Here is a 52,567-nt window from a genome sequence, read left to right on the forward strand (position 1 = left end):
GCGCCGAAACCATTGCCTTCGACGATTATGTGACCGGTAACGGCGAAACCGGTGCTAAAGAAGCCGGAAAAATGCGTCTCGAAGGCAAGGACTACGTCGTCCAGGACGGCGACGTCATGCACTTCCGTTTCGCCAACTAGGACGAACAAACATGTCCAACGAACTGCCCGACCGCCTTTGCAACGATCCCGCCAGTCCGTTCTTCAACGAAGAGCTTCTAAAGCGTGACATCGGCATCCGCTTCAACGGCACCGACAAAACCAACGTTGAAGAATATTGCATCAGCGAAGGCTGGATCCGCGTCGCGGCAGGGAACGCGCGCGACCGCAAAGGCCGCCCGATGACGCTGAAGCTCAAAGGCAAGGTCGAGCCGTATTTCCGCACGGCGTAATGATGACGCCAATGCGGCGCGATCAGCTTCCGCGCCGCTTTCTCGTCGCTGCAGCTTTCCGCGCTGACGCACTGCGCGCCGCCGCCGGTCGCGACGCCGACGCCTTGCCGCCGATCTTTCCACTGCGCTTCGACGCGACGTGCGTGTCTTTCTTCCCGCGACCGGAGCCGCTCTTGTTTCCGCCGCCGCTCTCTTTGTTGACGGTCGCCCACGCGCGCCGCTCGGCTTCCGACTTGCCGACGCCGCGTTTCTCGTAGCCTTCCTCGATGTGTTCGGCCTTGCGTTTCTGTTTGGTCGTATAGCTCGATTTATCGCCTCTCGGCATGACGGCTCCTCCTCGATACATTGAGTGCCGTTCGAGCAACGCGCTGGCACTCGGGAAGTTGCGTCCTACCAGCAGCAAACCGCCGAACAAAAAGGCCCCGCACGAGCAGGGCCTTTTCATTAATCGTCGAAACGAACCGCGCGGTCACTCGGCAGCTTCTGCGCCTTGCGGCATCTTCCGCTGCTGCGCCGTCTCGGAAGCTTTCTGTCGTGTCATGTGATCGAGCGCCGCGCGCACCCCGGCTTCATAATCAGGATGCACCTTCTTGAAGTGGGCGAGCTGCCGCTCCGCGATGAAATCGGGAATGCCCCACATCGCTTCAGCGACGTTCGAGAACAGCCGCGCTTTCTGCTCTTTGTTGAAGAGATTGAACAGCGCCGTCACCTGTCTGTAATCGTCGTTGCCATCGCGATGATTGAAGCGATCGGCATCGCCCGAAATCTTGAGCGGCGGCTCGGCGACGGACTTGTCCTGCTCGGCGCCATGAAACGAGTTCGGCTCGTAATAGGCGTCCACGTTCCCCGTCTCCGGTGCGAAGAACCGCATCGGGCCGTCCTTGTGATAGTTATGAACGGGGCAGCGCGCGGCGTTCACGGGCAGATGCTCGTAGTGCGTGCCGAGGCGATAGCGATGCGCATCCGCATACGAGAAGATGCGCGCCTGCAGCATCTTGTCGGGCGAAAAGCCAATGCCGGGCACGATGTTCGACGGCGAGAATGCCGCTTGCTCGATCTCGGAGAAATAGTTCTCAGGATTGCGGTTGAGCTCGAATACGCCGATGTCGATCGGCGGATAGTCCGCATGCGGCCAAACCTTCGTCAGGTCGAACGGATTATACCAATGCTTGTCTGCATCGGCTTCCGGCATCACCTGAACCTGCATCTTCCACTTCGGGAACTCACCGCGCTCGATCGCCGTGAACAGATCTTCCTGCGTCGATTCACGCGTCCGGCCGACGATCTCGCTCGCTTCGCCGTTCGTCCAGTGCTTATGGCCTTGCAGCGTCTTGAAGTGGAATTTCACCCAGAAACGCTCGTTGTTAGCGTTGATGAATGAATACGTGTGCGAACCGTAGCCGTTCATGTTGCGAACGCCGACCGGCAGACCGCGATCCGACATCAGGATCGTCACTTGGTGCAGGCTCTCCGGCGACAGCGACCAGAAATCCCACATCGCCGTCGGCGAGCGCATGTTGGTTTTCGGATGCCGCTTCTGCGTGTGAATGAAATCGGGAAACTTCATCGGATCGCGGACGAAAAACACCGGCGTGTTGTTGCCGACGAGATCCCAGTTGCCTTCACTGGTATAGAATTTGAGTGCAAAGCCGCGAACATCGCGCTCGGCATCCGCCGCGCCAAGCTCGCCTGCAACGGTGGAGAAGCGCGCGATCATGTCGGTCTTCGCGCCCGGCTGCAGCGCCTTCGCCTTCGTGTACTTCGAAATGTCGCCCGTAATCGTCAGCGTTCCGTAAGCGCCCCAGCCTTTGGCGTGAACTGTGCGCTCAGGAATGCGCTCGCGGTTCTGATGCGCGAGCTTCTCGATGAGCTGGTAGTCCTGCATCAACAGCGGCCCGCGCGGTCCCGCCGAGAGAGAATTCTGGTTATCGGGAACGGGGGCGCCCGCGGTCGTGGTGAGCTTCGTGGTATCGGTCATTGTGATCGTCCTTCCTGGAGGAAACCAAAGAGACCTAAGATCAGAAAAACTTAATCCACCAATCGAATCTTCAGGAAAAGCTTATAAGGCAATCTTATCGCGTAAGAACTTCTATAGGAGCGATTGGTCCTTCCTATCGGCGTTTCTGGTTTAGCTCCGCATTCCTGCCATAGGTTTTAAAGCGCTCGGCAATTTCGAGCATTTCAGCATCATCGAGCAGATGTACGTCATTGAGTACGAGTACTTTGTAATACTGCTCGGCCAGAACTTCCACCTCTCGAGCCATCTCAAGTGCGTGCGCGAGCGAAGCTCCGCAAGCAATCTGGCCGTGATTGGCCATTAAACATGCGTCGCGCTCTCGAAGCCCCGTAGCGACGTGCCGAGCAAGTTCATCCGTTCCGAACGTGGCGTAAGGTACGCAAGGGATGTCCTTCCCGCCCGCAACGGCCACCATGTAATGAAAGGCCGGAATAGCCTTATGCGCACACGCAAGCACCGTCGCATGCAACGAGTGTGTGTGAACGAGCGCATTCCGATCTGGGCGCGCGTGATACGCAGCAAGGTGAAATTGCCACTCGCTCGACGGCTTCAGTTGGCCATCTGGAACGCTGCCGTCTGCGGCGACGAATACGATGTTGTCAGGCTCGGTATCTTCATACCGCTTGCCCGTCGGCGTGATCAGCATGCCGCCGCCGAACCGGCACGAGACATTACCGGAACGCCCTGGCGAAAGTCCCGAACGGCTCATCTCCAGAGCCGTCGCGATGACCTCTTTGCGCAACGATTTTTCGCTTGGCTGCTTCATGAGATCACGCTGCTGCGCTGGTCTTTTCAGGATAGAGCGACAGCAGCCCTTCTCGCGACGCCGCACAAATGCCCCGCTCCGTGATGAAGCCCGTCACGAGCCTCGCAGGTGTCACATCAAAGGCCGGATTACGGGCATGCGTCCCCTCTGCCGTAATCAGAACCGACCCGAGCTCGCCATTGGGCAGCTTGCCCTGAACATACAGAACTTCGTCTTCGCTGCGTTCCTCGATGGGAATGTCGCTGCCTTTTTCGGTGCGCCAGTCGATCGTCGAAAACGGTAGCGCCACATAGAACGGAACCCGCGTATCGTGCGCCGCGAGCGCCTTCAGATACGTGCCGATCTTGTTCGCAACGTCGCCGTTCGCCGTCACCCGGTCCGTGCCGACGATGACGAGATCGACGTCGCCAGCCTGCATGAAATGCCCACCAGCGTTGTCGGCGATGAGGCTGTGCGGAACGCCGTGCTGTAAAAGCTCGAACGCCGTCAGCGCCGCGCCCTGGTTGCGCGGCCGCGTCTCGTCCACCCAGACATGCACCGGAATGCCCGCATCGTGCGCCTGATAGATGGGCGACGTCGCCGTCCCCCAATCGACGCACGCGAGCCAGCCCGCATTGCAATGTGTCAGCACGTTGACAGGACCACCGCCCTTGCGGATCGCGATCTCCTTAATCAACTTGAGGCCGTTGACGCCGATGTTCCGGCACGTCTCGACATCGTCCTCCGCCAGTTCTGCCGCGCGCGCATAGGCGGCGACCGTGCGAATGCTCGGCGCCAGCGGCACCAGTGTTGTGCGCAGGTCTTCCAGCGCCCAGCGTAGATTGACCGCCGTCGGCCGCTGCGCGCCGAGGAACGCAACCGCATTGTCTAGGCTCGCATCCGATGCATCGACACGCATAGCCAGCGCCACGCCGTAAGCCGCCGTGACGCCGATCAGCGGCGCGCCGCGAACCTGCATCGTTTTAATAGCGCGCGCCGCATCCTCCACGGTCTTGAGCACCGGCCGCACGATCTTATGCGGCAGAAGCGTCTGATCGATAATACCGATGGACCAACCGTCCGGTTCGAGCCAGATCGTGCGCGAGGGCACACCGTCAAGCTTCATGATGAGCCTCCGCGATTGACTTAGTGAAATTAACGATCTCGGCCGCCGCCTCGGCGGAACGCGTTTGCAATAGCATATGGGCGCCGGGAATGACGACCATGCGTGCGCGCCCGCGTTCGCAAACCGCACGCTGAATGGGCGACTTGCGGACGAGCCAATCGCCGCGCCCATGCAGCACCAGGATCGGACAGACGAGCTGGTCGAAATCCCGCCGCACGTCTACCTCCGCGATGGCCTTGAGCCGCGATGCGCGTACCGAGCGCGATAACGTCGCGACAATTCCTTCGACTTTTTTGACAAGTTCGGGATCGCCGAAAGGTCCCATCAGGACAGCATCGCGAAGACGCGGCGGCGTCGTTCTGGGATCGACGAGCGCCGCGCGACGAATGAAGCAACCGGGCCACGGGTTCTTCACGAACGTTGCCGCCAGCACGACGCCCTGCACCTGCCGCCCGAGTTGCGTAGCGACACGAACGGCAACCGGCCCCGAAAACGACTCTCCCAGAAGAAATACCGGTCTTTTGCCGATCACGTTGCGCACGATTTCCGCGTAGCCCGCGTACCCGAGCGACGGATCCTGCGGATAGCGTACGATTGTAACGGTGAGATCGGGAGCAAGCCGCGCTGCCAAACGGTCGAACAGATCGCCTGTCCCGTCGAGACCGGGCAACAGGACAATCTCGATCGGACCGTTCGCCATGCTCACATGTGACCCGGACCGGGCAACGGAATGTGCAGCGAAGCATCGAGCCCACAAGCGGCGCACGTCAGCGCATACCATTCCGAATAGGGCCGCACCGACCTGTCGATTATTTGCACCCCCGGCGTTTGGCAGACCGGGCAAGTGTGAACCGTCCAAGGATCGGCCCGCCAAGCGGCAATCCGCTCAAACGCATCTGACAGATGTTCGCTTGGAAGGTCCACGTTTGCTCCCTAGTGGCCTTCGAACGCGACAAGCGCGTGACTGGTGATGCCCAGATCATCGAGCCGCTTCATGCCGCCAAGGTCCGGCAGATCGACGATGAAGGTTGCACCAACCACCTTGCCGCCGGAACGCTGGACGAGCTTGACCGCCGCTTCCGCCGTGCCGCCCGTCGCGATCAGGTCGTCGACGATCAGCACGCGCGATCCGCTCGCGAAAGCGTCCTCATGAATTTCGATGACGTCCACGCCGTATTCAAGCGTGTACTCCTGCCCGATCGTCTTCCAAGGCAGCTTGCCTTTTTTCCGGATCGGAATGAAGCCACATTCGAGGCGGTCGGCAATCGCGCCACCCAGAATGAACCCGCGCGCCTCGATGCCGGCAACCGCGTCGATTTTCTTGTCCTCGAATGGCTTCGCCATGCCTTTGATCGCTTTTTTAAGCCCTTTCGGGTCGGAAAGAAGCGTCGTGATATCCCGAAACATGATCCCGGGCTTTGGATAGTCAGGGATCGTACGAATAAGCTCTTCGAGGGCGTCCAGGTTCTTCACAGTGCTCCACTCCGGTCAAATTGACGGCGCAAAATAGCAATATCGCTGGGTTCTAGGTAGATTTTGAGCAACGCTGTCGTGCTGAAACATTCGGCACTGGCGGCAGCCCTGCTTGAGGGAAGAGTAATGGCATCTCCAGGCACCTCCGCAATCGCAGGACCCGACTTCGACCCGCTTCTCGACGATACGGAAGACTTGCCGCGCACGCTGAGACGCGAAAAGGAAGCCCGCGCCCGGGAAGCACGCGAACGTGCAGCGCAGGAACGCGCGGCCGCGCCGTCGCTCTCGATGGGCCCAGACGATCGTTCACGGCCGCAGCCGCAGATCTACGCAGCATCCGATTTCAACCCCAATGCCGCTGCGGCGACCGCAACGCTCGCGCCGGTGTCGGTCCGTAAAATCGACGTGCCCTTCGTCGAGCTGATGCTGTTCTTTCTGAAAGCCGTCATCGCCAGCATCCCCGCGCTCATCCTGCTCGGCACCGTACTATGGACGCTCGGCACCCTACTCGAAATGATCTTCCCCTGGCTCATCAAGATGAAGATCCTGATCAGCTTCCCGAACTAACGCACGCCTCTCCGGGCCACCCTCGGGACAGTCCCGAGGATGACAATCAGGAGCTATCCCAACACCCGCCCCGCAACGGCATCGAGCTTCTTCAACAGCTCAGGATCGCGCGCTTCCGGGGGCGTGATCAGCGCAACTTCGAGTGCCCTGTCCGAGCCGATCGGACACGCCGGATGCTCGCGCGGAAAATCCCGCGCGAGATGCGCGACGAGCCGCTGCGCCTTTTCTGTATTCGCGTGCATGACAGCAATGATCGACGCGACATCGACGTCTTCATGATCGTCGTGCCAGCAATCGTAATCCGTCACCATCGCGACGCTCGCGTAGCAAATCTCCGCTTCGCGCGCGAGCTTGGCTTCCGGCATGTTCGTCATGCCGATGACATCGCAATCCCAAGACCGGTAAAGGTTGCTTTCTGCGCGCGTGGAAAATTGCGGTCCTTCCATCGCGAGGTAGGTGCCGCCCTTGTGCACCTCGATCTTCTCGGCCTTCGCCGACTTTTCGAGCGCCTTCGTTAGCAGCGGACTGATCGGATCGCCCATCGCAACATGCGCAACGCAACCGTTGCCGAAGAACGACTTCTCGCGCGCGAACGTCCGGTCGATGAACTGATCGGGAAGCACGAAATCGCCCGGCTTGTATTTCTTCTTCAATGATCCGCACGCGGAAACCGAAATGAGATCGGTCACGCCGGCACGCTTTAACGCATCGATGTTCGCACGGTAATTGATGCCCGTCGGCGACAGCTTATGCCCGCGCCCGTGCCGCGGCAGAAAGCGGATCGGCAATCCGTCGATATCGGCAAACAGAATTTCGTCCGAAGGCGCGCCCCACGGGCTCTCGATCACCTTCCATTCCGGATTGGCAAGGCCCGGCAGCTGATAGAACCCACTGCCCCCAACGATGCCCAGAACCGATGCCGTCATCACCCACCTTTTCCATTTCAATGTACCCGCCGATACAAAAGAAAAAAGGCTACGCAAGCGCAGCCTTCCAGTTTGCAAATCGTCACAAGCGCTCAGGGTCAGTGCTTAATGCTGGCCCAGATCCGCCTCTTGCCCAGGTAGAGCAAGCCAGTGGTGACGATAAGATACAAAATGACCTGCCATCCGATCTGCTTGCGCGTATCGAGCGTGGGGTCGGCGGCCCATGACAGAAATGCGACAACGTCTTTCGCGTAGTTATCGACGGTGTCAGGTGTGCCGTCCTGGTAACTGACGAGACCGTCGGAAAGCGGCGGCGGCATGCTGATTTGATGACCGGGGAAAATCTTGTTGTAGAATTTTCCGTCCGTCAGTTTGAAGTCTGCCGGCGGATCGGAATAACCGTGCATCAGCGCATAGATGTAGTCTGCGCCGCCTTCCTGATAGGCCTTGGCAATATCGCCAAGCATCAGGAATGGATGGATCCACCAGCTCGGATTGCGCTCAACGCCGCGTGCCCGAGCGATAAGCGATAGATCAGGCGGCAACGCGCCGTTTTGCGCCGCCCGCGCTTCCTGATCATTATGATACGGCCCACGGATTGGATCAGACAGCAGCGCCGGACGCTCGAACATTTTGCCTTCGTCGTTGGGACCGTCCGTGATCTGGTTCGGCCACGTCTTCGCCAGCTCCTTCACGGCTGCTTCCGGAAATTCCGGTCCGCCCGGCTGCACGAGATTGCGGAACGACAGATACTTAAGGCCGTGACAGTTCGAACAAACGTCCTTGTAGACCTGGAAGCCGCGCTGCAATTGCGCCTTATCGAATTGCCCGGTGAAGCCCGAGAACGACCACGTCTGCCGATGGATCTCCGGATGTCCCGCTTCCTCCGCAGAGGCGCTCGTAACCGCGAGCACGAACGAAAACGCGAAGATAAATGAAAGTGAGATGCGCTGTTTCATCTGTCGCTCCTCACCGCGTCTCAGGTGCGGCAGCGGCACCCGACGGCAGCCCAGCGCCGCCCTTGCCGAGCACCGATTCCGTGATCGAGCGCGGCAGCCTTCGCGGCGTCTCGATAAGGCCGACGATCGGCATCGCAACGAGGAAGAACAAGAAATAGCAGACAGTGAAGATCTGTGCGGCGACCACATACACGCCTTCCGCCGGTTTCGACCCAAGATAGCCAAGAGCCACGCACGTGAAGACGAAGAACCAGAAGAACCACTTGAAGATCGGCCGGTATTTATTCGACCGGATACGCGATGTATCGAGCCACGGCGCGAACGCGATGATGATCACGGCAGAGAACATCGCTACGACGCCGCAAAGCTTTGCATACTGCCCGAGCGGAATGCCGAGGAACGAGCTCGTGAAGGCGCGCAGGATTGCGTAAAACGGCAGGAAATACCATTCCGGCACGATATGCGGCGGCGTCACCAGCGGGTTCGCTTCGATGTAATTGTCGGCGTGTCCCAGATAGTCCGGCACGAAAAACACGAACCACGCGTAAAGCAGCAGGAACGCGAAAATCCCGACCGCATCCTTCGACGTTGCATAAGGGTGCATCGGCACGCAGTCTGTCGGCTCCTTGAGATCAAGGCCCGTCGGATTGTTCTGCCCGACGACGTGCAACGCCCAGATGTGCAGCCCGACGACGCCCGCCAGCACGAATGGCAACAGGTAGTGCAGCGAGAAGAAACGATTGAGCGTCACGCCCGAGACTGCATAGCCGCCCCACAGCCATTCGACCACCGCCGTCCCGAGCCCATTGACGATCGTATCGAGCGCAGAAAAGAGGTTGGTGATGACCGTCACGCCCCAGAAGCTCATCTGCCCCCACGGCAGCGTGTAGCCCATGAACGCCGTCGCCATCATCAGCAGCATGATCAACACGCCAAGGATCCACAGCACTTCGCGCGGCGCCTTATACGAGCCGTAATAGAAGCCCCGGAAGATATGGATGTAGACGGCGAAAAAGAACATCGATGCGCCGACAGCATGGAAATTACGCAGCATCCAGCCATAGTTCACGTCGCGCCGGATCTGCTCAATGGAGTTGAATGCACCTGTCGCGCTCGGCTGATAGTGCATCGCCAGCACGACCCCCGTCGCGATCTGCCCAAAGAGAATTAGCGTCAGGATACCGCCGAAGGTCCACAGGTAATTGAGGTTCCGCGGCGTCGGATAGTCGATAAAGCTGTTGTTCACGAAGCGGCCGATCGGTAGGCGCTCGTCGAGCCACTTGCCCCACCGCGTTTCGGCCACGTAATTCGAGGTTCGGGCTCCCATATGCTCTCTCCCCCCTAACCGATTTTGATTTTTGTTGCGGTCGTGAACGCATAGGGCGGCACTTCCATATTGCGCGGTGCCGGTCCCTTACGAATGCGTCCGGAGGTATCGTATTGCGAGCCGTGGCATGGGCAGAACCATCCACCGAACTCCCCACGCTCGTCGCCCAGGGCTTGGCCCTTCGGAATGCAGCCCAGATGCGTGCAAATGCCGATGATGATGATCCAGTTCTCGTGCCCGGCCTTGGTGCGGTTGGCATCGGTTGCAGGATCGTCTGTCGGCAGATCCTCGTTCCGCGCCAGCGGATCGGGCAGATCCTTCACAGGCACCGCCAGCGCCGATTCGATCTCCGCCTTCGTCCGATTGCGGATGAAGATCGGCTTGCCGCGCCACATCGCAGTGATCGCCTGCCCTTCTTTCACCGGAGCAAGATCGACCTCTACCGACGACAGCGCCATCGTGCTGGCGTCGGGGTTCATCTGCTGAATGAAAGGCCAAAGAAGCGACGCGGCGCCGACAGCAGCGAACGCGTTTCCAGCAACCACCAGGAAATCCCGGCGGTGCGGCTCCAAGGCATCTGTGCTCAACGCACGCCTCCCGCATTGGGGAACCAGAGCCAGAGGCTTAACCGGTTGCACAGGACAGTGCCCGCCACCGATTGCCTATTTTTTGGTCTCTAGTTCGTTCATTTCTTCCCTAGTTGGATGTTTTGACAGCGTTTGATGCCGCTATCAATCGGAAAGCGCGACAAAAAGTGAGGGGCAATTTGGCGCACATGTCGCAGTAGACAGGAATCTCTGAGATCCCTCAGACACCCCGGATGCGCCTCGCCCTCTATCAACCCGATATTGCTCAGAACACCGGAACGATCCTTCGCCTCGGAGCCTGCTTTGGCGTGCCCGTCGACGTCATCGGCCCGACCGGCTTCGACATGAGCGATCGCTCCTTGAAACGCGCCGCGCTCGATTACTTGCCTTTCGTCGATCTCACACGGCACGTGAGCTTCGACGTCTTCATGGCCACACGACGCGCTTCCGCCGAACCGCCAGGACGTCTCGTCCTTCTCACAACGAAGGCGACATCGACGCATTGCGACTTCACTTTCGCGCCGAACGATACGCTGCTGCTTGGCCGCGAAAGCGCCGGCGTTCCCGATGCCGTCCACGACCAAGCCGATGCACGCATCACCATACCGATGCGACCCGGTCTCAGATCGTTGAACGTTGCCGTTGCCGCTGCCATCGTGCTCGGCGAAGCGCTGCGGCAGACGCACGGCTTTCCCGCCGCCTGACGCTTCCCGCCCTGTCGCACGCGTGACACGCGAATGCTGCAAATCTGTCGGATCGCACCGACACGTCGCAGAATCGCATGCCGATCGACTTCATTCTGATCATTGCCGGCGTCGCCTCGGCGCTTCTGTTGATTGCAGGAATGCTGGCCGGCGGGATCAACGCCGCTTGGCGGATTTGGCCCGCGCCCCCGGTCGGGTCAGCAAAAAGCTTTGCCTTCTGGACGCTTTTTCGGACGTTAAACGTCTCGGTCCTGATCCTCGCGGCTGAGCGTTTCCTGACAACGCTGTCCGGACCGTTAGCGCCGTTCCGCATCGCGCTCGCTGCCGTCGCGTTCATTGCGGGCGTCGCTTATATTTATACGCTGTGGTCGCTCGGCCGAAAGGCAACCTACTGTCAGGCGAGCGGCCTTGAGACGACCGGCGTCTATCGCTGGACCCGCAATCCGCAATACGCGACGGCCATTCTCGCTTTCACGGCACTCGGATTAGCGGCTTGGTCATGGGACGCCACGCTTCTCGCCGCAGCACTCGTCATCGTTTACGCCATGATGGCGCGAACGGAAGAGCCGTGGCTCGAAGCCCGCTACGGCCGCCCCTATCTCGACTACAAGAAAGACGTGCCGCGCTTCTTCAATATCCGCCACGCAGCGAGCGAGCTTCAGGCCTTTTTGGCGCACAAAGTTCCCGCTCTCGCCAGCAGCCAACGTAGCAAGCGTTAGCGGCGGAATTACTCCGCCGCCTCGCGTGCGAGGAAGCCGCCGGACTGGCGCAGCCACAGCTGGGCATAAAGACCGCCGCGCTTCAGAAGATCCGCATGCGAACCTTCTTCGACAATCCGGCCGTCTTCCATCACGACCAGCCGGTCCATCGCCGCAATGGTCGAAAGCCGGTGTGCGATCGCAATCACGGTTTTGCCGTCCATCAGCTTCTCGAAGCTCGACTGGATCGCAGACTCGACCTCTGAATCAAGCGCACTCGTCGCCTCGTCGAGCACCAGGATCGGCGCGTTCTTCAGCAGTACGCGCGCAATCGCGATACGCTGCCGCTGACCGCCCGAAAGCTTCACGCCGCGCTCGCCGACATGCGCGTCGTAACCCTTGCGGCCCTTGAGGTCTTCGAGATCCATGATGAAATCGTGCGCCTCGGCCTGCTTTGCCGCGGCGATCACGTCCTCGTCCGTGGCATCGAGTCGGCCATAGAGGATGTTGTCGCGCACCGACCGGTGCAACAGCGACGTGTCTTGCGTCACCATCCCGATTTCCGCGCGCAGGCTGTCCTGCGTGACGCGCGAGATGTCCTGCCCATCGATCAGAATACGGCCGCCTTCGAGGTCATAGAACCGCAGCAGCAGATTGACGAGCGTCGACTTGCCAGCGCCGGAGCGCCCGACCAGACCAACCTTCTCGCCCGGCCGTACCTTTAGCGAAAGATCCTCGATCACGCGCGGCGGCGCATCTTCTGCAGACGCACGTCCCGCTCCGTAGTGGAAATGAATGTGATCGAAGCGGATTTCTCCGCGCGGCACTACGACCGGCTTCGCATCCGGCGCATCGACGAGCAGGTTTGGCCGCGAGATCGTCTCCATGCCTTCATGCACGACGCCGATGTTCTCGAACACGTCCGCAATCGTCCACATCACCCAGCCCGACATCGTCACGATACGAATGACGAGGCCGCCGACGACCGCAATGTCGCCGACTGAGACGTGATGCAGCGTCCACAGCCAGATCGCCGTTCCCGTCGTCGCAACGAGCAGCAGGCCGTTGAGCGAATAGAGCGTGATTTCCATGCCGGTGATGAGACGCAAAGACGCCTGCCACTTCGTCATCTGCTCGGTCAGCGCCTCGCGCGCATAGATATCCTCGCGCTCGGCATGTGCGAAGAGCTTCACGGTCATGATGTTCGTATAGCTGTCGACAATGCGGCCGACGAGCATCGAACGAGCTTCCGATGCTTCCGTCGAGCGCGCCTTGATGCGCGGCACAAAATAGCGCAACGCCACGACGTAAGCGACGAGCCAAGCGATCAGCGGAATGGTCAGCCGCCAATCGGACGCCGCAAACAGCAGCGCCGAACCGATGAACTGCACGCTCGCATACCACAGTGCGTCGATCAGCTGGACGACGCTTTCACGCAGCGATGTGCCCGTCTGCATGATCTTGTTGGCGACGCGGCCCGCGAAATCGTTCTGGAAGAAACCGAGGCTCTGCCGCAGCACATAGCGATGCGTCTGCCACCGAATGCGCGTCGTGCAGCCCGCAGAGAGCATCTGGTTTTTGATGAAGTCGTGCGCCGTCGAGATGACCGGCCGCAGCACCAGCGCCACGAACGCCATGCCCGCCAGCATCCACCCGTAGGTGGAAACGAACGTCGCCGGATCGCCATGCGTCCGCATTTTGTCGACGATCGCACCGATAAAGCCCATCAACGCCACTTCGATGGTCGAGCCCAGGCAGCCAGCGATCAGCAGCAGCACGAAAAACGGCCAAAGAGGCTTGATAAAAAACCAGTAGAAAGCCCACAGTGTATCGGGCGGGCGCACGATCGCGCGCTCGTCGAACGGCTTGATGCGGGTCTCACCCCAGCTCATAAGTCGGCGCAACATGATCTATCGCAATGACGAAAGCGGCGCCTGCTCGCAAAGTCGGGCTAGATCCGACTGGCGACGGCGACCGGATGTTGATCGTTGATATCGGTTGGAGCTAAGGGTCTTTTCAGTCAAAAACAAGACATAGCTCAGATAAATCCATGAACGCCCCTGAAATGCCACTAGAGCAGAAAAAAGCCACCGCGCGTGCGTGGTTTGAAAAACTGCGTGACGACATCTGCACAGCGTTCGAGAAGCTGGAAACAAGCCTTCCCGAACACGCTCCACACGGAAAAGACGCGCCGGGCACCTTCGTCCGCACGCCCTGGAATCGCGCCAAAGCCGGTGAACCTGATGCCGGCGGCGGCGTGATGAGCCTCATGCATGGCCGCGTTTTCGAGAAAGTCGGCGTGCACACATCCACGGTTTACGGCGAATTTGCCCCGGAGTTCCGCAAACAAATTCCCGGCGCCGAAGAAAACCCTGAGTTCTGGGCGTCGGGCATTTCGCTCATCGGCCACCCAATCAACCCCAACGTGCCTGCGGTTCATATGAACACGCGCATGATCGTGACGAACAAGTGGTGGTTCGGCGGCGGTGCCGACCTGACGCCGGTGCTCGACAAGCGCCGCACGCAGTCGGATGCCGATACGCTCGCTTTTCATGCCGCCATGTACGGCGCCTGCGCCAATCACCCGATCGTCGATTACACCAAGCTCAAAAACTGGTGCGATGAGTACTTTTTCCTGCCGCACCGGAATGAACCGCGCGGCGTCGGCGGTATTTTCTACGATTATCTGACGCCATCGGACGCCGAAGGCGGATGGGATGCAGCTTTTGCGTTCACGCAGGATGTCGGCCGCGCATTCCACAGCGTCTACCCGATGCTGGTGCGTGGCAATTACACAATGCCGTACTCGGACGCGCAGCGCGAAGAGCAATTGATCCGCCGTGGCCGCTACGTCGAATACAATCTGCTCTACGACCGCGGCACGACGTTCGGTCTGAAAACCGGCGGCAACACCGAGTCGATCCTGTCTTCGATGCCGCCCGTGGTGAAGTGGCCCTGATTTACAAACATGACGTCATCCTCGGGCTTGGGCCCGAGGATGACAGATTCCGTTTATTGTGGCCGTTTCGCCATTCCTGAACACGTCCGTCGCCGCGTTTCCTGCCGCGATGGGTTTACCCTTCCGCACGCGTCCGTATAACCTCCGAGCGATCTAACCCTCGGGCCTTATGCGCGCCGAGAGCAAAGCGGGGCGAATGCCTCGTCTCGGCAGTGGAGGCCTTCGGGAGCACGGCAGGATGAAACGGCTCGTCTGCGCGCTCGACGGCACCTGGAACGATGATGACGACGCGTCACCGCTGACGAACGTCGCCAAGCTCAGCCGCGCGGTCCTTTACGAAGACAATCGAGGCGTCCGCCAACTCGTCCGCTATGTCGTTGGAATTGCCTCGTCGCAAGATCACGGCTTGGCCTTTCTCAAGGGCGCGCTCGGCTTTGAGATCGGCGACCGCATCAAGGCGGCCTATCAGTTTCTCTGCAACGCCTACGAGCCGGGCGATGAGATCTATCTCTTCGGATTTTCACGCGGCGCTTACGAAGCCCGCAGCCTCGCGAGTTTCATCACGCTGTTCGGCCTCGCGGAGAAGGGCAGCAATTTTTTAATCGACGACGCTTGGCGCATATATCGCCAGCCCGAGCGCAAACGTAACTTCGACGCCGTCGCCGAGATCGGCGCTGCCTGTCATTACCCGGTTCGCATTCGCTGTCTCGGCCTCTGGGACACCGTCGGCAATGTCGGCAATCCGTATCGATCTTGGGGCTGGCTGAGCCGCAAATTCGATTATCACGACATGCGCCTGCACGACACCATCGACGTCACGCTGCATGCGCTGTCGATCGACGAAGCGCGAAGTCCATTCCGCCCGACGCTCCTGACCTATCCCGAAGATGGCCGGTTGCCATCGCGCCAGCACGTCGAGCAGATGTGGTTCGCTGGTACGCACGCCGACGTCGGAGGTGGTTGGCCGGAAACTGCTCTCTCGGACATCGCACTGCTCTGGATGGCCGAACGCATTCAGGCCAAGACGAGCCTCGCCATCGACATCGATAAGCTGCGCCGAGACAGCAAACCTGATCACCTTGGCTTGCAGCATGCGTCCGCAACCGGCTGGCCATACGCCTTCAGCCGATTGATGCCCGCAAACCGTGCGATCCAGCAGAGTCTCGAAGATCAGCCATTAACCAGCAAACGGCGCACCGGCAAAATCGGACGCGACCTGATTTCGCTCAACGAAAAAATCCACGAGAGCGTGCTTTTGCGTCTCGGACGAACCGTGAAAGAAGCCTGCAACGGCACCGTCCGGGATATCACTTATGAACCGGCCGCCCTTGCACAGCGAGCCGCTACCGGGCCTGATGAATCTGGTGTCGAAACAATCCCCGGCGCAGCAAGCGACAGGGCCGCGTGACGGCCGGCAGGAAGCCAAAACAAGAACATTGGCTCTTCCACCACCTGGGGCGGTCGAAAGCCGCAGTTGTCCGCCAGATAGATCGTGCCACATGTTCACCAGTTCAGTTCTATCGAACTATAGACACCATCTCGACTGTTCCTCGCCGGCAAACTTCGGGACTTCCCATGACAACTCTGTTCGATCCGCTCAAAGCAGGCGCATTCTCGCTGAAGAATCGCGTCGTCCTCGCTCCGCTCACGCGCTGCCGCGCCAGCGCTGGCCGTGTGCCAAATGATATGATGCGTGAATATTACGTCCAGCGCGCCTCGGCAGGCTTGATGCTAACCGAAGCCACCTCCGTGACCCCGATGGGCGTCGGCTATCCCGACACGCCCGGCATCTGGTCGGAAGAGCAGGTCGCGGGCTGGAAGAAAATCACCGATGCGGTTCACGCAGCCGGCGGAACCATCCTGCTGCAACTCTGGCACGTTGGACGCATCTCCGATCCGATCTACCTCGACGGAAAGCTCCCCGTTGCACCCAGCGCCATCGCACCGAAAGGTCACGTCAGCCTCGTGCGCCCCAAAAAGGAATTCGTCACCCCGCGTGCTCTGGAACTGAACGAAATTCCAAGTGTCGTCGCCGAATACCGTCGCGGTGCCGAAAACGCCAAACGCGCAGGCTTCGATGGCGTCGAGGTTCACGGTGCCAACGGCTATCTGCTCGATCAGTTCCTGCAGGACAGCACCAACAAGCGCACCGATCAATATGGCGGACCGATCGAAAATCGTGCCCGCCTCATGCTCGAAGTGGTCGACGCATGCATTGAAGTCTGGGGCGCGGATCGCGTCGGCCTGCACTTGGCGCCGCGCTGCGATTCCCACGACATGGGTGACAGCAATCCGCTCGAAACGTTTGGCTACGTCGCAACGGAAGTCGGCAAACGCAAGATCGCCTTCATCTGCACGCGTGAATACCAGGGGCCAGACTCGATTAGCCCCGAATTGAAGAAGCGTTTCGGCGGCGTCTTCATTGGCAATGAGAAATTCACCAAGGAGACGGCGCAGGCTGCCATCGAAGCCGGAACGGTCGACGCCGTCGCCTTTGGCAAAACATTCATTGCCAATCCCGACCTGCCGCTGCGCTTCAAGCTCGATGCGCCGTTGAATCCGCCTGATCCGGACTCGTTCTATGGCGGTACGGAAAAGGGTTACACCGACTATCCCGCACTTGAATCGCAAAACGCGTAACGGCACTTGTGCGTGACGAACGGCGAGGCCGTGCGCTCAGCGCTCGGCCTCCCGCCGCGCCTCGACTGCGTCGAAGGCGTTCGCGAATTCCAATGAACCGGGTGTCGTCAGCGCGTGCGTCATACGCCGGTCGAGTTCAGCCTGAAGCTGCGAGCCGGTCAAACCCTTCACCATCTTGTTCACGTAATAAGCCCGCCGTGAAAAAAAATTCGACGTGGGCGCGCGTGATCCCGCTCCGTCCATCATTTCGAGCCCCGTGACAGGCCCCGCGAGATTCATCAACTCGAGCTCCGCGCCTGACAGCGAACGCCGTCCATTCTTGGCGGCCAAATCCTGCAGCGTCTTGAGCTTCATCGCCTGCAGCATCGGTCCAATGTCACCGTCGATATTCAGAGTGTGAATACCCATGCCGGCCTGCGTCTTGGCATAGGCCTGCTGCACATGCCATTCGAACGGCTGATGCTTAACGTTCGCGTACATCTTCTTCAGCACAACCAGCTTGTGCCGCAGCAGCGCTTTTCGAGCCGGCGAATTGCGCGGATCATGATATCTCGCCGTCAGCAGCCGAATGAATGTCGGCCCGCTGCGCGCCAGCTCGTTGATCGAATTGGCATCGAGAAGCTGGCCATAGCCGATGGCGCTGGAAATGGCACGGCCTGTCTTCTTGATCGGATGAATTCCGGCCTGCGTATCGTAGGTGCCGACGCCACCGGTTTCGAGCGCGTAGACACGCACCACCTGCTCCTTCGACAGACCGAGGGCCGCAGCCTCAGACGCATAGCGCAGCTTGAACTCTTTTTCCGTCACGCGTTCCGGGACGAAGTTGTAGACGCGCCTCGCGGCCGCAAGGTAGTCGGGAATGGTTGCCAGTTCCCGGCTTGACGACGGGTTGGCCTCCCGCTGCGCATCAAGGAAGCGGCCATATTTCGACGCGAGCGAACCTGACAGCGACGGCCCTTGATACTTCGGCGGAAAGCTCATCACGTAGTCGTTTGCCGAGAACGGTATATCCTTTGCGCGTTTACGCTTGCGAAGAGTTCGCTTCTGCTCGACTGCATCCCAGTAGGCATCGAGCTTCTCTTCGAAATTCTGCCGCGCCGTTTTCCAGACTTGAAAGGCTTCTATCTCGCTATCGGACAGCGACGTCAGAAAATCGATGGTCGACATTGCGGTTGCGCGCGGCGCCGCCATCGGCACCATGAGGCAAACCAGCGCGAGCGCCAGGGCGGGCGCCGAAATGCCCTGCTTCCGAAACGGCGATGTCATACGTAAGTAAGCCACACGCAGTCCCATCTGCTCCTAAACACGACGCAAGTTAAAACGACGAATCAAAAATAGCGTGATTCAGCCGCCCCCGGCCACCCCAGGACGGTCACGCTTCAATTTCTGCCAGGTTGCGAAATGAACCCGCTTTCTGCCTCCAATATGGCAACGCCGGATATCGAGGCTGCCGATTTCGAGCGCCTGGCACGTGCGCGGCTGCTAGCGAGCCCGCCTGAACTGGATGAACCACAGTCACCTGGCGACGATGACTTGAACCCCGGCCTCGGTCCATTTTCCGCTGGCCTGCGCCACGCAGCCGTCCTGGTGCCCATCGTCGCCCGCGCGCCTCTGACCGTGCTGCTGACGGCACGAACGGATCATTTGCCCTCGCACGCCGGACAAATCGCCTTCCCCGGCGGGAAAGTCGAGCAACAAGACGCGACGCCTCTCGCTGCTGCGCTGCGGGAGACGCGCGAAGAGATTAACCTCGATGCGGCATTCATCGAGCCAGTCGGCTATCTCTCGCCTTATCGCACCGGCACGGGCTACATCATCACGCCCTCGGTCGCGCTCGTGCGGCCGGGCTTCAGGCTTACAGCCAATCCCGACGAAGTCGCTGACGTTTTCGAGGTTCCGTTCGCCTTTTTGATGAACGAAGCCAATCACGAGATCCACAGCCGCGTCTGGCGCGGTGCAGAACGCAGGTTCTATGCGATGCCTTACGGTGAACGCTATATATGGGGCGCGACAGCGGGAATAATCCGCACGCTCTATCGGAGACTGTTCAGCACATGATCCGCATCGTTATCGAGAATATTTTTTTCTTCCTGCTGCCGACGTTCCTCTACATCGCCTGGATCGCATTCTCCGAAGATGAATGGCCTGGCCTGATGACAGTCTTGAGCCGTGCTCCCTTGATCCGTCTCTTCTTTGCCGGCGCTGCCGTGATGCTCGCGACGCTCGTCGTGTTTTCGTCCCGCACCTATAACAGCCCCGACGATGTCTATGTGCCCGCCTCCGTCGTCGACGGGAAGCTCGAACCGGCGCGCAGCATTCACGAGACGAAAACGCCGCCCCCGACGGCAAAGCCGTGATTGCAGGACTGAAACGGCATGACTGAAACAGCCATCAAATCGACCCGCATGAGTGCCGAATGGCTACGAGCCCCGGCGCTTGCAAAGGTCTTCGCCGCGCTTTCTGCCGGCGGGGCGGAAGCCCGCGTTGTCGGCGGTGCTGTGCGCAACGCAATGATCAATCGCCCCGTCAAGGATGTCGACATCGCGACAACGGCCCTGCCCGCCGAGGTCATGCGCCTCGCCGCCGATGCCGGTCTTGGCGCATATCCGACTGGCATAGACCACGGCACCGTCACCGTTGTCGCTGAAAAGCGATCCTTCGAAGTGACGACGTTGCGCCGCGACGTCGAGACGGACGGCCGCCATGCCGTCGTCACCTTCACCAACTCCTGGGAAGAGGACGCCGCCCGCCGCGACTTCACGATCAACGCGCTTTATTGTTCGGCCGACGGCATCGTCTACGATTTCGTCGGCGGCCTCGATGATCTGCGCCAACGTCGCGTCCGCTTCATCGGCGATGCCGAGGCACGCATCCGCGAGGATTACCTGCGCATTCTGCGCTTCTTCCGTTTCAGCGCCGAATACGGAAAGGGCCAGCTCGATCCCGAAGGACTGGCCGCAGCAAATGCCTTGAAAGAAGGACTATCGCTGCTCTCCGCTGAGCGCGTCCGCGCCGAAATGCTGAAACTGCTCGCAGCGCTGAATGCTGTCGATGTCGTCAACGCCATGGAAAAAAGCGGCATCCTTCAGCTTGTCGTCAGGACGCGCCTCGAACCTGACCGCTTTGCGCGCTTCGTTGTGATCGAAGCCGCACTGGGCGAGCCACCCGATGCGCTCGCGCGCCTTGCCGCGCTTGCCGTCAACAATCCGGAAGACGCAGCCTTTCTCGGCCGCGAGCTTCGGCTCTCGAATGCCGAAGCCGAGCGTCTCACAAGCGCATCCGCAGGCGATCCAGGTATCGCTCCGGAAACGTCCGAAGCGATTGCACAAGCTGCACTTTACAGGCTCGGTGCCGATGCCTTCGCGCGCGCCGTCCGCCTTGCCTGGGCGCAATCTGGCGCCCCCTGCACCGATCCGCACTGGCGCGCCCGCGCATTACTCGCCGATCGCTGGAAAATTCCGGTTATGCCCTTCACTGGGAACGACGTCCTTGCGCTCGGCATTCAACCAGGTCCGAAAGTCGGCAGCATCCTTAGTGCCTTCGAGCGCTGGTGGATCTCAGAGAATTTTCCCGCCGATGCTGAACGTCAAAGCAGAGTGCTTAAAGAGCTGGCGCGCGAAGCTGTTACTTAACAAATCATTAAATTTCACTTCACCTTTGCTTATGCTCCGACTAAAGTCTCTCTCCGGGGTTCACCCATTTGTATCGCGTTGAGGAGACACCCTGATGGACAGCATCGGCCGTGAGCGTGAGCGTTCGCTCAAGTTCGTTCAAATCGTCTTCGCCGTTCTCGCTCTTCTCAGTCTGACTGCAGCATTGGCCGTATCGACGAGGGGCGTCGATATGGGACTTCCCGAAAATTCGACATCACCGATCGCGCTGGCGTTTCTTCTTGTTGGCGCTGTCGACACCATTCTGCTCTACGCCTGGGAGCATATCTTTCAGCGCATCGAATACTGATACGAAATTGCGCTGCCGTCGCGTGGATGGCAGCGCAATCATCAGTGTGTCGCATATTCGCCATATGACACTTTTGCGGCGATCGAAACCGCCGGCATCACTCGCGCGCGCCGTCTCGGGCTGTTGGTAAACCCATAAATAGCTGCGATTTCTTACACTCGACGCCACCGGCCGCAGGCGTTCGTCATACGCCTGTTACATGAATCCCGTCCTACGTTTTACATGAAATGCATAGACGCATTTATGGGAAGCGCACTGACTGGGGGCCGACCTTGAGCGCACCAAATCCGGAATTGAACTACCGAACCGTTTTTATTTCCGACATTCACCTCGGAATGCGCAATTGCCAATCGACTGCTCTTCTCGACTTTCTGAAATACGTCGAATGCCAGAACCTCTACCTCGTCGGCGATATCGTCGATTTCTGGAAAGTCCGCCGCGGTCCTTATTGGCCGCAGAGCCACAACGACGTTTTACAAAAGCTTCTGCGCAAGGCGCGTAAAGGCACCCGCGTCGTCTACATTCCGGGCAACCACGATGACGGCCTGCGCGACTATACCGGCATGAACTTCGGCGGCGTCGAAATCCGCCGCGATGCCATTCATGAAGCCGCCGACGGCAAGCGCTATCTCATTTTGCACGGTGATGAATTCGACGTCGTCGTGCGTTACGCCCGCTGGCTCGCATTTCTCGGCGACCGGTCCTATGACGCAGCTCTCGCGCTTAACGTGCCGCTGAACTTTGCGCGTCGCATGTTCGGCCTCGGTCATTGGTCGCTGTCGGCCTTCCTGAAGCACAAAGTGAAAAGCGCCGTGAACTACATCGGCGAATTCGAGGAAGCGTTGGCAGGCGAAGCCAAGCGGCGCGACGCGCAGGGCCTCATTTGCGGCCACATCCATCACGCCAACTCGCGCCAGATCGACGGCATTCACTACATGAACTGCGGCGACTGGGTCGAAAGCTGCACCGCCATCGGCGAACGCTTCGACGGCCAATTTGAAATCATTCGTTGGAAAGAGCATTTGGCCGCGCGCGCCTCGCAGGCGCCTTCCGGCCGCTGGTTGATCGAAGCCGCTTAACGGCAATTATGCCGGACGAAAAGCGAGCCGGCGAACGGAGTATCCCACGTGAACGCGACCGCCAAAGCCCTCGAACCGACGAGCATCGATCTTCTGAGCGAAGCTGTGCATCAGAACCGTGCGCTGAGTCTCGCCGGTATCCTTGAGCGCACCTTCACCTTCGCTTTCCGCTCAATGGTCTACCCGCAGATCTGGGAAGATCCGCGCGCCGATATGGAAGCGCTGGAGATCACCCCGCAAACGCGCATCATGACCATCGCCTCCGGCGGCTGCAACGTCATGAGCTACCTCTCGGCGAATCCGGCGCGCATCTATGCCGTCGATCTCAACGCCACGCACATCGCGCTGCTCAAGCTGAAGGTCGCCGCAGCTCAGCATCTGCCGAACCATGCCACGTTCTATCGCTTCTTCGGCGCCGCCAATGACCGCCGCAACGTCGCCCTCTATAACGATCTCATCGCGCCGCATCTCGACGCCGATACCCGCGCCTATTGGGAAGGCCGCGAGCTGACGGGCCGCCGCCGCATCACGCGCTTCGCGCGCAATTTCTATCATTTCGGGCTGCTCGGCCGCTTCATCGCGACAGGCCATCTCGCTGCGCGCGTGTTCGGCGCCAAACCGAAGCGTCTGCTTGAAGCCCGTTCGATCGAAGAGCAGCGCGAGATCTTTGCGCGCGACATCGGACCGGCCTTCAGCCATCCTGTCTTGCGCTGGATCACGTCAAACCGGGCGTCGCTGTTCGGCCTCGGCATTCCGCCGGTGCAGTATGACGCGCTTTCCGGCGGCGGCGCTCGCACGATGGCCGACGTTTTGAAGGAACGCGCCGAACGCCTGGCGACGGGCTTCGATCTGAAAGACAACTATTTCGCTTGGCAGGCCTTCGGCCGCAGCTACGCAACCCAGGGCGAAGGCCCCTGCCCGCCGTATCTCGAAAAAGCGAACTTCATGGCGGTCAAGGCGCGCGCCAACCGAGTCGAGGTTGTCCACGACAACATGATCCGCTTCCTCTCTGGCGAGCCGGCCGAAAGCCTCGATCGCTATATCCTGCTCGATGCCCAGGACTGGATGGACGACGCAGCCTTGAATGCGCTGTGGGATCAAATCACCCGCACTGCGCGCCCCGGCGCCCGCGTTATCTTCCGCACCGCGGGCGAGGAAAGCATCCTCCCGGGCCGCGTCGCCGACGCGACGCTCGGCCAGTGGACCTATGACGCCGCCAAATCCGCTGCGATCCACGCCAAGGATCGCTCGGCGATCTACGGCGGTTTCCACCTCTACATCAAGAACGCCTGATCCTCTCATGAGCGACGCCGCCGCAATGACCGAAAGCGCTGCGAGCGCCATGGATGGCATGTATCGCCATCAGCGCTACATTTATGATTTCACACGACGCTACTATCTGATCGGCCGCGATCAGATGATCGCCGAGCTTGCGCCTCCGGTCGGCGGCACGGTGCTCGAAGTCGGTTGCGGCACGGCCCGCAATCTGCTGCGCGCCGCGCGCCGCTATCCGCTTGCGAAGTTCTACGGTCTCGACGTTTCAGAAGAAATGTTGAAGACGGCGCGCGCCTCGATCGACCGAAGCCCGTTTCGCGACATCGTCACGATTGCCCAGGCCGACGCCACGACGTTCTCGGCGTCCGAGCTTTTCAGCATCGCCAACATCGACCGCATCTTCATTTCATACGCACTGTCGATGATTCCGCCCTGGCAGGACGTGATCGCCCGCGCCGTCTCACAGCTCTCGCCAACGGGCGAATTGCACATCGTCGACTTCGGCACGATGGCGACCATGCCCTCCTTGGCGCGACGCGGCATGCGCGCGTGGCTGACGAAATTCAGCGTCACGCCACGTCAGGAGCTCGAAGACGTCGTGCGCGACGTCGCCCGCCGCAGTGGTCGAAGCGCCGCTTTCCACCACGGCCGCTTCGATTATGCAGCCCACGTCTGCATCGGTGCGAAGCTTTCGTAACGCCGCGTCGGCAACCTAGCTGACGCGAGGCCCGAGAAGCTGCCGGAGCGCCAGCTCGATGCGCCGCCAGTCTTCTGCCGTGCGCTCGTCTCCGGTCTTTTCATAGCGACGAACCATCTGCGCCGCTTCTGCGAGCGCCTTCGCGCCCTGCACATCGTAAAGCTTACGGGCATGATCATGGATTTCGACGGCATTCATGACAAAGCCTCCCTGCGCTTTTTTTGTTTGGCCCCCTTTGATCCAGGATTTGATCCAGGGGCGTGACAGTCGCTCCCAAAGCCTCAATCGGGAACCACGCGCGAGCGTTCCACACTTCGCACCGCACGCAAAAGCCCCAGCGCGAGCACCAGGGCTTTCGTAATTATCACAATCGCATGATTGCGATTTATTCCGCCGGCGGGGCGGCAGCCGGTGCTTCGGCCGGATGCGCCGCGCCGTTGGGCATGACGGCGGCCGCAACAGGTTTATCGTCTTGCGCCTCCGGTGCCGCTTCTTCCGGAGCTTCGCCCGCGTCTGCCTCCGGAGCAGCCTCTTCGGCTGGTGCGACCTCGGCCGCCTCTGCTGCCGCCGGAGCGGCTTCCCCCACCGGAGCCTCAGGCGCAGCAGCCTCTGCCTCGGGAGCCGCTTCTTCGGCGGCCTCCGCGACGGGCGCTTCAGCTTCCGCAGATGCTTCGATCGCAGCCTCCGCCGTTTCCGTAGCTTCGGCTGCGGGTTCCTCCGGCGCCGCCTCAGCCGGAGCTTCGGCCGCCTCCGCAGGAGCCTCCGGCGCAGCCTCAGCGGCTGGCTCCTCCATCGAGGCTTCTGCGGTCTCGACGACAGCGGCCTCAACCACGTCTTCGACCGTCGGTTCAGCCGCCGCTTCTTCAGCAGCAGCCTCCTCCGGCATCGCTTCTTCGGCAGCAGCAGCAGCAGCCTCCGGAGCGGCTTCTTCGCATGCTGCCTCCTCTACGGCTGCCTCGGCCGGTTCGGCCTCCACAGCGTCGCTATTGGCGGCAACTGGCACAGCAAGAATTTCATCGAGCTCGCTGATCGCGCGCTCGACGGCTTTCATGGCCTTGAAGTCCGGCGTCGCCTCAATGCGCGCACGAACGTCGTCGTGTAAGGTCTTGAGCTTGGACAGGATATCGGCCGACATCTTCTTCCCTTTTCTTAGTATTTTGAGAATAAGTTTCCGCTTCGCCTGCGCATGACTGAACATGCGGACGCTCATCTTCAAATTTTCCAGTAATGCGCAGTAATAAAGTACAGCAATTCGAGCCGACGCAAACGCCTGCGACAGATTGTGCACAGCTATAAATTGTATCGGGCTGAAGGACGCGCATCTTACCGCGGCCCCTACTCAGCGTCCTCGACCTGCGCCCGCTCTCCTGAAAGATATCTTCGGCGTCACTCGTTTTGTAATGAACCCATCGAAGAGTAGACCGCTCGATGTTTTGACGTCCGCCGCTAGCGTTCCATACATGAGCAGGCTCGGAATTCTCTCAGAGACCGCCAGATCGTTCGCGCCGCCGTATCCAAATCCCTGCTCACGCCCATGCCACGCGCCGTGCGTTCGGCGCCAAGTGGCTCGCGCACCAGACTGCATCAGTTTTTTTCTAAACCGCTTGCCTTCGGCGCGTCGGGATTTTAGTCTTTATGCGGATATTCTGTGTTATGTATATTATTTGGGGGTTTTTCAAATGCCGGTTACCAAAAAATTTCGACGTTGGTTGTTGAAGCCGCTCACAAAAAAGATCGAGCGGACAGTCGACAAGCGCGTAGCCATGTTTTCGCACTCATTTGAAAATGCCCAACAGCATGCTGAAAATTTAGCGCGAAATGCGCAGCTGGAGCGCGAATTCGTACGCTTAATGGCATTGACAAGAAAATTTCATCCCGTCGTCACCAGGATTGCCCCATGCGCCTCCTCTTCGACGTTCGATTTGCTCGACATCAAAGCCAACGCGGTATCGGCCGATACATATTTGGATTAATTGCTGCTCTGCGCGTCGACGGCCGATTGAAGATTTCGCTTCTCGAAGACCGCGGCGCGACGGCCCTTGATGAATCGACAATTTTCATCGACGAACTCTCGGCGATAGACGAAGATCATTTCGATTTTTTCTGCCTGCCGAGCTATTTTCCGGACAACTGGGCCAACCACGAGGGACGCCTTGGATTCTTATTGCCACACCAAGCGCTAAGAATTAGCCGCTCGGTTGTCGGGATCGGCCACGACCTGATCCCAGATATTTTTCCTGATATCTATTTCGGCACGAGGCCCGACCTGCACGATTTATTTCGCCTTGGCGAAACAATCGCGTCACAAATCTCATCTCACACTTTCTGCAACAGCGTCACGACTGCAACCGATTTCGCAAAGTATGCAGGCTGTGCACCTACTGCCCTAGCCGTGATTTACGGCGGCGTGGATATTGCGAAATGGTCGGCTCCGCATTGCTATCCGCCGACTGAGAACGTTGTTTATGTCGGCGGCGACGAATACCGCAAAAACCTCGATGGGGCGATTGCGGGTTTCGCTGCATTCAAGAAAATAAGACCAGAGTCTCGAGCAAAGCTCATTATCATCGGAAATATTCACGACCCCTCACGCTCCCGACTTGATAAATTGATCGAAGATCTTCTCTTGCCGCCGACCGACGTTTCGATGACGGGGTTTGTCGATGAGCACGATCTCGTCAGACTTGTAAAATCTGCCCGCATGACCGTATTTCCTTCGTTATATGAAGGCCTCGGATTGCCAGTTCTCGAGAGCTTGGCCGCGGGTGTTCCTTGCGCGGCGTCAAACGTAAGCTCTACGGCGGAACTCGTTCCGCCCGAGCACCAATTCGATCCTTGCGATCCCCAGTCTATGGCCAAGGCCATCGACCTTCTTCTCCATGACGAAAACGAGAGAAGCCATTCGATCGCAGCAGGACAGGAATTACTCTCCAAGGTGAATTGGACGCGCGCTGCGAGCACCATGATCGATACATTGCTCCGTATCCGCATCACAGATCGTCAACCCAAGGGATCGAAAAGCCGACGTGTTGCAGTATTCAGCTGCACTCCGCCCGATCGAAGCGGAATTGCAACGAATTCAGCGAAGGTCTTTGGCGACGCCGACCTATTTGACCTGTTCACGGATGTGGCGTCACCGCAAGATTTGTCTCTGCGTGAACGCGAGACACAAAAGATAGCGGGCCGTCAGGTTTCGTTATGGCCGATCTGCGCGTTCGACGATCTCGATGAGGCCGAGCGCTACGACCGCGCTGTTTATGTACTCGGTAATTCGCATCACAATTTGCCGGTGCTTCAGGCACTCATGAACCATAAAGGTAGTCGTTCAGCCAAAACCGTGTACCTGCACGACGGTCGATTGGAAAATATTTGGTTCTGGTACTGCGGCCGATCGCTGGAGGCGATGCGTACGCTGTTCTCGATGTTCTACCCCCTGGCGCAGCTGAAGAGTTGCGCAACTCATAACGAGTTCCCTGATGTAGGCATGAGAGGAATTCGCCCGCTCATACTCGGGGCCGACATCAGACACATCGTTGTGAATTCCGAGCGTGCCAAGAAGGCGATTGAATACGATATTGCTTGCGAATTCGATGTTCGCGTGGACATCGCCCATCACACAATCGATCGTATCGAGGCTAACGCCATCCCGCCGTTCTCACGCAGGCGAGATGAACTGATCATCGGCACGTTTGGCATTCCAGATAACATTAAAGGCACGGACCGCGTCATTGCTGCCGTCCGAGAAATAAATAGATCTCGGCCTGCGCGGCTAGCGATCGTAGGCTGGCGCGCTAACGAGTATGCGTGCAACTGCCTCAGCCCGGAAGATCGCAACATCGTCGAGATCGTTGACTCTCCGAACGACGCCGAATTGCATCGTTGGATGAAGGCAGTCGATGTGGCTGTTCAGCTGCGCATGATCCAATATGGCGAAAGCTCGGGTGTCCTCGCCCAGCTCGTCGGTGTCGGCAAGAAGCCGATTGCATCGACAAACCTCATCGACCCGGCACTCGCGGATCACACGATTGCCGTCGATCGTGAAATTCCTCCGGAGCAACTGGCTGAGGAAATTTTAAACGCACGCCATGTAATCGGAACATATGACGGCCTCGAAAAATTTTCGTCTGCCTCGCTTGGAAATTGGTTCGCGAGCCGCTTGTTAACGAATTGAACGAAGCCCTTTCAAGCTTTCGACGCACAAAAAAGCCCCGCATCACTGCGGGGCTTTTTGATTTTCGAGGATCGACTGCGCCTTCCGGCCGGCTCGACGTAGGAGAGTCGGAAGGCGCAAGCAAAAGGATCAACTGCGCCGGGCGGCCGGCTCCGCGGAGCGGAGTCGCCCGGCGCAATTAAATTAGAAATCCATTCCGCCCATGCCGCCCATGCCGCCGCCGGGAGCGCCGTGCGAGTGGCCAGCGTCCTTCTTCGGCACGTCGGCGATCATGGCTTCCGTCGTGATCAGCAGGCCCGAAACCGAAGCGGCATCCTGCAGCGCGCAACGCACGACCTTCGTCGGGTCGATGACGCCCTGCGAGTACAGATCGCCGTACTCGTGGGACTGAGCGTTGTAGCCGTAAGCGTACTTCGAGTTCTCGAGGATCTTGCCGACGATCACCGAACCGTCTTCACCTGCGTTGGTCGAGATCTGGCGAGCCGGAGCCTGCAGCGCCTTGCGGACGATGTTGATGCCGACCTTCTGGTCGTCGTTCTCAGGCTTCAGCGAGTCGAGAGCCTTCGCAGCGCGGAGAAGCGCAACGCCGCCGCCCGGGACGATACCCTCTTCGACGGCTGCGCGCGTTGCGTGCAGAGCGTCGTCGACGCGGTCCTTGCGCTCTTTAACTTCGACTTCCGTCGCGCCGCCGACCTTGATAACGGCAACGCCGCCGGCGAGCTTGGCAAGACGCTCCTGGAGCTTCTCACGGTCGTAGTCCGAGGACGTTTCCTCGATCTGCGCCTTGATCTGCTTCACGCGCGCTTCGATGTCGGCCTTCTTGCCCGAACCATCGACAATCGTCGTGTTTTCCTTGTCGATCGTCACCTTCTTGGAGCGGCCGAGCATCTGCAGCGTAACCGTCTCGAGCTTGATGCCGAGATCTTCCGAGATCACCGTGCCGCCCGTCAGGACTGCGATGTCTTCCAGCATGGCCTTGCGGCGATCGCCGAAGCCCGGAGCCTTGACGGCAGCAACCTTGAGGCCGCCGCGCAGCTTGTTGACGACGAGCGTCGCGAGAGCTTCGCCTTCGACGTCTTCAGCGATGATGAGGAGCGGCTTGCCCGACTGGACGACGGCTTCGAGAACCGGAAGCATCGCCTGGAGACCCGAAAGCTTCTTCTCGTGGATGAGAATGTAGGGGTTCTCAAGTTCAGCAATCATCTTGTCGGCGTTGGTAATGAAGTACGGCGACAGGTAACCACGATCGAACTGCATGCCTTCGACGACATCGAGTTCGAAATCGAGCGTCTTGGATTCTTCAACCGTGATGACGCCTTCCGAACCGACCTTGTCCATCGCTTCGGCAATCTTCTTGCCGACGATTTCGTCGCCATTCGCCGAGATCGTGCCGACCTGAGCGATCTGATCCTTCGCGACCTTCTTCGAGTTGGTCTTGAGGTCTTCGACGATGGCCAGAACGGCGAGGTCGATACCGCGCTTCAGGTCCATCGGGTTCGAGCCGGCAGCAACCGACTTCGCGCCTTCGCGAACGATCGCCTGGGCAAGAACCGTTGCCGTCGTGGTGCCGTCACCGGCGAGGTCGGCCGTCTTCGAGGCGACCTCTTTGAGCATCTGCGCGCCCATATTCTCGAACTTGTCTTCGAGCTCGATTTCCTTCGCGACCGTCACACCGTCCTTGGTGATGCGCGGTGCGCCGAACGACTTCTCGATAACGACGTTGCGACCCTTCGGGCCGAGCGTGACTTTCACGGCGTTGGCAAGAATGTCGACACCACGCAGCATGCGCTCGCGGGCGTCCTGGGCAAACTTGACGTCTTTAGCTGCCATGTTGAGCAACTCCTAAGCTTGGCAAATAGGGGGATGAAATTAAGCGGCGGCCTTGGACTTTGCCGGGGCCGAGAGAACGCCGAGAATGTCGCTCTCTTTCATGATCAGGAGATCTTCGCCGTCGATCTTGACTTCGCTGCCCGACCACTTGCCGAACAGAACGCGATCGCCGACCTTGACGTCGAGGGGAACGACCTTGCCCGCTTCATCGCGAGCGCCGGGGCCAACGGCCACAACTTCGCCCTGCTGGGGCTTTTCCTTGGCGGTGTCGGGGATGATGATCCCGCCTGCAGTCTTTGCTTCTTCCTCAATGCGTTTCACGACGACACGATCGTGGAGAGGACGGAACGCCATGGGGGTAACCTCATGATTTGGCTAGACGATTTGTCTTTTGTTCGCAGCCTAGGATGCCAGGCCGCAGGCAACGGACATTGCTGTCCGCCGGTGCACTGCGAGCAGGATCGCTGACGAGCCCGAACGCGACGGATATATGGTGCGCACTGTTAGCACTGTCAATACTTGAGTGCTAAAACGTGATCCATTAGTATGGGCGTTCGCCTTATTGAACACCGCAGTAGCACGGGGCCATGGCGGGCCGTGCCGTCATCCGATGGTCGCGCCAAAAGTTGCAACAACAAAGCGGTTGCAGCTCACAATTACAAATCGCGCGCGATGTTTATATCGCGCGACAACTTGAAATCCATTTTTCTGAAGAGCGGGTTCGCGCAATTCATTTATCGCAAACAGTTATTCTGCGATGAGAATTGCGCATTTTCCTCAGTTGCCCCGTCGTACAAATTTCGCGACATCAAATCGCGAAATCGGCAAGCTTAGCACCTTTCCTAAGCCGTTCGACCAGCCAGTTCGGCTTACGACCGCGCCCCGTCCAGGTATCGGCTTTATTTTCAGGATTGGCGTATTTCGCAACGCCGATCGACTTGCCTTTTACTGCGCCGCGTCCGCGGCTTGCACCAAATAATTCGGCCACGGAAAATCCGTGTGTTTCTGCAAGATCCGCGACTTTCTTTTTTAGTTCGGCGCGTTCCCGGTCCCGAGCGGCGGCGATCGCCTTCTGAACTTTCGTTTCAAGGTCGACAAGCTCCTTGAGGGAAAGTTTGTCGACATTGATCGTCGCCATAGATTTTACTTTTCGCATCACCAACGACAACCTCTACTAGATTTCCTGCACGCCGGTGTAATCACATCCCGCCCCCTGCGCAGCAGGAATCTCTGAGATGTGTCACCGTGTCAACGCAACCTCATAAATACTCGTGAATATTCCGCAAACGAGAAATGGCGGATCACATATTTTTCAATGCAGCCAATTCATTAGTTTAAGCGGAGCGATATCACCACCTAAAATGCGCCTACGAACAAACGCTCAGGCTGAGAAATAGCACGAAATCTTGCCAATGAATTCAGCCTTTCTAACAGCCGGACCCTTACCGGATCGCAATCGGAAATCGCGTCCTTCCGATAATACCCGCAAACAATCCGTGTAGATACTAAAATACGAATTTTTGCATTGATGGCAAAAAAAAGAAATTGCGGCCGACATTCTTTGCAGCGATCTTGAAGGCTCTCACGGCATTCAAATTATTAAATTGTTGACTTTATCTGGGTCGCAGCCCGCCGCGAATTTTGGAGCCCAGCGTCCGCCATTAAATCTCTCCCACCATCCGGAAGATCGATATGCGAACGACGAAAATCGCCGATTAGTGTCGGCGCAGTGGAACTGCATCGCCAACCGCGGGTTCAGCCTTCGACTTGTGTAAGCTGGTTTCAAAAGCTACGTTCCCGCGGCTTTCAATCCACCCCGCAACATGATGAGTGGCCGTCTATGACGCTGAAATTACCTGATCTTCCTTATGCCTATGATGCTCTCGCGCCGTTCATGTCGGCCGAGACACTCGAGTTTCACCACGACAAGCATCACTTGGCGTATGTCGAAAATGGCAACAAGCTGCTTGCTGGCTCGAAGTACGAGGGCCAGTCGCTCGAAGATATCGTCAAGAACGCCTACGCCGATAAGGCCCAGGGCCTCATCAACAACGTTGGCCAGCACTATAACCATCTGCATTTCTGGCAGTGGATGAAGAAGGGCGGCGGCGGCAACAAGCTGCCCGGCAACGTCCAGAAGCTTGTCGACGGTTACGGCGGCTTCGACAAGGTGCGCAACGACTTCATCGAAGCCGGCAAGGGCCAGTTCGGTTCGGGCTGGGCTTGGCTTGCGGTAAAGGACGGCAAACTTGAAGTCGTCAAAACGCCGAACGGTGAAAACCCGCTGATGTACGGCTCCAAGCCGATCCTCGGCGTCGATGTCTGGGAGCACAGCTACTACATCGACTACCGCAACGCCCGTCCGAAGTACCTCGAAGCCTGGTTCGACAACCTCGTCAACTGGGAGCACGTCGAGGCTCTCGTCGGCTAAACGACACGTCGTCGAAACATTTGTTGGCGCCGGCATTGGCTCGTAATGCCGGCGCCTTTTTTTGCGCCTTTAAACTCCGCGTTCGAACTGATGCGCTAGGGCCACTCGAACACCTGCTGAATCAGAGACTTGGCGTGGAAGCTCGCCGCACGCCGTTGCCGCCGCCTTGTCCGTGCCCTAAAACTCGTACAGTAGGCGGGGTATTACTGAGGGGCGGGGGATCCGAGTGTTCGTGCCGAGATTGCACGTTGCTGTCACGTTGATCTTCGCGCTCGTTCTCACCGGGTGCGCGACAATTATGACGCGCAACGGGATTTCCAGCGCCTCCCTCGCCGAAACTGCGGAAATTCCGGGCATGCCCGGCGTTCGCTTCTGGGGCGATGAAGTTCCAAGAGATCCTATCGCCGAAATCCGGCGGCGTACTGCGCACATGCCCAAGCTAGGTAAGCACGCGAGAACCGTAGCCGGCCGCAAAGTCGTCGATACGCTCGCTCTTTCAGGCGGCGGTTCCGACGGCGCATTCGGCGCGGGCGTCCTCGCCGGCTGGACGAAGCGCGGCGACCGTCCGGAATTCCAGGTGGTAACGGGCGTCAGCGCCGGGGCAATCATTGCGCCGTTCGCCTTTCTCGGACCGTCCGAAGACGAAAAGCTTCACGCCATCTGGACGCAATACAAACAGGATCAGGTCGCGACGCCAGAAATTCTGTCAGGTCTTTTCGGCGGCCCTGCTCTTTCGAGCACCGCTCCCCTGCAGAACCTCATCGCCCACTATGTCGATGAAAAATTTCTCGACCGGATCGCTGCACAATACAAGCGCGGTCGCATTCTCTTGGTCCTGACTACGAACCTCGATGCCCAGCGCCCGGTTGTTTGGAACATGGGCGAAATCGCCCTCAAAAGATCTCCCCAGGCGATCGAGCTGTTTCGCAAGGTCATCCTGGCGTCCGCCGCTATTCCCGCCGCCTTCCCGCCGGTCAAAATTGAAGTCGTCGCCGACGGCAGAATGTATGACGAGTTGCACGTTGACGGGGGCACCACCCGCGAAGTCTTCATCAGCCCGGTCGATGCGCCCATCAAAGCTTTCGACGTTCTTTACGACCAGCCGCCGATCCGCCGCTACTTCATCATAAAGAACGGCAAAGCCACCCCGGACCAGGAAGTCGTAAAGCCGACGACGCTACAGATCGCCGGCCGCTCGATTTCAACGCTCATCAAGAGCCAGAACATGGGCGAGGTTTATCACATCTACCGCGTTGCGCTTGATGGTGGCGCCGATTTCAACTTCCTGGCTGTGCCGCCATCGTTCGATTACAAGACCAAAGAAATCTACGATCCTAAGTATCAGGCGGCTCTTTATGCCAAGGGCGTTCAGGTCGGCCGCAGCGGCATTTGGCTGAAGCATCCGCCGGGTGTGGCTCCGATCGGAGTCGATGGACAGCAGCCACGCCCCAGCCTGCCTGAGCCGCTGGCCGCCGCAGGCAACGGCTGACCCGCATCAACCGACAGCAGCTAAAAAGCAAAAGCGCCGGCTTTCGCCAGCGCTTCCCATCGTCTGAACGAGGCCGTCGCTTAATCTTAAGCTCAGAACCAGCGCGGCTGCCACCAATGCAGCAGTGTCTTCACAGCGTCCGGCGCAACCAGATAGGCGATACCGACGATGGCAACGGCCGCCACAACCAACAGCAGGATCGCAAGGCTCACCGGCGCGCGATAGCTGAGACCCGTACCCGGAATGCCGAACGTCACCACTGGCCCCTGCTTCCCGACATTCAGCGTCGCGCCGTTGCCGCCGACACTGCTGCTGACGCCGGTCTTGCTGAGATTGATGCGAACGCCGGGAAGAATTGTAAATGTCTTGCGAAACCGGAAATAGCCCATCTCAGTCTCCTCGTCGGCGCCTGCCGGTTAAATCATCCAATTTACGCGCCACGGTACTCGCGTTTTGCGAATCTCCAAAAAAAACCTAATGGCTCCAATTGTGACTTTCAACGGATTCGCTCCGCTGTCAGCCTTTACTGCCAAAAAGACCGGGAAAGACCTTCTTCGCGCTGTGCTTGAGCTGCCCCAACATCGTGCTGCGATCCTGCAAGCGCTCGTGTGCTGATTCGCGATCGAGGCCCTTGGCGTACTTCTTGACGTTGTCGCTATCGGCGGCGATGAGCTTTTTCCTCTCCTCTGCGGTAAGTGGCCCGACGCGCGACATCGGCGGCCGAATTAACGTCCGCTCGACCATCGACGGTTCGCCCTTGCCGCGCAGTAACGAGACCAGCGCTTCACCGACGCGAAGCTCCTGAATGGCGCGCTCGGTATCGATGCTCGGATTGGGCCGGAACGTCTCGGCAGCAGCGCGGATCGCTTTCTGCTCTCTCGGCGTGAAGGCGCGCAACGCGTGCTGAATTCGGTTGCCGAGCTGTGCCGAGACGCGATCGGGAACGTCGCTCGGGCTCTGCGTCACATAATAGACGCCGACGCCTTTCGAACGGATCAGCCGCGACACGCGTTCGACCTGTTCGAGCACCGCTTTCGGCGCGTCATTGAACAGTAAATGCGCTTCGTCGAACAGAAATACGAGCTTGGGCTTTTCGAGATCGCCCACCTCCGGCAGCTTCTCGAAAAGCTCGGTCAACAGCCAAAGCAGGAACGTCGCGTAAAGGCGCGGCGTGTTCATCAGCTTTTCAGCCGCAAGCACGTTGACGATGCCGCGACCGTCCGCATCGACCTTCAGAAAATCCATGATGTCGAGCGCAGGCTCACCGAAAAACCGGTCGGCGCCTTGCTCTTCAAGAACAAGGAGACGGCGCTGGATAACGCCGACAGTTGCTGGCGCGACGTGCCCGTATTTGCTGCGCAACGTCGAGGCTTTCTTGCCCATCTCGTCGATGACCGCGCGCAGATCCTGCAGATCGAGGATCGTCATTTTCGCGTCACCGGCCGCGCGTTCGTCCTCCGCCCAGCGGAACGCAATATTCAGCACGCCTTCCTGCGGCTCGGTCAGCTCCATCAATCGCGAGAGCAACAACGGTCCCATTTCCTGCACGGTCGCGCGAACGGGATGGCCGTCTTTACCGAAGATGTCCCAGAACGCCGTCGGGAACGAAGTATTGCCGTAGTTCGTCAGCCCGATTTCTTTCGCCCGCTCGACGAGCTTCGGCGCAGGTGTACCCTTTGCGGCGATCCCCGAAAGATCGCCCTTGATGTCGGAAGCAAAAACCGGAACGCCGGCCGCTGAGAAGCCTTCGGCCAGCACCTGAAGCGTAACGGTTTTGCCGGTACCGGTCGCGCCCGTGATAAGACCATGCCGGTTGGCCAGCGCAAGCTCGATACATTCCGCCGCCGGTTCGTGGCCTGACTTGCTGACGCCAATGAGGATCAAGCCATCTTGGACATAGTCGCGAGGATCGGCGACCGCTTCGCCACTGTCCTCGGGCCCATGCTTGCCGGTCATAGTGCCTCCTCGCGTATCGAAACGGCCGACTCGCGCTGCGGCCATTCCTGCCGTGATGCCATGCCCGCCCAGCCGACGCAAACGTCAACCCGGCCTCGCCCCAGCGCGGCAATTCGGCCAAGCCACATGGCAATTTCAGGCTCGCACGAACTGCTTTAGGGGGTATACCGGAAAGATACCCTATCGATAACGCCCCCTACGCTTTGGGAACCAAGTTGTATGACGACCCGGACGCAAGATTTGCATTTCGCCCAGGATTTTCCGGCCGCCAATATCGATGAATGGCGCGCCCTCGTCGAAAAAGCGCTGAAAGGCGCCGATTTCGAGAAACGGCTTGTCAGCCACACGGCCGACGGCCTGAAGATCGAGCCGCTCTATACCCGCCGCGACGCGCTTCAAAGCACGGTAAACGAGCTGCCAGGCAAGCCCCCGCTCACCCGCGGCATGAGGCCCGCACGTGATGGCCTCGGCTGGGACATTCGCACCTTCCACATCGAGGCCGACCCGAAAGCGGCGAACAAGGCAATTCTGGAAGATCTCGAAGGCGGCGTGACATCCATCGCACTTCAGGTTTGCGGCAACGGCCTGCCCGCCACCAAGGAAGCATTCGCCGAGGCGCTCGCGGGCGTCCTGCTTGACGTTTGCCCCATCGTCCTTGTTACCGGAGAAAACGTCTTCGACGCCGCCCTCGCGCTGATGGCGGAATGGGACGCAAAAGGCATTAAGCCTGCCGAACGCCAGGGCTCGTTCGGCGCCGATCCCCTCGGCACGCTGGCGATGACCGGCCGCTTGTCGGAACCGGTCGAGACGGCGCTCGCACGCGCCGTCGCGTTGATGAAGACGACGATGGCGTCACCGCGCGTTCAGGTCATGACGGCCGATGGCGTCCCGGCTCACGTCGCAGGCGCCAGCGAAGCCCAAGAGCTTGCGTTCATGCTGTCGGCGCTCGTTGCTTATTTGCGTGCAGCGGACAAGGGCGGCATCGCTCCTGCCGAAGCACTCCCGAAAATCAACGTCGCGCTTGCAGCCGACATCGATGAATTCTCCACAATCGCAAAATTGCGCGCGGCGCGTCACCTGATCTGGCGCGTCGCGGACGCTTGCGGTGCAGGCGATGCGGCATCTGCCGTCACGCTCAATTGCCCGACGTCCTATCGCATCATGGCGAAGCGCGATCCGTGGACGAACATCCTGCGCACGACGATCGCCTGCGCAGGCGCGGCTCTCGGTGGCGCCGACGCCATCGTCGTGCTGCCCTTCACGTTCGCACTTGGCAAGCCCGATGCATTCGCGCGCCGCGTCGCGCGCAACATCCAGATCGTCTGCCAGGAAGAAAGCCACCTCGGCCGCGTCAATGACCCGGCAGGCGGTTCCTGGTACGTCGAGAACCTGACCGACGACATGACGAAGAAAGCCTGGGAAATCTTCCAGGATATCGAAGCCCGCGGCGGCCTTCTTGCCTGCCTGCAATCGGGCTTCGTGCAAGAAATGATCGCAAAAACGGCAGAGACACGCGCCAAGTCGGTCGCAACAATCCGCCAGGAATTGACGGGCGTGAATGCGTTTCCGCTGCTCGGCGACGATGGCGTTCATGCCGATCCGTGGCCGGCAGCATCGGCGCCAACGGCGAATGCCGCCGTCGAGATCGCACCCCTGAAACCGCATCGCCTCGGCGAAGCGTTCGAAGCGTTGCGCGACGCGGCGGACGCACACGGCGGCTTCAACATCTTCCTCGCCAGCATGGGCGAGATCGTCGATCACAACATCCGCACGACGTGGACGAAAAACTACCTCGCGGCGGGTGGCATCGCGACGCTCGTCAGCGACGGTTACAAGACGCCCGAGGCTGCAGCCGAAGCCTTCCGTAAATCCGGAGCGACCGCCGCGTGCCTCTGTTCGTCCGATGCGGTCAATGCCGCGCTTTCAGAACCGACGGCAAAAGCTCTGAAAGCCGCAGGCGCCAAACTCGTGCTCATGGCCGGTCGGCCGGGCGACAACGAGGCAGCGCTCAAGGCCGCCGGCGTCGATCAGTTCCTGTTTGCCGGGGCCGATGCAGTCGCCACGCTGAAAGGCCTGCAAGACAAATTGGCCTAAGCGAAAAGCCAAGGAAACGACGAGACGTGGATTCAAAAGTACAAGCCGCTCGCAAAGCGGCAATCCGTCGAAAATTGCATTTGCGCCGCTATAGGTATGTCAGCCTCTCGCGCCGCCTTTGGCTTCGCCGCTGCGTCTTCCTTCTCGGCGCCGTCTGCATCGGCCTTGCCGCGGTCGGCTTTGCCAAGCTCGCCGACGCGGCGCAGGACCTCTACTACCGGATGCTGCACACCTCGCCGTGGCTACCGCTGATCCTGTCGCCCATCGGCTTTGCCGTGCTCGCCTACATCACCGCGCGCTGGTTCCCGGCGTCTTCGGGAAGCGGTATTCCCCAGGTCATCGCCGCGCGGCGGAGCAAGATCGTTGCATTCCGGAAACGCATTCTCGGCTGGCCGACGATGGTCGCAAAGATCATCATGACGACGATTGCACTGATCTTCGGCGCATCCGTTGGACGCGAAGGCCCGACTGTTCAGGTCGGTGCTTCGGTCATGTATGCGGTTGCCGGTTATGCCGGCATCGGACGACACAACGGCTTGGTGCTCGCAGGCTCGGCGGCTGGCATCGCCGCGGCGTTCAACGCGCCCATCGCCGGTATTCTCTTCGCCATCGAGGAGGTCGCCAAATCTTATGCCGGCCGCATCAACGAACTCGTCATCGCCTCTGTCGCGATCGCTGGCGGCGTGAGCTGGTTCATCCTCGGAAATTACGCTTATTTCGGTGTGGTCTCTGCCAATATGGCACATGCCGCCGACTGGTCCGCCATCCCGATCTGCGCACTGCTGGGCGGCCTCATGGGCGGCTTCTTTTCGCGCTCGCTCGTCGTACTTGTGCGCAAGCCGCCATCTTTCATCGCGACGCTCCGCCGTCGCCCTGCCATCTTCGCCGCCGTCTGCGGCCTCATCGTCGCGGTGCTCAGCATTGCAACGGGCGGATATGCCTCCGGCAACGGCTATATGGAAACGCATGCCGGACTGGTGGACGGCAATCACATTCCCTTCTGGTATGGGCCGTGCAAGCTCATCACGACGCTTCTGTCGTCGGCGAGCGGCATTCCCGGCGGTCTCTTTTCGCCGTCGCTTGCGGTCGGCGCCGGATTGGGCTCGATGGTCACGCCGATCTTCTCGTTCGTCGAACCGCGCGCCCTGATGCTGATGATGACCGTCGGCTACTTTGCCGCCGTCGTGCAATCGCCGCTCACCGCCGTCGTGATCGTGATGGAAATGACGAGCGACCGGAACATGGTCATCCCGCTGATGGCGACGTCGCTGCTCGCTGCAGGCATTTCGCGCCTTATCCAGCGCGAGCCGCTCTATCACGCGCTATCGCACGGCTTCAATCCGCTGCCATCTGAACTGAAGAAATAGAACCGGAGGGGCTCCTGCCCCTCCTTTCAGCATCCGCAGAAGATTCCGATGCACGACCTTTCGGTCTTTGCGCATTTCGAAATCAGCGGTTCCATCGACTGCCCCGGGATGCCGATCTGAAAATCCTTGTTGTCAGCACCGGCTTTTTCATCGGCACCCGCCTGCCGCGGCTGATCGACGGCAGCCGTCTTAGTCGGCGGCGCTTCGTGGCCCAACACTATTCGATGCCGCGGGAGCCGACGTTCACTTTGCTTTTTTTTTGAGCCAGGGACGACATCGGTGGAGCTTCTTCCGCGGAGTCGATCACCATACCGAGACCCATCGCCGGCTGATATTTTTTCGTAAGCCGTTCGCGCCCCTCAGCCGCCGCGACCTTCCGTTCGGCTTTGCGCCGCTTGTGCGCTGTTTCTGCCGTCTTAGCGGGATAGCCGGTGATAATCTTCACAGGGTCCGCAACCGTCGTCGGGCGCCCGTTCGGATCGGGAACAGCCGGAACCTGCGGTTCTGCTGGCGCTTCTGAAATACTCGCCGTAACAACCGGCCGGGTGACGATAACTGGCGCCGGTTTCTCAGGCGCAGCGGCAGCCATTTGCTGGTCGGGCTTGCGCACTTCGATCTGTTGCGCGTCCGCCGGCTTCGCATCGCCATTCAATGCAAATTTAGCGCTTAACTCCTCCGCCGCAATCCGCGCCGCAGGAGGATTCTGCGCGGCAAACGCCTGCATCGCCAAAACGAACTCGCTGAAATTGACGACCGGAACGAACTCCGGAACCTTGATCGACTGCGCACGCTGCTGCGCCGGCGGTATCGCATCGGCAGCATCGGCCGCGCCGCCGGATCCTAATCTGGTTGGTGCGGAAAATGAGGACGCAGCGACGGCGCCAAGAACCACTGCAACTGCCTTAAATCTCACGACGCACACCCCACGCGATACTCGATGGGACTGCTCGTCGACGCCGGCCCGCACCGGTGCCGCGGCACCCTTCAAAACACACACACGGGCAAGGTAGCTTCGTACTCTAACCCCCCGTGCCCCAACGACTAATGAAACGCTAACAAAGGCAGGAGAATGGCACGCGCGATGCTCTGTCAGAGCCCAATAGCAGCACTGCGCAAACCTATTCGCGGCCCGACACAGCAAGCACGGCCATGACGCCGAGGATCGGCAGCGAGGCGAGCACCGATGCCGCAGGCACCGCATATTCGTTGCCGCCTTCGGTCAACGGCGACAGCAGAGCCTGAGTGTCTGGAAAAGCCGCGGCCAGCACAGTCGCGGCAGTGACGATAGCAGCTCCAGCAGCTCCAACAGCGACAGCAGACATGACACTCCTCCCATCTCAAAATTGCTCCGGCCATGGCAGGCCGATGCGTGGGAGAATGAACACGGCGCCAAACTCTCGCTGTTACCGGAGTGACAAACCGACAGCGCCGCCGCCGCGAAAGCGAACGACGCGCTTCGGCCGGTAAGAGCAGCCGGGCTAGTTGTCGAGTTTTTCGATTTTCGCCGCGAGATCCGGCACTACCGTCATCCGGTAGTGAACACCCTTACACGCAACGATCCAGACTTTGGCGTTAGGCTTCGATGCGTCGTTGTCCAGTCGCGCGCTGTCGGGATGATCGCACGCAAAGCCCTGCGTACGAAGCTGCGCGGCCAGAAGATCCATCGGCGGCTCGAGCCCGCTCTCGGCAATGGCGCTTGAAGCCGACAATCCGGCCGCGATCGCCGAAGCCATGAAGATGATTGAGTTGCGCATAGGACGTTTCCAGGAAATGACGGCAGATATTACGACGAAACGCGACCGATATCCGTCGGGACCACAGTTCGAGGTAAACAATATACTGCTCATTCCTCGATTTTTATTTCGCTCGGACGATGGAGCGACGCAACAAGGGTATACGAAATCAACATTAAGAGGAACCACGAACCGAGCTTTCCGGCGCTCACAAGTTGCCAGCCGTGCCGCTGGTTGGGATAAGCCCACGCCGCCGTAAACGTCCCGATATTCTCGGCAAACCAGATGAAAAGCGCCACCAGAAATAGCCCGAGCAACAGCGGCATGCTGCGGTGCGTCTTCCAGATCCTATAATAGACCGTGCACGGCCCGATGAGGACGATGGCGGCCGCAAGGAGAATGGGCCGAAAATCCCAGACGTAATGGTGGGCAAAAAAGTTCGCATAAATGGCGACGCTTAGAATGCCCAGCGCCCAAACCGGCGGATGCCGGGTAAATCGAAAATCGAAAAGCCGCCAGCAACGCGCGATATAGGAACCGACCGCCGCATACATGAAGCCGGTGAACAGCGGCACGCCCGCAATGCGAAGCAGGCTCGCCTCGGGATAGACCCACGATCCGACCGACGTCTTGAAGATTTCCATCACCGTCCCGACGGCGTGAAACACGACGATGACTTTCGCTTCCTCGAGCGTCTCAAGTTTGAAAAGCAGCATTGCCAATTGGATCAGGACAGCCGCGATAACGAGAAAATCGTATCGCGCCAGCGCCGCCCCTTTCGGATAGAAAAAATGCGTCGCGATCAGCAGCGCGAGAAGCAAAGCTCCGAACAGACAGGCCCACGCCTGCTTCACACCGAAGCGGACGAACTCGTAGGCAAAGTGAGAAAGCCGCCCGTGTGCTTCCGCCGCCTCACCAATCCGCGCTTCCCAATCGATGAAGCGCGCAAGCGGCGGCCACTGTCGGGCTGCACTTCGCTGCGAGGCATCCCCGGAAACTTTGCGTTGCATATTGCACCCTGAAACTGGCGCCCCCTTTGCGCATCATGCCGAGGTTTATGGCTTTATGAGCCCCGCGCAGGCCACTTGCAGCATCGACGTGGAAGCATCGAGTTTCCACACGATCATCCCGTCCCTTCCCTAGGCGCAGCCCGATATGCCAAATGATCGCGACGCAAGGAGATCGCCTTTGACTGCCCCGACGAGCCCACCCCCTGCACCGAGCCATTCGCTGCTACGCCTGATGCTGATGGGTCTGCTGAGCGGCATCATCTCGGCTTTCGTCGCAGCATCCGCACTCGTCATCCTGGCCGATCCCCGCGTCTTCGGAACAGGGAACGCCGGAGCAGCCGTCAAGGACTTCGGCAACGACATGCCGACGACCCTGCTGGCAGCCTTCATCTGGTTCCTACCCGTGGGGATATTTATTTTCCCACCCGCGGCGAAATTTCTCGGCGCAGCCTCCAGTACCGGAACTCTTCGCCTGCTGAAATTCGTTGCGCTGGCGGCCATCCTCTGGTGCCTTCTGGCGGAGGCGATTTACCTCGTCCTGACGCCGCTAGCACCTGCCCCGCCGGGCGCCCAGAGCGCCGATCTGATCCGCGCCGCACTAAGCGGAGTTTTTTTCGCCGTCGTTTACGATCTGCTTCTCCGCCGAAGGGACTACCTCCTGGACCGCAAACCTCGCTAAACCTTTCCCCGCCCCAAGTTTTGCCGTACCTTGCGGCGGACGATAACCACTTTTGACCGGATCACCGACCCGCATGACTTCGATTCCGAATTTTGCTCAGATTCCCCTCGATCCGGAGACGCCGGTCAAATCCGCTTCGGCGGCCGAGGCGCCGAGCGCCCCCGTGTGGGAAACGCCGGAAGGCATTCCTGTGAAGCCGGTCTTCACCGATGCCGATACGGCCGGGCTCGACTTCATCGACGGCCTGCCGGGTATCGCGCCCTACGTGCGCGGCCCCTATCCGGCGATGTATGCGCTCCAGCCCTGGACGATCCGTCAGTACGCCGGCTTCTCGACGGCAGAAGATTCGAACGCCTTCTATCGCCGCAACATCGCGGCCGGCCAGAAGGGCCTCTCGATCGCCTTCGACCTGGCGACCCACCGCGGCTATGATTCCGACCACCCGCGCGTGAAGGGTGACGTCGGCATGGCGGGCGTCGCCATCGATTCGATCTACGACATGCGCGTGCTGTTCGACGGCATTCCGCTCCAGGACATGACCGTCTCGATGACGATGAACGGCGCCGTGCTGCCTGTGCTGGCGCTTTTCATCGTTGCGGGCGAAGAACAGGGCGTACCGCCACAGAAACTCGCCGGAACCATTCAGAACGACATTCTGAAAGAGTTCATGGTGCGTAACACCTACATCTATCCGCCCGCACCTTCGATGCGCATCGTCTCGGACATCTTCGCCTACACGTCCGCGAACATGCCGAAATTCAACTCGATCTCGATTTCCGGCTATCACATGCAGGAAGCGGGCGCGACCGCCGACCTCGAACTCGGCTACACGATCGCTGACGGCATCGAATACGCCCGCGCTGGCGTTGCAGCAGGCCTGGACATCGACGCCTTTGCCCCGCGCCTGTCGTTCTTCTGGGCGATCGGCATGAACTACTTCATGGAGATCGCCAAGATGCGCGCCGCGCGTCTGCTCTGGGCGAAGCTCATCAAGGAAGAGTTCAAACCGAAAGACCAGCGCTCGCTGTCGTTGCGCACGCACTCGCAGACGTCGGGCTGGTCGCTCACTGCGCAGGACATTTTCAACAACGCGACGCGAACCTGCCTCGAAGCCATGGCCGCCACGCAAGGCCATACGCAGTCGCTGCACACGAACGGCCTCGATGAAGCCATCGCGCTGCCGACCGACTTCTCCGCCCGCATCGCCCGCAACACGCAGCTCCTCTTGCAGCAGGAAAGCGGAACCTGCCGCACGATCGACCCGTGGGGCGGCAGCCATTACGTCGAACGCCTGACGTACGAACTCGCGAAAAAAGCGATGTCGCACATCCAGGAAGTCGAAGAACAGGGCGGCATGGCGAAGGCCATCGCTGCAGGCATTCCGAAGCTGCGCATCGAAGAAGCCGCCGCCCGGACGCAGGCTCGGATCGACAGCGGCCGCCAGACGATCACCGGTGTCAACAAGTATCAGATCAAGGGCGACAAGGAGATCAACTTCCTCAAAGTTGACAACCACGCCGTCCGCGAAGCCCAGCTTGCGAAGCTCGAACGCCTGCGCGGCGAGCGCAACGAGGCCGAAGTGCAAGCTGCGCTCAACGATTTGACCGAAGGCGCCAAAGGCAACGCCAACCTGCTCGATCTCGCCGTGAAGGCCGCGCGCAAGAAGGCGACCGTCGGCGAAATCTCCTATGCGCTGGAGAAAGTGTTCTCGCGCCACAAGGCCGAAATTCGCGCCATCAGCGGTGTGTACAAAAAGGAAGCGGCGATGAATCCGAGCCTTGAGCGCGTCAAGAAGCTCGTCGAGCAGTTCGACAAGAATGACGGCCGCCGCCCGCGCATCCTGATCGCCAAGCTCGGCCAGGACGGCCACGACCGCGGCCAGAAAGTTATCGCTTCCGCGTTCGCCGACCTCGGCTTCGATGTCGATATCGGACCGCTGTTTGCGACCGCCGACGAAGCCGCGCGCCAGGCCGTCGAAAACGACGTGCACGTTGTCGGCGTCTCGACCATGACGGCGGGCCATCTCACGCTCGTGCCGGAACTGAAAGCAGCGCTCGACAAGGAAGGCCGCGGCGACATCATGATCGTCGTCGGCGGCGTCATTCCCCCGTCAGACTACGAAGCGCTCTATGCGGCAGGCGCCAAGGCCGTCTTCGGTCCTGGCACCAACATCCCCGAAGCCGCCGCCGACCTCGTTGAAAAACTCAACGCGCAGTTGGGCTACGTGGACAAGCAAGCGGCGGAATAAATCCCCCGCTATTCAATTCAATTTCGCGAAAGGTACCGATCATGGCTTTCGACCAGATCAAGCTCGAAATCGAGCAGCTGCTGACCGACATGCAGAACCAGCCACAAGACAGCCACGAAATTTATCTGTCGGTGATGGAGAAGCTCAATCAGCTCAAGGCGACGGGCATGCCGCTGCCCGAAGATCTGGTGAAGCTTGAACAGGAACTTGAAAAAGAATTCGCAGAAGAGCAGCGCGAAGGCGAGTGAGGACACTTGCGCCGGGTATGGCCCGCTTATAGCCGCTCAAGTACGGCGCTAAGTTTGTCCCGGACAGTTTCGGCAATCTCAGGTAAGACTGGATTGCCGACACGGGCCATAGCAGCAGCGGGATTGACCGCTGCGACTTCGACGTCGCCAGCCGCACGCTCCTGAACGATGACATTGCATGGAAGCATGACGCCGATCTTATCCTCGGCCTGCAACGCGCGATACGCGAGCTGCGGATTGCAAGCTCCCAGGATTCGATAGGGCCGCCACTCTGCATCGATTTTCGACTTCAACGTCGCACTGACGTCGATGTCGCTGAGAATGCCGAACCCTTCATCCTTGAGCGCCGATATCACTTTCGTAACCACCTCGGCGAAAGGAATCTGCAACGTCTTCGCGATGTAATAATCCATTCGTGCAATCCGAACTTAGATCATGCAGCAGCCGATACCAAGCAGTGCGTCGGCCTTCTTCTTCTGATCGTCGCTCAAAGCATTGTAGAGCGCCTCAACCGACGGCCGAACGGCCTTTAAGTTCTGCACCATATTTTCCATCGCCTTGGTGCGGGCGTCCAAACGATCAAGCGCACTTCCTGAGTGCATGACCTTCATCATTTCCGTGCGCGTTTCCTGCATGCTGGCCACACGCGCCTTCACGGCTTTTGCGTAGTCGTCCCATGCTGCCGTCTGCTCAGCGGTGATGCCAAGCTCGGCCCTCATGTACGCAAGGCGGCCTTCCATCATCGGGCCCATGTCATTCATCATGCCACGGCCCATCATCATGCCGTGGCCCATCATGGCCATGCCAGACTGACCCATCATACCGGGGCCCATGCCTTGGCCACCCATCATGCCTTGGCCCATCATCGGCATTTGCGGCTGACTGTCTTGGGCAGGAGCAACGCCGACTCCAAGACCTATTGTGCCGATAAGCGCTCCAGCAAGAACACGCAAATTCTGCTTCATGGCCACTCTCCTTCCCGGCTTGTTCTCAACCAGGAACGGAATCCGTTTTCTTGGCCCTGCGCGCGTTGATGGGCGTCAAGTGTTACAGATTTTTATTACGTCTCGAATGTCGCGACGGCGCGATGGAGCCGACACCGGCCTTCAACACAAAAAAGCCATGGCCGACGCAAAGCGTCAGCCACGGCACCCAATGTTATCGAAGAAAAAAGCCTAGTACTTCCTGAGCCGAAAGAAAGCCGTGCCGGCTTCGCCAGCCAAGCTGACATCGCCAGTGCGCCCCGAGACGGTGATCCGGATTCGGCCGCCGGTATTATACTGCTCGTTGAAGAAGCTGCCGACATAGCTATTGGCACCGACCTTCGTCAGCTGAGCCGTCTGATCGACTTTCGCCGAGGATGTGGCGCACGAAGCCGACATCTCATAGCTGCGCGCGCCAGTCTTCGCAAAATGCGCACGGCACCGCGCTTTCTCTTTCGTGCCCGACGAGAAATTGATGTTCCCGTTTCCGGCCCACGTCCCAACCAGCATTGCAGATTCGGCGCGTGCTTCGGCGACAACCATACCGAGCCCTAACGCACCAGCGAGCGTCACGGCAAATACCGAAGCGCGGCGCGCTTTTGAAAGGTGGCTCTGGATCATTCCAATACTCCGTTGAAACCGGCCGCCCCACGAAATATAGCGCACCGTGTCAAATGTTGCAGCCGGGTGCAGGTAGGCATCGTTTGGAAAATCGTCAATTGCCGTAAACACCAAACTGGGCGTTCACCAGACCGCGCTCCGCCGACACGAACGCCGCTTCCGCCGCCGCAAATTCATCAAATCTGAAGTCAACCGCCGCTAGAGTGATGACAGACATGTGAAGGCCGTCCAGCCCTCGCTCACCATTTGGTTGCAGCATTCCTACCGGCCGAACTTGTCGTTTAAGAAAAAGCATGCTCAGCAGGAGGCATGAAGACCCTCCCGGAATCCTTCCGCCCCTTCGATGCCCGCATGCTGGACGTCGGCGATGGTCATTGGATCTACATCGAGGAAGTGGGCCGGAAGGGCGGCCGGCCGATCGCATTTCTGCATGGAGGCCCCGGCAGCGGCTCGCAGGTGCTGCACCGCACGCTATTCGACCCCGCCCGCGATCATGTCTTCCTGATCGACCAGCGCGGCGCCGGACGCAGCCACCCCTACCTCTCCTGCAAGGCCAACACGACGGCCCATATCGTTGCCGATCTCGAAGCCGTTCGCGCTCATTTTGCCATCGACCGCTGGATGCTCGTCGGCGGCTCTTGGGGATCGACGCTGGCGCTCGCCTATGCCGAACGGCACCCGGAACGGGTAACGGCGCTTGTCTTGCGGGCGCTGTTTCTCGGCACCGACGAAGAAGTTCGCTGGGCCTTCGTCGACGGGCCTCAGATTTTCCGCCCCGAACTATTCGAAGCCTATTGTAATCGTCTTCCGCAGGAGGAGCGGGCCAACCCGCTGGCCGCTTACGTCAAACGCCTGACCGGCCCCGACGGCGCTGAGAGAACGCGCGCCGCTCACGCCTGGAACGCCTACGAGCGCGCCCTCTCGGAACTCCAGCCAAGACACGCCGTCATTCCAGAAACGGTCGCTGATAGCGCCCGCCTGCCGCCGACGCCAATCGTCGAAGCACACTACATCGCGAACAGCTTTTTTCTTCAGCCCGGCGAGTTGCTGGCCAACGCTCATCGCTTGCGCGACATTCCGGGCGTCATTGTGCAGGGTCGCTACGACCTTCTGTGCCCGCCGAAGGTCGCTCACGCCATAGCGTCCGTCTGGCCCGCCGCGCGCCTGGAGATCATCGACCACGCCGGGCACTCGATGACAGAGCCCGGCGTGATGGAAGCCATGCGCCGCGCCATTTCCGATCTCTCGGCTGGTTAATTTCCACTTGTGGCCTTCCGCGTCGTGGAGACACAGTCGATCGTTAATTAACGATCGCGCTTGACTTCACAGCCGAACATCGTCACTAGCTCACGCATTGCTCTCCGATGGCGCTCGGGTCCTCGTGCCACTTGAAAGCGGTTCAATCACCGCGCTCGACCCTGCATTGAGATCAATCCTTATAGACAAGGCCGCACCCCGAAAGCGCCGGTGTGGGCCATGGGACGAACCTCCGGCACCAGATGTGTGCGCGGGGCTCGAAGCCCTTGGGACTTTTTCACTTTGACTACTGAAACTTTTGAGGCATTCGGCTTTGCTGAACCTCTCGCGCGTGCTCTGACGCAGTGCGGATACACGACGCCCACACCGATTCAGGTGCAGGCGCTTCCGCCGCAGCTCGAAGGCCGCGACCTGCTCGGCATGGCCGAGACGGGATCGGGCAAAACCGCAACATTCCTTCTGCCGCTTCTGAACAAGTTCGCAGCGAGCCCGTCCGACCCGCAATGGAAGCAGGTCTCGGCGCTGATCCTTGCGCCGACGCGTGAGCTTGCGGTCCAGATCGACCAGGAAGTCGCCAAGCTCTCGCGCAACATGAACCTGCGCCGCGCCGTCGTCCTCGGTGGCGTCAGCAAAGGTCCGCAGATCAACGCGCTGAAGCGGGGCGTTCACATCCTTGTGGCGACGCCGGGCCGCCTGCTCGACCACGTCAATATGCGAAGCTGTGATCTCTCCGGCGTGCAGACGCTCGTCATCGACGAAGCCGACCGCATGTTCGACATGGGCTTCGTCCGCGACATCAAGAAGATCGTTTCGCTCATCCCGCAGAAGCGGCGCACCGCGCTCTTCTCTGCCACGATGCCCGACGAGATTAAGAAGTTCGCCTACGACATCCTCCACGAACCTTATCGCATCGATCTCTCTTCCAAGAAGATCGTTGTCGATCGCATCGACCAGAAGGTCATGATCGTGAAGGCGACAGAGAAGCAAAGCCGCCTGCACACCATTCTGAACGACGATGGCGCCAGCCGCGTCATCGTCTTCACCCGTACGAAGCGTGGTGCGGATCGCGTTGCTGGACGTCTTGGGATGGCAGGCATCAGCGCCTCCGCTTTCCACGGCAACAAGGCTCAGAACGCTCGCCAGCGCGCGCTCAATGATTTCACGATGGGCCACATTCGTGTGCTCGTTGCGACCGATATTGCGGCACGCGGCATCGACGTCTCGAACATCACGCATGTCATCAACTTCGACATGCCTCTCGATCCCGAGACATATGTTCATCGTGTTGGCCGCACGGCCCGCAAGGGCACGAACGGCATCGCGATTTCCCTGTGCGATCCGTCCGAACGCCAGGAAGTCCGCGCCATCGAGCGCATGATGAAGCAGCCGCTCGAAGTCATCGACGATGTCGGTGGCGAAGTCCTGCCGCCGCTGCCGCGCAATCATCAGTCGAACGACGGTGAAGGCGGTCGCCGCGAAGCCAATCGGAGCGGTCGTGGCGGCGAGCATCGTCAGCGCGACGGCGCCCCTCGCGGAGACCGCCAAGCCCATCGCGGCAATCGCGACCGCGGCCGTGACCGCCCCGCCTACCAGGGCGAAGGCCGTGAAGGCCGCCCCGAACGCCCCGCAGTGTTCGGCGTCACCGATCGCGAACGCCCAGCGCGTCCGGAACGTTCAGAGCGTCCTGCTCACCACGAACGTCCGGAGCGGCCCGCACGCGCCGAACGTCACGAACGGTCGGATCGCCAAGAGCGTTCGGCTCGCCCGGAACGTCAAGAACGCCCGCAGCGCCATCGGGACGACAGCCGTCCGCGTGACCGCGATCAGCTGAACGCACGTTCGCATGGCAGCAACGGCCATTCGGCTAATGCAGAGCGTCGCGAACACAAGCCGAGCGACCATCATCGCCCGAAAGATCACCGCGGCGAACTCCGCGCCGATCACCGTGGCGAGAACGGTCACGATCATCGCCACGGACCGCGCCATGCCGAAGGCCGCCACCGCAACGAAGCCAACGTTGGCAATCGCGAGGCCGGTCATGGATCGAAAAAACCGCAACGCGACGGCGAGAGCCGCCGGTCGTGGGGCAATGACGGCGGCGCGCCGAAGTTCATGAAGCGCCGCGACGATGATCGCAACCGCGCCCGTCCGGCCCGCTGAGCGTTCGCACGGTGCGATCAGCTCACTGATCGAAACAGTATCGAGCCCGGCCATAAAAATGGCCGGGCTTTTTTACGGCCCGGCCAAAGTCGAAACGAAGGGAGTAAGAGCAGAAAAGGTTGCGACGCCTTAGCCCTTCTTGTCGGGCTCGGCAGGAGCCTGCTCCGGTCCGCCGTCATTGTCGTCGTTGTCCTGCATCCGCGGACCATCATGCGAGCCGGGGCCCATCATACCGGGCCCCATGTGCGGGCCATGACCGAACCAGCCATGATCGCGGCCGCCCGGACCCCAGCCTTCGGCGAAGCGGTGACCGCGCGGGCCATGACCTAAGCCGGGGCTCAGTTCGCGGACCAGCGGACGAAGGACTTCTTTCTGCTCATCCGATAGCGATGCATAGAACGGCGAGAAGGCCGTCGAGAACGCCTTCATGCGGTCGGCGCGTTCGCCCATCCGCTTGCTCATCATTTCGAAGCGCGTAGCGAGATCTGGACGCTTGTGTTCGGCTTCATCCTTGCCGCCCTTGGAGTGCTCGGCTTTCCACTCTTCGCGCTTCTTCTGCCATTTCTCGATGCGGGCTTCGCGCGCCTTGAACGCGTCGCGAACCTGCGTTTCAACCGGCGCCCAGAGCTTTTCCTGATCCGGCGTAAGTTGCAGCGCCGTCTTCACCATCGCCAGGCGGCCGTCCTCAAGACGTGACCGGGTCTCAGGCGACATCATGCGCCATCCGGCATGGTCGGCCGTCTTAGCGATAGCAACGGTTGCAGGGACTGCTGCGACAGCGGCAATCGCAATCCAGGTGCCACGCGATAAAGTCTTCATGGACATCTCCTTAGGGCCGGGGAAGGCATTTAGGGGGATCGTTGCCCGGCCATCGGAGATAAAAACGCAACTATCTTCGCGATCCGTCGCCGTTTGCGGCTGACATCGCGAGAATGAATAAAGATGAACGAATTCAGGCAGAAAGCGGGCATGAACAAAGCCCACCCGTAGATGCCAATGACGCCTTGCGCCGAAGCGTTCAGTTCGTCCCGTTGATGATCGCCAGCGACGTGGGATCAATAGCCGCCGCGCGGCGCGCCCCCGCAACGTTGCCTGACTTCTGCGGATCGGCAGGTATCATGGTCGACGACAGGCTGCCGCGCAAAGCACTGGATGAGGGCTGCGCATAGACCACGCGATTGCGCCCGGCGTAGCAACCCGCGATGCAGATCACAAGATCTTCGTTCGGGCGCGCAGCCAGGATCTGCTTGACGAGCGGGCTGTCGGTTCCGGGCAGCGAGCGCAAGCTCGCGCCGTCTTCAGGCACGCTGTTGAGATTGCCGGGCTTCGGCACGTAAGAGTCCGGCCCTGCGGGATCGAATTGATCGCCGTCCGCCGTCGAATTTTCAACATCGGCGCTTTCCGCGAATGCCGCCGACACCGGCAGGACAACGAATACGGAAAGGAGAGCGGCGAATCCGATTGACCGCGACGAGCTACGCATAACGGCAGGCTCCAGAACTGAACGAATTGGAAAAGAATGTGCCGTACCGAAGTTAAAGAAACGCTTAAGACATTCTCATGCGCCACGGCTTACGGCGCGATCGTCACCTGGAACGACCGGCTGACCGTCTCCCCGCTAGCAAGCTTTGCAGTAACGGCGAAACTGTCCGTGCCGTCCGTGCCATCCCGCGCCGTGTAGTAAATGCCTGTGCCTATCGCGGTCTTTCCGATGCAGGTGCCTTTCGCCGAATATTCAATCGTCGTCTGTTGGCCGGGAACGAAAGCCAGATCGCCCTTGGCCGGCGGCTGCGTAATCGCGATCTCGGGCGCGGCCAACTGCTCGCACTTGTCGCCGAGGCCCGCAAAAATGAAAACACGGGCACGCCGTCCAGGCACGACCGGAGCCGACCGTACTGCCACATCCGTCGGCGGGGTGCTGGTGGGAGACTGCAGCGTCGCCATGTTGGCCCCCTGCCCCGAACAACCGCCGACGCACGCAGCGATCACCGCCAAAAGCGCGACCGGCAGCCGACACCAGCGCACGCCGCCCGCACAATATTCGTCAGCACTCTGGTTGCCCAAACGCATCATCTGTTCCGGCGTCTCCGATTCTGTCGTCGAACTGTAATCCCCGGCTCCTAAACGCCCCTCGGTAAAGTTCGTTGGGGGTCACTCGAA

Annotated in this window: 56 protein-coding genes (1 of these 56 only partly in view); 26 read left to right on the forward strand and 30 right to left on the reverse strand. The window is 59.9% G+C overall.

The features are described 5' to 3' along the window. On the forward strand, positions 1–140 hold the 3' end of the coding sequence (gene ychF, locus RLW55_RS20390) for a redox-regulated ATPase YchF (RefSeq protein ID WP_013946567.1). It extends 958 nt beyond the left edge of the window; the window shows 140 of its 1,098 coding nt (coding positions 959–1,098); its start codon lies beyond the left edge, outside the window; it ends in the stop codon at positions 138–140. Positions 141–151: 11 nt separating this feature from the next. Beyond that, positions 152–391: a DUF3297 family protein gene (locus RLW55_RS20395; protein WP_409562469.1), complete on the forward strand. Its 240-nt coding sequence runs from the start codon at positions 152–154 to the stop codon at positions 389–391. A gap of 22 nt (positions 392–413) precedes the next feature. Here RLW55_RS20395 and RLW55_RS20400 read toward each other — a convergent pair whose 3' ends face one another. From RLW55_RS20400 to RLW55_RS20425, 6 genes are all read right to left on the reverse strand, one after another. Continuing rightward, positions 414–716 carry a plasmid stabilization protein gene (locus tag RLW55_RS20400; RefSeq protein ID WP_423415209.1) on the reverse strand — a complete coding sequence of 101 codons (303 nt, stop codon included), beginning with the start codon at positions 714–716 and terminating at the stop codon, positions 414–416. Between the two features lie 144 nt (positions 717–860). Continuing rightward, positions 861–2,369 carry a catalase gene (locus tag RLW55_RS20405; RefSeq protein WP_423415210.1) on the reverse strand — a complete coding sequence of 503 codons (1,509 nt, stop codon included), beginning with the start codon at positions 2,367–2,369 and terminating at the stop codon, positions 861–863. 133 nt (positions 2,370–2,502) lie between these two features. Further along, positions 2,503–3,174, reverse strand: coding sequence for an L-fuculose-phosphate aldolase (locus tag RLW55_RS20410; RefSeq protein WP_423415211.1), 672 nt, complete (start codon positions 3,172–3,174; stop codon positions 2,503–2,505). A 4-nt stretch (positions 3,175–3,178) separates the two neighbouring features. After that, complete coding sequence (mtnA, locus tag RLW55_RS20415) at positions 3,179–4,279, reverse strand: S-methyl-5-thioribose-1-phosphate isomerase (RefSeq protein ID WP_423415212.1); 1,101 nt, start codon at positions 4,277–4,279, stop codon at positions 3,179–3,181. Further along, positions 4,269–4,979, reverse strand: coding sequence for an alpha/beta fold hydrolase (locus RLW55_RS20420; RefSeq protein ID WP_423415213.1), 711 nt, complete (start codon positions 4,977–4,979; stop codon positions 4,269–4,271). Before RLW55_RS20420 ends, mtnA begins: the two co-directional genes overlap by 11 nt. 233 nt (positions 4,980–5,212) lie before the next feature. After that, positions 5,213–5,752, reverse strand: coding sequence for an adenine phosphoribosyltransferase (locus RLW55_RS20425; protein WP_414461997.1), 540 nt, complete (start codon positions 5,750–5,752; stop codon positions 5,213–5,215). 126 nt (positions 5,753–5,878) lie between these two features. Between RLW55_RS20425 and RLW55_RS20430 the strand changes: the two genes are divergently transcribed. Continuing rightward, entirely contained in the window at positions 5,879–6,319 is a 441-nt protein-coding gene (locus RLW55_RS20430) for a hypothetical protein (RefSeq protein ID WP_414461996.1), read from the forward strand. Positions 6,320–6,372: 53 nt separating this feature from the next. On the opposite strand, the gene RLW55_RS20435 is transcribed toward RLW55_RS20430, so the two are convergent. The 4 genes from RLW55_RS20435 to petA all read right to left on the reverse strand — a co-directional run bounded on the left by RLW55_RS20435 (position 6,373) and on the right by petA (position 10,118). Continuing rightward, complete coding sequence (locus RLW55_RS20435) at positions 6,373–7,245, reverse strand: S-methyl-5'-thioadenosine phosphorylase (RefSeq protein ID WP_409562462.1); 873 nt, start codon at positions 7,243–7,245, stop codon at positions 6,373–6,375. A 98-nt stretch (positions 7,246–7,343) separates the two neighbouring features. Further along, positions 7,344–8,204, reverse strand: a complete 861-nt coding sequence (locus tag RLW55_RS20440) for a cytochrome c1 (protein ID WP_423415214.1) — start codon at positions 8,202–8,204, stop codon at positions 7,344–7,346. Positions 8,205–8,214: 10 nt separating this feature from the next. After that, positions 8,215–9,531, reverse strand: coding sequence for a cytochrome b (locus RLW55_RS20445; protein WP_409562460.1), 1,317 nt, complete (start codon positions 9,529–9,531; stop codon positions 8,215–8,217). Between the two features lie 14 nt (positions 9,532–9,545). Then, positions 9,546–10,118: a ubiquinol-cytochrome c reductase iron-sulfur subunit gene (petA, locus tag RLW55_RS20450; RefSeq protein ID WP_409562459.1), complete on the reverse strand. Its 573-nt coding sequence runs from the start codon at positions 10,116–10,118 to the stop codon at positions 9,546–9,548. Positions 10,119–10,351: 233 nt separating this feature from the next. Here petA and RLW55_RS20455 point away from each other — a divergent pair, with 233 nt between their 5' ends. Further along, positions 10,352–10,822: a tRNA (cytidine(34)-2'-O)-methyltransferase gene (locus tag RLW55_RS20455; protein WP_423415215.1), complete on the forward strand. Its 471-nt coding sequence runs from the start codon at positions 10,352–10,354 to the stop codon at positions 10,820–10,822. 77 nt (positions 10,823–10,899) lie between these two features. Next, positions 10,900–11,541 (forward strand): methyltransferase family protein, encoded by a 642-nt coding sequence (locus tag RLW55_RS20460; protein ID WP_414461994.1) that lies wholly within the window; start codon positions 10,900–10,902, stop codon positions 11,539–11,541. A gap of 8 nt (positions 11,542–11,549) precedes the next feature. On the opposite strand, the gene RLW55_RS20465 is transcribed toward RLW55_RS20460, so the two are convergent. Next, positions 11,550–13,427, reverse strand: coding sequence for an ABC transporter ATP-binding protein (locus tag RLW55_RS20465; RefSeq protein ID WP_423415216.1), 1,878 nt, complete (start codon positions 13,425–13,427; stop codon positions 11,550–11,552). Between the two features lie 143 nt (positions 13,428–13,570). Between RLW55_RS20465 and hemF the strand changes: the two genes are divergently transcribed. The 3 genes from hemF to RLW55_RS20480 all read left to right on the forward strand — a co-directional run bounded on the left by hemF (position 13,571) and on the right by RLW55_RS20480 (position 17,119). Then, entirely contained in the window at positions 13,571–14,479 is a 909-nt protein-coding gene (hemF, locus tag RLW55_RS20470) for an oxygen-dependent coproporphyrinogen oxidase (protein ID WP_423415217.1), read from the forward strand. A gap of 238 nt (positions 14,480–14,717) precedes the next feature. Then, complete coding sequence (locus RLW55_RS20475) at positions 14,718–15,887, forward strand: DUF2235 domain-containing protein (RefSeq protein WP_423415218.1); 1,170 nt, start codon at positions 14,718–14,720, stop codon at positions 15,885–15,887. A 167-nt stretch (positions 15,888–16,054) separates the two neighbouring features. Then, positions 16,055–17,119, forward strand: a complete 1,065-nt coding sequence (locus RLW55_RS20480) for an alkene reductase (RefSeq protein WP_409562453.1) — start codon at positions 16,055–16,057, stop codon at positions 17,117–17,119. Positions 17,120–17,155: 36 nt separating this feature from the next. Here the strand turns inward: RLW55_RS20480 and RLW55_RS20485 are convergent, their stop codons facing one another. Then, positions 17,156–18,385 (reverse strand): hypothetical protein, encoded by a 1,230-nt coding sequence (locus RLW55_RS20485; protein WP_423415219.1) that lies wholly within the window; start codon positions 18,383–18,385, stop codon positions 17,156–17,158. A 135-nt stretch (positions 18,386–18,520) separates the two neighbouring features. Between RLW55_RS20485 and RLW55_RS20490 the strand changes: the two genes are divergently transcribed. The 7 genes from RLW55_RS20490 (at position 18,521) to RLW55_RS20520 (ending at position 24,130) form a co-directional block, all read left to right on the forward strand. Then, positions 18,521–19,177, forward strand: a complete 657-nt coding sequence (locus RLW55_RS20490) for a CoA pyrophosphatase (protein ID WP_414461988.1) — start codon at positions 18,521–18,523, stop codon at positions 19,175–19,177. Continuing rightward, on the forward strand, positions 19,174–19,476 hold the full coding sequence (locus tag RLW55_RS20495; protein WP_409562450.1) for a DUF6111 family protein: 303 nt from the start codon (positions 19,174–19,176) through the stop codon (positions 19,474–19,476). The genes RLW55_RS20490 and RLW55_RS20495 overlap by 4 nt, the downstream gene beginning before the upstream one ends. 18 nt (positions 19,477–19,494) lie before the next feature. Then, positions 19,495–20,751, forward strand: a complete 1,257-nt coding sequence (locus RLW55_RS20500; protein WP_423415220.1) for a CCA tRNA nucleotidyltransferase — start codon at positions 19,495–19,497, stop codon at positions 20,749–20,751. A gap of 94 nt (positions 20,752–20,845) precedes the next feature. Beyond that, positions 20,846–21,079: a hypothetical protein gene (locus RLW55_RS20505; protein ID WP_013946543.1), complete on the forward strand. Its 234-nt coding sequence runs from the start codon at positions 20,846–20,848 to the stop codon at positions 21,077–21,079. 227 nt (positions 21,080–21,306) lie between these two features. Further along, a complete protein-coding gene (locus tag RLW55_RS20510) occupies positions 21,307–22,158 on the forward strand; it encodes a UDP-2,3-diacylglucosamine diphosphatase (RefSeq protein WP_414461985.1) in 852 nt (283 codons plus the stop codon). A gap of 48 nt (positions 22,159–22,206) precedes the next feature. Continuing rightward, positions 22,207–23,451, forward strand: coding sequence for a DUF3419 family protein (locus RLW55_RS20515; protein ID WP_423415221.1), 1,245 nt, complete (start codon positions 22,207–22,209; stop codon positions 23,449–23,451). Between the two features lie 7 nt (positions 23,452–23,458). After that, the gene (locus RLW55_RS20520; RefSeq protein ID WP_423415222.1) at positions 23,459–24,130 is read left to right on the forward strand and encodes a class I SAM-dependent methyltransferase; all 672 of its coding nucleotides are present in this window, start codon (positions 23,459–23,461) and stop codon (positions 24,128–24,130) included. A 15-nt stretch (positions 24,131–24,145) separates the two neighbouring features. Here RLW55_RS20520 and RLW55_RS20525 read toward each other — a convergent pair whose 3' ends face one another. Continuing rightward, the gene (locus RLW55_RS20525) at positions 24,146–24,328 is read right to left on the reverse strand and encodes a hypothetical protein (RefSeq protein ID WP_409562446.1); all 183 of its coding nucleotides are present in this window, start codon (positions 24,326–24,328) and stop codon (positions 24,146–24,148) included. Between the two features lie 187 nt (positions 24,329–24,515). After that, entirely contained in the window at positions 24,516–25,340 is an 825-nt protein-coding gene (locus tag RLW55_RS20530; RefSeq protein ID WP_423415223.1) for a hypothetical protein, read from the reverse strand. A 469-nt stretch (positions 25,341–25,809) separates the two neighbouring features. Here RLW55_RS20530 and RLW55_RS20535 point away from each other — a divergent pair, with 469 nt between their 5' ends. Both RLW55_RS20535 and RLW55_RS20540 read left to right on the forward strand, forming a co-directional pair. Next, positions 25,810–26,103: a hypothetical protein gene (locus tag RLW55_RS20535; RefSeq protein WP_414461982.1), complete on the forward strand. Its 294-nt coding sequence runs from the start codon at positions 25,810–25,812 to the stop codon at positions 26,101–26,103. Then, complete coding sequence (locus RLW55_RS20540; RefSeq protein WP_423415224.1) at positions 26,028–28,301, forward strand: glycosyltransferase; 2,274 nt, start codon at positions 26,028–26,030, stop codon at positions 28,299–28,301. Before RLW55_RS20535 ends, RLW55_RS20540 begins: the two co-directional genes overlap by 76 nt. Positions 28,302–28,484: 183 nt before the next feature. On the opposite strand, the gene groL is transcribed toward RLW55_RS20540, so the two are convergent. The 3 genes from groL to RLW55_RS20555 all read right to left on the reverse strand — a co-directional run bounded on the left by groL (position 28,485) and on the right by RLW55_RS20555 (position 31,269). Next, positions 28,485–30,131 (reverse strand): chaperonin GroEL, encoded by a 1,647-nt coding sequence (gene groL / locus RLW55_RS20545; protein ID WP_409562443.1) that lies wholly within the window; start codon positions 30,129–30,131, stop codon positions 28,485–28,487. A 39-nt stretch (positions 30,132–30,170) separates the two neighbouring features. Beyond that, on the reverse strand, positions 30,171–30,485 hold the full coding sequence (gene groES, locus RLW55_RS20550; RefSeq protein ID WP_013946533.1) for a co-chaperone GroES: 315 nt from the start codon (positions 30,483–30,485) through the stop codon (positions 30,171–30,173). Positions 30,486–30,939: 454 nt separating this feature from the next. Beyond that, the gene (locus RLW55_RS20555; protein WP_409562442.1) at positions 30,940–31,269 is read right to left on the reverse strand and encodes an H-NS family nucleoid-associated regulatory protein; all 330 of its coding nucleotides are present in this window, start codon (positions 31,267–31,269) and stop codon (positions 30,940–30,942) included. Positions 31,270–31,971: 702 nt separating this feature from the next. On the opposite strand from RLW55_RS20555, the gene RLW55_RS20560 reads away from it, so the two are divergent. After that, entirely contained in the window at positions 31,972–32,562 is a 591-nt protein-coding gene (locus RLW55_RS20560) for a superoxide dismutase (protein WP_409562441.1), read from the forward strand. 232 nt (positions 32,563–32,794) lie between these two features. Continuing rightward, positions 32,795–34,051, forward strand: a complete 1,257-nt coding sequence (locus RLW55_RS20565) for a patatin-like phospholipase family protein (protein ID WP_414461980.1) — start codon at positions 32,795–32,797, stop codon at positions 34,049–34,051. 92 nt (positions 34,052–34,143) lie between these two features. Here RLW55_RS20565 and RLW55_RS20570 read toward each other — a convergent pair whose 3' ends face one another. Together RLW55_RS20570 and RLW55_RS20575 are read right to left on the reverse strand one after the other, a co-directional pair. Next, a complete protein-coding gene (locus tag RLW55_RS20570) occupies positions 34,144–34,440 on the reverse strand; it encodes a DUF4236 domain-containing protein (protein WP_409562439.1) in 297 nt (98 codons plus the stop codon). Between the two features lie 127 nt (positions 34,441–34,567). Then, positions 34,568–36,007 (reverse strand): helicase HerA-like domain-containing protein, encoded by a 1,440-nt coding sequence (locus tag RLW55_RS20575; RefSeq protein WP_423415225.1) that lies wholly within the window; start codon positions 36,005–36,007, stop codon positions 34,568–34,570. 219 nt (positions 36,008–36,226) lie between these two features. On the opposite strand from RLW55_RS20575, the gene RLW55_RS20580 reads away from it, so the two are divergent. Together RLW55_RS20580 and RLW55_RS20585 are read left to right on the forward strand one after the other, a co-directional pair. After that, on the forward strand, positions 36,227–38,101 hold the full coding sequence (locus RLW55_RS20580; RefSeq protein WP_423415226.1) for a methylmalonyl-CoA mutase family protein: 1,875 nt from the start codon (positions 36,227–36,229) through the stop codon (positions 38,099–38,101). Between the two features lie 26 nt (positions 38,102–38,127). Next, on the forward strand, positions 38,128–39,468 hold the full coding sequence (locus RLW55_RS20585) for a chloride channel protein (protein WP_423415227.1): 1,341 nt from the start codon (positions 38,128–38,130) through the stop codon (positions 39,466–39,468). Positions 39,469–39,685: 217 nt separating this feature from the next. Here RLW55_RS20585 and RLW55_RS20590 read toward each other — a convergent pair whose 3' ends face one another. From RLW55_RS20590 to RLW55_RS20605, 4 genes are all read right to left on the reverse strand, one after another. Next, entirely contained in the window at positions 39,686–40,381 is a 696-nt protein-coding gene (locus RLW55_RS20590) for a hypothetical protein (protein ID WP_423415228.1), read from the reverse strand. A gap of 205 nt (positions 40,382–40,586) precedes the next feature. Then, positions 40,587–40,790, reverse strand: coding sequence for a hypothetical protein (locus RLW55_RS20595; protein ID WP_013946523.1), 204 nt, complete (start codon positions 40,788–40,790; stop codon positions 40,587–40,589). A 156-nt stretch (positions 40,791–40,946) separates the two neighbouring features. Next, on the reverse strand, positions 40,947–41,222 hold the full coding sequence (locus RLW55_RS20600) for a hypothetical protein (protein WP_409562434.1): 276 nt from the start codon (positions 41,220–41,222) through the stop codon (positions 40,947–40,949). 89 nt (positions 41,223–41,311) lie between these two features. Further along, positions 41,312–42,211 (reverse strand): DUF817 domain-containing protein, encoded by a 900-nt coding sequence (locus RLW55_RS20605; protein ID WP_423415229.1) that lies wholly within the window; start codon positions 42,209–42,211, stop codon positions 41,312–41,314. A 178-nt stretch (positions 42,212–42,389) separates the two neighbouring features. Between RLW55_RS20605 and RLW55_RS20610 the strand changes: the two genes are divergently transcribed. The 3 genes from RLW55_RS20610 (at position 42,390) to RLW55_RS20620 (ending at position 45,386) form a co-directional block, all read left to right on the forward strand. Next, positions 42,390–42,890, forward strand: coding sequence for a hypothetical protein (locus RLW55_RS20610; protein WP_409562432.1), 501 nt, complete (start codon positions 42,390–42,392; stop codon positions 42,888–42,890). 73 nt (positions 42,891–42,963) lie between these two features. Then, positions 42,964–45,138, forward strand: a complete 2,175-nt coding sequence (scpA, locus tag RLW55_RS20615) for a methylmalonyl-CoA mutase (protein WP_409562431.1) — start codon at positions 42,964–42,966, stop codon at positions 45,136–45,138. Positions 45,139–45,179: 41 nt separating this feature from the next. Further along, a complete protein-coding gene (locus tag RLW55_RS20620) occupies positions 45,180–45,386 on the forward strand; it encodes a hypothetical protein (RefSeq protein ID WP_409562430.1) in 207 nt (68 codons plus the stop codon). A 26-nt stretch (positions 45,387–45,412) separates the two neighbouring features. Here the strand turns inward: RLW55_RS20620 and RLW55_RS20625 are convergent, their stop codons facing one another. From RLW55_RS20625 to RLW55_RS20640, 4 genes are all read right to left on the reverse strand, one after another. Further along, positions 45,413–45,799 (reverse strand): DUF302 domain-containing protein, encoded by a 387-nt coding sequence (locus RLW55_RS20625; protein ID WP_423415230.1) that lies wholly within the window; start codon positions 45,797–45,799, stop codon positions 45,413–45,415. A gap of 15 nt (positions 45,800–45,814) precedes the next feature. Next, positions 45,815–46,351 (reverse strand): Spy/CpxP family protein refolding chaperone, encoded by a 537-nt coding sequence (locus RLW55_RS20630; RefSeq protein WP_423415231.1) that lies wholly within the window; start codon positions 46,349–46,351, stop codon positions 45,815–45,817. 210 nt (positions 46,352–46,561) lie between these two features. Further along, a complete protein-coding gene (locus tag RLW55_RS20635; protein WP_409562427.1) occupies positions 46,562–46,990 on the reverse strand; it encodes a hypothetical protein in 429 nt (142 codons plus the stop codon). A gap of 94 nt (positions 46,991–47,084) precedes the next feature. Beyond that, positions 47,085–47,207 carry a hypothetical protein gene (locus RLW55_RS20640; RefSeq protein WP_423415232.1) on the reverse strand — a complete coding sequence of 41 codons (123 nt, stop codon included), beginning with the start codon at positions 47,205–47,207 and terminating at the stop codon, positions 47,085–47,087. Between the two features lie 92 nt (positions 47,208–47,299). Here RLW55_RS20640 and pip point away from each other — a divergent pair, with 92 nt between their 5' ends. Together pip and RLW55_RS20650 are read left to right on the forward strand one after the other, a co-directional pair. Continuing rightward, positions 47,300–48,247, forward strand: coding sequence for a prolyl aminopeptidase (gene pip / locus RLW55_RS20645; RefSeq protein WP_423415233.1), 948 nt, complete (start codon positions 47,300–47,302; stop codon positions 48,245–48,247). Between the two features lie 282 nt (positions 48,248–48,529). Further along, positions 48,530–50,407 carry a DEAD/DEAH box helicase gene (locus tag RLW55_RS20650; protein WP_423415234.1) on the forward strand — a complete coding sequence of 626 codons (1,878 nt, stop codon included), beginning with the start codon at positions 48,530–48,532 and terminating at the stop codon, positions 50,405–50,407. A 129-nt stretch (positions 50,408–50,536) separates the two neighbouring features. On the opposite strand, the gene RLW55_RS20655 is transcribed toward RLW55_RS20650, so the two are convergent. The 3 genes from RLW55_RS20655 to RLW55_RS20665 all read right to left on the reverse strand — a co-directional run bounded on the left by RLW55_RS20655 (position 50,537) and on the right by RLW55_RS20665 (position 52,480). Then, positions 50,537–51,226, reverse strand: coding sequence for a Spy/CpxP family protein refolding chaperone (locus tag RLW55_RS20655; protein WP_423415235.1), 690 nt, complete (start codon positions 51,224–51,226; stop codon positions 50,537–50,539). A 199-nt stretch (positions 51,227–51,425) separates the two neighbouring features. Beyond that, a complete protein-coding gene (locus tag RLW55_RS20660; RefSeq protein WP_423415236.1) occupies positions 51,426–51,890 on the reverse strand; it encodes a hypothetical protein in 465 nt (154 codons plus the stop codon). Between the two features lie 89 nt (positions 51,891–51,979). After that, complete coding sequence (locus RLW55_RS20665) at positions 51,980–52,480, reverse strand: hypothetical protein (RefSeq protein WP_409562421.1); 501 nt, start codon at positions 52,478–52,480, stop codon at positions 51,980–51,982. Positions 52,481–52,567 lie beyond the last annotated feature (87 nt).

Source organism: Hyphomicrobium sp. B1, from assembly GCF_049532635.1.
Classification (GTDB): domain Bacteria; phylum Pseudomonadota; class Alphaproteobacteria; order Rhizobiales; family Hyphomicrobiaceae; genus Hyphomicrobium_B.

Coding starts and splice junctions, on each gene's coding strand:
- RLW55_RS20395 (WP_409562469.1), top strand. CDS start 152: ATGTCCAACGAACTGCCCGACCGCCTTTGCAACGATCCCGCCAGTCCG.
- RLW55_RS20400 (WP_423415209.1), bottom strand. CDS start 716: ATGCCGAGAGGCGATAAATCGAGCTATACGACCAAACAGAAACGCAAG.
- RLW55_RS20405 (WP_423415210.1), bottom strand. CDS start 2,369: ATGACCGATACCACGAAGCTCACCACGACCGCGGGCGCCCCCGTTCCC.
- RLW55_RS20410 (WP_423415211.1), bottom strand. CDS start 3,174: ATGAAGCAGCCAAGCGAAAAATCGTTGCGCAAAGAGGTCATCGCGACG.
- mtnA (WP_423415212.1), bottom strand. CDS start 4,279: ATGAAGCTTGACGGTGTGCCCTCGCGCACGATCTGGCTCGAACCGGAC.
- RLW55_RS20420 (WP_423415213.1), bottom strand. CDS start 4,979: ATGGCGAACGGTCCGATCGAGATTGTCCTGTTGCCCGGTCTCGACGGG.
- RLW55_RS20430 (WP_414461996.1), top strand. CDS start 5,879: ATGGCATCTCCAGGCACCTCCGCAATCGCAGGACCCGACTTCGACCCG.
- RLW55_RS20435 (WP_409562462.1), bottom strand. CDS start 7,245: ATGACGGCATCGGTTCTGGGCATCGTTGGGGGCAGTGGGTTCTATCAG.
- RLW55_RS20440 (WP_423415214.1), bottom strand. CDS start 8,204: ATGAAACAGCGCATCTCACTTTCATTTATCTTCGCGTTTTCGTTCGTG.
- RLW55_RS20445 (WP_409562460.1), bottom strand. CDS start 9,531: ATGGGAGCCCGAACCTCGAATTACGTGGCCGAAACGCGGTGGGGCAAG.
- RLW55_RS20455 (WP_423415215.1), top strand. CDS start 10,352: ATGCGCCTCGCCCTCTATCAACCCGATATTGCTCAGAACACCGGAACG.
- RLW55_RS20460 (WP_414461994.1), top strand. CDS start 10,900: ATGCCGATCGACTTCATTCTGATCATTGCCGGCGTCGCCTCGGCGCTT.
- RLW55_RS20465 (WP_423415216.1), bottom strand. CDS start 13,427: ATGTTGCGCCGACTTATGAGCTGGGGTGAGACCCGCATCAAGCCGTTC.
- hemF (WP_423415217.1), top strand. CDS start 13,571: ATGAACGCCCCTGAAATGCCACTAGAGCAGAAAAAAGCCACCGCGCGT.
- RLW55_RS20475 (WP_423415218.1), top strand. CDS start 14,718: ATGAAACGGCTCGTCTGCGCGCTCGACGGCACCTGGAACGATGATGAC.
- RLW55_RS20480 (WP_409562453.1), top strand. CDS start 16,055: ATGACAACTCTGTTCGATCCGCTCAAAGCAGGCGCATTCTCGCTGAAG.
- RLW55_RS20485 (WP_423415219.1), bottom strand. CDS start 18,385: ATGACATCGCCGTTTCGGAAGCAGGGCATTTCGGCGCCCGCCCTGGCG.
- RLW55_RS20490 (WP_414461988.1), top strand. CDS start 18,521: ATGAACCCGCTTTCTGCCTCCAATATGGCAACGCCGGATATCGAGGCT.
- RLW55_RS20495 (WP_409562450.1), top strand. CDS start 19,174: ATGATCCGCATCGTTATCGAGAATATTTTTTTCTTCCTGCTGCCGACG.
- RLW55_RS20500 (WP_423415220.1), top strand. CDS start 19,495: ATGACTGAAACAGCCATCAAATCGACCCGCATGAGTGCCGAATGGCTA.
- RLW55_RS20505 (WP_013946543.1), top strand. CDS start 20,846: ATGGACAGCATCGGCCGTGAGCGTGAGCGTTCGCTCAAGTTCGTTCAA.
- RLW55_RS20510 (WP_414461985.1), top strand. CDS start 21,307: ATGCATAGACGCATTTATGGGAAGCGCACTGACTGGGGGCCGACCTTG.
- RLW55_RS20520 (WP_423415222.1), top strand. CDS start 23,459: ATGAGCGACGCCGCCGCAATGACCGAAAGCGCTGCGAGCGCCATGGAT.
- RLW55_RS20525 (WP_409562446.1), bottom strand. CDS start 24,328: ATGAATGCCGTCGAAATCCATGATCATGCCCGTAAGCTTTACGATGTG.
- RLW55_RS20530 (WP_423415223.1), bottom strand. CDS start 25,340: ATGAGCGTCCGCATGTTCAGTCATGCGCAGGCGAAGCGGAAACTTATT.
- RLW55_RS20535 (WP_414461982.1), top strand. CDS start 25,810: ATGCCGGTTACCAAAAAATTTCGACGTTGGTTGTTGAAGCCGCTCACA.
- RLW55_RS20540 (WP_423415224.1), top strand. CDS start 26,028: ATGCGCCTCCTCTTCGACGTTCGATTTGCTCGACATCAAAGCCAACGC.
- groL (WP_409562443.1), bottom strand. CDS start 30,131: ATGGCAGCTAAAGACGTCAAGTTTGCCCAGGACGCCCGCGAGCGCATG.
- groES (WP_013946533.1), bottom strand. CDS start 30,485: ATGGCGTTCCGTCCTCTCCACGATCGTGTCGTCGTGAAACGCATTGAG.
- RLW55_RS20555 (WP_409562442.1), bottom strand. CDS start 31,269: ATGGCGACGATCAATGTCGACAAACTTTCCCTCAAGGAGCTTGTCGAC.
- RLW55_RS20560 (WP_409562441.1), top strand. CDS start 31,972: ATGACGCTGAAATTACCTGATCTTCCTTATGCCTATGATGCTCTCGCG.
- RLW55_RS20570 (WP_409562439.1), bottom strand. CDS start 34,440: ATGGGCTATTTCCGGTTTCGCAAGACATTTACAATTCTTCCCGGCGTT.
- RLW55_RS20575 (WP_423415225.1), bottom strand. CDS start 36,007: ATGACCGGCAAGCATGGGCCCGAGGACAGTGGCGAAGCGGTCGCCGAT.
- RLW55_RS20580 (WP_423415226.1), top strand. CDS start 36,227: ATGACGACCCGGACGCAAGATTTGCATTTCGCCCAGGATTTTCCGGCC.
- RLW55_RS20595 (WP_013946523.1), bottom strand. CDS start 40,790: ATGTCTGCTGTCGCTGTTGGAGCTGCTGGAGCTGCTATCGTCACTGCC.
- RLW55_RS20600 (WP_409562434.1), bottom strand. CDS start 41,222: ATGCGCAACTCAATCATCTTCATGGCTTCGGCGATCGCGGCCGGATTG.
- RLW55_RS20605 (WP_423415229.1), bottom strand. CDS start 42,211: ATGCAACGCAAAGTTTCCGGGGATGCCTCGCAGCGAAGTGCAGCCCGA.
- scpA (WP_409562431.1), top strand. CDS start 42,964: ATGACTTCGATTCCGAATTTTGCTCAGATTCCCCTCGATCCGGAGACG.
- RLW55_RS20620 (WP_409562430.1), top strand. CDS start 45,180: ATGGCTTTCGACCAGATCAAGCTCGAAATCGAGCAGCTGCTGACCGAC.
- RLW55_RS20625 (WP_423415230.1), bottom strand. CDS start 45,799: ATGGATTATTACATCGCGAAGACGTTGCAGATTCCTTTCGCCGAGGTG.
- RLW55_RS20630 (WP_423415231.1), bottom strand. CDS start 46,351: ATGAAGCAGAATTTGCGTGTTCTTGCTGGAGCGCTTATCGGCACAATA.
- RLW55_RS20635 (WP_409562427.1), bottom strand. CDS start 46,990: ATGATCCAGAGCCACCTTTCAAAAGCGCGCCGCGCTTCGGTATTTGCC.
- RLW55_RS20640 (WP_423415232.1), bottom strand. CDS start 47,207: ATGTCTGTCATCACTCTAGCGGCGGTTGACTTCAGATTTGATGAATTT.
- pip (WP_423415233.1), top strand. CDS start 47,300: ATGAAGACCCTCCCGGAATCCTTCCGCCCCTTCGATGCCCGCATGCTG.
- RLW55_RS20655 (WP_423415235.1), bottom strand. CDS start 51,226: ATGAAGACTTTATCGCGTGGCACCTGGATTGCGATTGCCGCTGTCGCA.
- RLW55_RS20660 (WP_423415236.1), bottom strand. CDS start 51,890: ATGCGTAGCTCGTCGCGGTCAATCGGATTCGCCGCTCTCCTTTCCGTA.
- RLW55_RS20665 (WP_409562421.1), bottom strand. CDS start 52,480: ATGATGCGTTTGGGCAACCAGAGTGCTGACGAATATTGTGCGGGCGGC.